This window comes from Pseudomonas parakoreensis (assembly GCF_021602155.1).
GTDB classification, from domain to species: domain Bacteria; phylum Pseudomonadota; class Gammaproteobacteria; order Pseudomonadales; family Pseudomonadaceae; genus Aquipseudomonas; species Aquipseudomonas parakoreensis.
Map to the genome: position 1 here is coordinate 55,523 of NZ_BQHY01000017.1, position 44,466 is coordinate 99,988.

General features: G+C 61.3%; 40 protein-coding genes (1 of these 40 running past the window's edge). 24 read left to right on the top strand and 16 right to left on the bottom strand.

The annotated features are described in order from the left end of the window. Nucleotides 1-681, top strand: the 3' portion of a protein-coding gene (locus tag L6D63_RS23090; RefSeq protein WP_131669913.1) for a spinster family MFS transporter. It extends 675 nt beyond the left edge of the window; 681 of the gene's 1,356 nt are visible here — the last part of the coding sequence; its start codon lies beyond the left edge, outside the window; it ends in the stop codon at nt 679-681. A 186-nt stretch (nt 682-867) separates the two neighbouring features. On the opposite strand, the gene rapA is transcribed toward L6D63_RS23090, so the two are convergent. Further along, complete coding sequence (gene rapA / locus L6D63_RS23095; RefSeq protein ID WP_121184129.1) at nt 868-3,714, bottom strand: RNA polymerase-associated protein RapA; 2,847 nt, start codon at nt 3,712-3,714, stop codon at nt 868-870. A 252-nt stretch (nt 3,715-3,966) separates the two neighbouring features. Between rapA and L6D63_RS23100 the strand changes: the two genes are divergently transcribed. From L6D63_RS23100 to ccoM, 3 genes are all read left to right on the top strand, one after another. Further along, nucleotides 3,967-4,308: a hypothetical protein gene (locus L6D63_RS23100; protein WP_003222394.1), complete on the top strand. Its 342-nt coding sequence runs from the start codon at nt 3,967-3,969 to the stop codon at nt 4,306-4,308. A 19-nt stretch (nt 4,309-4,327) separates the two neighbouring features. Then, on the top strand, nt 4,328-4,582 hold the full coding sequence (locus L6D63_RS23105) for a hypothetical protein (RefSeq protein WP_131669914.1): 255 nt from the start codon (nt 4,328-4,330) through the stop codon (nt 4,580-4,582). 148 nt (nt 4,583-4,730) lie between these two features. Then, nucleotides 4,731-4,844, top strand: a complete 114-nt coding sequence (gene ccoM, locus L6D63_RS28645; RefSeq protein ID WP_041070550.1) for a cytochrome c oxidase subunit CcoM — start codon at nt 4,731-4,733, stop codon at nt 4,842-4,844. A 1,095-nt stretch (nt 4,845-5,939) separates the two neighbouring features. Here ccoM and L6D63_RS23110 read toward each other — a convergent pair. Together L6D63_RS23110 and L6D63_RS23115 are read right to left on the bottom strand one after the other, a co-directional pair. Then, nucleotides 5,940-7,415 carry an inorganic phosphate transporter gene (locus tag L6D63_RS23110; protein WP_007963152.1) on the bottom strand — a complete coding sequence of 492 codons (1,476 nt, stop codon included), beginning with the start codon at nt 7,413-7,415 and terminating at the stop codon, nt 5,940-5,942. Nucleotides 7,416-7,790: 375 nt separating this feature from the next. After that, nucleotides 7,791-7,991 (bottom strand): hypothetical protein, encoded by a 201-nt coding sequence (locus L6D63_RS23115; protein ID WP_003222398.1) that lies wholly within the window; start codon nt 7,989-7,991, stop codon nt 7,791-7,793. A gap of 650 nt (nt 7,992-8,641) precedes the next feature. Between L6D63_RS23115 and pcaR the strand changes: the two genes are divergently transcribed. The 11 genes from pcaR (at nt 8,642) to pcaC (ending at nt 19,722) form a co-directional block, all read left to right on the top strand. After that, on the top strand, nt 8,642-9,484 hold the full coding sequence (pcaR, locus tag L6D63_RS23120; RefSeq protein WP_041070522.1) for a pca regulon transcriptional regulator PcaR: 843 nt from the start codon (nt 8,642-8,644) through the stop codon (nt 9,482-9,484). A gap of 294 nt (nt 9,485-9,778) precedes the next feature. Then, nucleotides 9,779-11,125, top strand: coding sequence for a 4-hydroxybenzoate transporter PcaK (gene pcaK, locus L6D63_RS23125; RefSeq protein ID WP_131669915.1), 1,347 nt, complete (start codon nt 9,779-9,781; stop codon nt 11,123-11,125). 263 nt (nt 11,126-11,388) lie between these two features. Further along, the gene (locus L6D63_RS23130; protein ID WP_041070518.1) at nt 11,389-12,246 is read left to right on the top strand and encodes a CoA transferase subunit A; all 858 of its coding nucleotides are present in this window, start codon (nt 11,389-11,391) and stop codon (nt 12,244-12,246) included. Next, nucleotides 12,246-13,025, top strand: a complete 780-nt coding sequence (locus L6D63_RS23135) for a CoA-transferase subunit beta (RefSeq protein ID WP_095667332.1) — start codon at nt 12,246-12,248, stop codon at nt 13,023-13,025. Before L6D63_RS23130 ends, L6D63_RS23135 begins: the two co-directional genes overlap by 1 nt. Further along, nucleotides 13,022-14,227 (top strand): 3-oxoadipyl-CoA thiolase, encoded by a 1,206-nt coding sequence (gene pcaF / locus L6D63_RS23140; protein ID WP_179294935.1) that lies wholly within the window; start codon nt 13,022-13,024, stop codon nt 14,225-14,227. Before L6D63_RS23135 ends, pcaF begins: the two co-directional genes overlap by 4 nt. 37 nt (nt 14,228-14,264) lie before the next feature. After that, a complete protein-coding gene (gene pcaH, locus L6D63_RS23145; RefSeq protein WP_007963162.1) occupies nt 14,265-14,969 on the top strand; it encodes a protocatechuate 3,4-dioxygenase subunit beta in 705 nt (234 codons plus the stop codon). A gap of 1 nt (nt 14,970) precedes the next feature. Then, nucleotides 14,971-15,537: a protocatechuate 3,4-dioxygenase subunit alpha gene (gene pcaG, locus L6D63_RS23150; RefSeq protein WP_047292153.1), complete on the top strand. Its 567-nt coding sequence runs from the start codon at nt 14,971-14,973 to the stop codon at nt 15,535-15,537. 271 nt (nt 15,538-15,808) lie between these two features. Beyond that, nucleotides 15,809-17,104 (top strand): MFS family transporter, encoded by a 1,296-nt coding sequence (locus tag L6D63_RS23155; protein ID WP_041070509.1) that lies wholly within the window; start codon nt 15,809-15,811, stop codon nt 17,102-17,104. A gap of 46 nt (nt 17,105-17,150) precedes the next feature. Continuing rightward, the gene (locus L6D63_RS23160) at nt 17,151-18,515 is read left to right on the top strand and encodes a 3-carboxy-cis,cis-muconate cycloisomerase (RefSeq protein WP_131669916.1); all 1,365 of its coding nucleotides are present in this window, start codon (nt 17,151-17,153) and stop codon (nt 18,513-18,515) included. A 12-nt stretch (nt 18,516-18,527) separates the two neighbouring features. Then, complete coding sequence (pcaD, locus tag L6D63_RS23165) at nt 18,528-19,319, top strand: 3-oxoadipate enol-lactonase (RefSeq protein ID WP_131669917.1); 792 nt, start codon at nt 18,528-18,530, stop codon at nt 19,317-19,319. 10 nt (nt 19,320-19,329) lie between these two features. Beyond that, nucleotides 19,330-19,722, top strand: coding sequence for a 4-carboxymuconolactone decarboxylase (pcaC, locus tag L6D63_RS23170; protein WP_047292161.1), 393 nt, complete (start codon nt 19,330-19,332; stop codon nt 19,720-19,722). A gap of 92 nt (nt 19,723-19,814) precedes the next feature. On the opposite strand, the gene L6D63_RS23175 is transcribed toward pcaC, so the two are convergent. The 7 genes from L6D63_RS23175 to emhA all read right to left on the bottom strand — a co-directional run bounded on the left by L6D63_RS23175 (nt 19,815) and on the right by emhA (nt 29,880). After that, complete coding sequence (locus L6D63_RS23175) at nt 19,815-20,633, bottom strand: methyltransferase domain-containing protein (protein WP_131669918.1); 819 nt, start codon at nt 20,631-20,633, stop codon at nt 19,815-19,817. A 21-nt stretch (nt 20,634-20,654) separates the two neighbouring features. Further along, nucleotides 20,655-21,011 (bottom strand): DUF1641 domain-containing protein, encoded by a 357-nt coding sequence (locus L6D63_RS23180; protein ID WP_131669919.1) that lies wholly within the window; start codon nt 21,009-21,011, stop codon nt 20,655-20,657. 26 nt (nt 21,012-21,037) lie between these two features. After that, nucleotides 21,038-22,228, bottom strand: coding sequence for an NAD(P)/FAD-dependent oxidoreductase (locus L6D63_RS23185; protein ID WP_131669920.1), 1,191 nt, complete (start codon nt 22,226-22,228; stop codon nt 21,038-21,040). Nucleotides 22,229-22,415: 187 nt separating this feature from the next. Beyond that, entirely contained in the window at nt 22,416-23,675 is a 1,260-nt protein-coding gene (locus tag L6D63_RS23190) for an OprD family porin (protein WP_121184142.1), read from the bottom strand. 440 nt (nt 23,676-24,115) lie between these two features. After that, a complete protein-coding gene (gene emhC, locus L6D63_RS23195) occupies nt 24,116-25,576 on the bottom strand; it encodes an efflux RND transporter outer membrane subunit EmhC (RefSeq protein WP_047292168.1) in 1,461 nt (486 codons plus the stop codon). Further along, nucleotides 25,573-28,722, bottom strand: a complete 3,150-nt coding sequence (emhB, locus tag L6D63_RS23200) for an efflux RND transporter permease subunit EmhB (protein ID WP_047292171.1) — start codon at nt 28,720-28,722, stop codon at nt 25,573-25,575. The genes emhC and emhB overlap by 4 nt, the downstream gene beginning before the upstream one ends. A gap of 3 nt (nt 28,723-28,725) precedes the next feature. Then, nucleotides 28,726-29,880 carry an efflux RND transporter periplasmic adaptor subunit EmhA gene (emhA, locus tag L6D63_RS23205; RefSeq protein ID WP_041070493.1) on the bottom strand — a complete coding sequence of 385 codons (1,155 nt, stop codon included), beginning with the start codon at nt 29,878-29,880 and terminating at the stop codon, nt 28,726-28,728. Between the two features lie 267 nt (nt 29,881-30,147). Here emhA and emhR point away from each other — a divergent pair, with 267 nt between their 5' ends. Next, the gene (gene emhR / locus L6D63_RS23210) at nt 30,148-30,780 is read left to right on the top strand and encodes an efflux system transcriptional repressor EmhR (RefSeq protein ID WP_008080104.1); all 633 of its coding nucleotides are present in this window, start codon (nt 30,148-30,150) and stop codon (nt 30,778-30,780) included. 217 nt (nt 30,781-30,997) lie between these two features. On the opposite strand, the gene L6D63_RS23215 is transcribed toward emhR, so the two are convergent. The 3 genes from L6D63_RS23215 to L6D63_RS23225 are packed head-to-tail and all read right to left on the bottom strand — an operon-like array spanning nt 30,998 to nt 33,570. Then, nucleotides 30,998-32,047, bottom strand: coding sequence for an alkene reductase (locus L6D63_RS23215; RefSeq protein ID WP_047292174.1), 1,050 nt, complete (start codon nt 32,045-32,047; stop codon nt 30,998-31,000). A 30-nt stretch (nt 32,048-32,077) separates the two neighbouring features. Further along, nucleotides 32,078-33,244 carry an MFS transporter gene (locus tag L6D63_RS23220; protein WP_131669921.1) on the bottom strand — a complete coding sequence of 389 codons (1,167 nt, stop codon included), beginning with the start codon at nt 33,242-33,244 and terminating at the stop codon, nt 32,078-32,080. A gap of 5 nt (nt 33,245-33,249) precedes the next feature. Beyond that, nucleotides 33,250-33,570 carry an ArsR/SmtB family transcription factor gene (locus L6D63_RS23225; protein WP_003222436.1) on the bottom strand — a complete coding sequence of 107 codons (321 nt, stop codon included), beginning with the start codon at nt 33,568-33,570 and terminating at the stop codon, nt 33,250-33,252. 169 nt (nt 33,571-33,739) lie between these two features. Here L6D63_RS23225 and L6D63_RS23230 point away from each other — a divergent pair, with 169 nt between their 5' ends. Next, entirely contained in the window at nt 33,740-34,318 is a 579-nt protein-coding gene (locus tag L6D63_RS23230; protein WP_047292178.1) for an acyl carrier protein phosphodiesterase, read from the top strand. A gap of 125 nt (nt 34,319-34,443) precedes the next feature. Here the strand turns inward: L6D63_RS23230 and L6D63_RS23235 are convergent, their stop codons facing one another. Then, nucleotides 34,444-35,235 (bottom strand): lysophospholipid acyltransferase family protein, encoded by a 792-nt coding sequence (locus tag L6D63_RS23235; RefSeq protein ID WP_131669922.1) that lies wholly within the window; start codon nt 35,233-35,235, stop codon nt 34,444-34,446. Then, the gene (gene olsB, locus L6D63_RS23240) at nt 35,235-35,990 is read right to left on the bottom strand and encodes an L-ornithine N(alpha)-acyltransferase (RefSeq protein WP_131669923.1); all 756 of its coding nucleotides are present in this window, start codon (nt 35,988-35,990) and stop codon (nt 35,235-35,237) included. The genes L6D63_RS23235 and olsB overlap by 1 nt, the downstream gene beginning before the upstream one ends. Nucleotides 35,991-36,143: 153 nt before the next feature. Between olsB and L6D63_RS23245 the strand changes: the two genes are divergently transcribed. The 5 genes from L6D63_RS23245 to L6D63_RS23265 all read left to right on the top strand — a co-directional run bounded on the left by L6D63_RS23245 (nt 36,144) and on the right by L6D63_RS23265 (nt 40,496). After that, nucleotides 36,144-37,025: an acyl-CoA dehydrogenase middle domain-containing protein gene (locus L6D63_RS23245; RefSeq protein WP_131669924.1), complete on the top strand. Its 882-nt coding sequence runs from the start codon at nt 36,144-36,146 to the stop codon at nt 37,023-37,025. A 137-nt stretch (nt 37,026-37,162) separates the two neighbouring features. Further along, the gene (locus tag L6D63_RS23250; protein ID WP_131669925.1) at nt 37,163-38,242 is read left to right on the top strand and encodes a serine hydrolase domain-containing protein; all 1,080 of its coding nucleotides are present in this window, start codon (nt 37,163-37,165) and stop codon (nt 38,240-38,242) included. Next, nucleotides 38,239-38,556: an amidase gene (locus L6D63_RS23255; RefSeq protein ID WP_095667322.1), complete on the top strand. Its 318-nt coding sequence runs from the start codon at nt 38,239-38,241 to the stop codon at nt 38,554-38,556. The genes L6D63_RS23250 and L6D63_RS23255 overlap by 4 nt, the downstream gene beginning before the upstream one ends. A gap of 190 nt (nt 38,557-38,746) precedes the next feature. Beyond that, nucleotides 38,747-39,337, top strand: a complete 591-nt coding sequence (locus tag L6D63_RS23260) for a YceI family protein (RefSeq protein WP_047292191.1) — start codon at nt 38,747-38,749, stop codon at nt 39,335-39,337. Between the two features lies 1 nt (nt 39,338). Then, nucleotides 39,339-40,496, top strand: a complete 1,158-nt coding sequence (locus L6D63_RS23265) for a phospholipase D-like domain-containing protein (protein ID WP_041070472.1) — start codon at nt 39,339-39,341, stop codon at nt 40,494-40,496. Nucleotides 40,497-40,628: 132 nt separating this feature from the next. On the opposite strand, the gene bglX is transcribed toward L6D63_RS23265, so the two are convergent. Beyond that, a complete protein-coding gene (gene bglX, locus L6D63_RS23270) occupies nt 40,629-42,920 on the bottom strand; it encodes a beta-glucosidase BglX (RefSeq protein ID WP_131669926.1) in 2,292 nt (763 codons plus the stop codon). A gap of 258 nt (nt 42,921-43,178) precedes the next feature. On the opposite strand from bglX, the gene L6D63_RS23275 reads away from it, so the two are divergent. Further along, nucleotides 43,179-43,787 carry a LemA family protein gene (locus L6D63_RS23275; protein ID WP_095667320.1) on the top strand — a complete coding sequence of 203 codons (609 nt, stop codon included), beginning with the start codon at nt 43,179-43,181 and terminating at the stop codon, nt 43,785-43,787. A 13-nt stretch (nt 43,788-43,800) separates the two neighbouring features. After that, a partial coding sequence (locus tag L6D63_RS23280) for a TPM domain-containing protein (RefSeq protein WP_236170394.1) occupies nt 43,801-44,466 on the top strand: 666 nt, incomplete at its 3' end.

Consider the following 44,466-nt stretch of genomic DNA (forward strand, 5'->3'; position numbering starts at 1 on the left):
TTGTGTTTCAACTTCGCCACCTATGCCTGCAACTCGTTTCTGGTGCCGATGCTGCAGCGGTATTTCCTGATGCCGTTGCAAGACGCGGCGGTGGCAACCGGGGTGATTGTGGGGATCACCGGGTTGATCGGTCTGACACTCGGCGGCTGGATCGCTGACAAGATTCATCAACGAGTCGCCAACGGCCGGCTGCTGTTTGCCGGCGTCAGCCTGATCATCTCGACCGTGTGCACGGCCTGGGCGTTGCACGCCGGACGGGTCGAGATTGGCGTGTTCGTCGCGGTGTTCAGCGTCGGCTGGCTGTTTGCCTATAACTTCTACACCTGCGTGTACACGGCGATTCAGGACGTGGTCGAGCCGCGTCTGCGTGCGACGGCGATGGCGTTGTTCTTTGCCGGGCTGTACTTGCTCGGCGGTGGATTGGGGCCGGTGGTGGTGGGGGTGGGGGCCTTGTCCGATCACTTTGCGAAATCGGCCATGGTCTCTGCAGGCGCCGAACAGATGACCGAGGCGTTCAAGGCTGTCGGCCTGCATGATGCGATGTACCTGATTCCGGTGGCGCTGTTCTTGACCATGGTGTTTCTGTTTCTGGCGGCGCGGTGTTTTGTCCGGGATGCGCAGCGGATGAAGGAGGGGTTGGTGGCAGTGGTTGAGCCTGATGTTTCTGTGGCGACTGCATGATTGCTATCGCTGGCAAGCCAGCTCCCACAGTGACCGAGTCACACGCATAATTTGTAAACACTCCAAACCCTGTGGGAGCTGGCTTGCCAGCGATGGGGCCATCAGCATCAGCTGATAAATACCAGACAAACAAAAAGGCCCGCATCACTGCGGGCCTTTTCATTTACAGCGGTGGGGCAGGGTGGTTTAACCCGCCACCAGTACCCGAATCGCTTCCAGACGCAGCGCCGCTTTATCCAGCATCGCCAGACCCTGTTCACGCTGCTGGCGCAACGCATCGAGTTCGCTGTCGCGCACGGTCGGGTTGACCGCTTGCAATGCGGTCAGGCGCGCCAGTTCTTCGTCGGTATCGGCTGCCAGACGGCGCCGGGCCTCGGCCACGCGCTCGGCGTGACGCGGGGTGATCTTGTCTTCACCCGCGTTGATCCGTGGCGTCAGTTGATCGCGCTGGGCCTGGATGAACTTGTTGGCGCTGGCGCGAGGTACGCTTTCCAGTTGATCGTTGAGGGTTGCGAACGAGACCCGTGGCGACAGGTCGTTACCGTTGGCGTCGAGCAGGCAGCGCAAGGCGGCCGGCGGCAGGTAACGGCCCAGTTGCAGCGAACGCGGGGCAACCACTTCGCTGACGTAGAGCAGTTCCAGCAGCACGGTGCCCGGTTTCAGCGCCTTGTTCTTGATCAGCGCGACGGCGGTGTTGCCCATCGAACCGGACAGCACCAGGTCCATGCCGCCCTGCACCATCGGGTGTTCCCAGGTGATGAACTGCATGTCTTCGCGCGACAGCGCCTGGTTGCGGTCGTAGGTGATGGTCACACCTTCGTCGTCGCCCAGCGGGAAGCTGGCGTCGAGCATCTTCTCGCTCGGTTTGAGGATCAGGGCGTTTTCCGAGTGGTCTTCGCTGTCGATGCCGAACGCGTCGAACAGGGTTTCCATGTAGATCGGCAGGGCGAACTGGTCGTCCTGTTCAAGGATCGCCTCGACCAGCGCATCCCCTTCGCCAGCGCCGCCGGAGTTGAGTTCCAGCAGACGGTCGCGACCGGTGTGCAGCTCTTGTTCCAGACGCTCGCGCTCGGTGCGGGCCTCGTCGATCAGTGCTTGCCACTCGCCGTCATCGGCTTCTTCGAGCAGCGGCAGCAGGCGCGGGCCGAACTGATGCTGCAAGGCGTTGCCGGTCGGGCAGGTGTTGAGGAACGCGTTCAACGCTTCGTGGTACCACTGGAACAGGCGCTCTTGCGGGCTGGTTTCCAGGTATGGCACGTGCAGTTCGATGATGTGCTTCTGGCCGATCCGGTCGAGACGACCGATGCGCTGCTCGAGCAGGTCCGGGTGCGATGGCAGATCGAACAGCACCAGGTGATGAGCGAACTGGAAGTTGCGACCCTCACTGCCGATTTCCGAGCAGATCAGTACTTGCGCGCCGAACTCTTCGTCGGCGAAGTAGGCGGCGGCGCGGTCACGCTCAAGGATGTTCATGCCTTCATGGAACACCGTGGCCGGGATGCCGGAACGCACGCGCAGGGCGTCTTCCAGGTCCATCGCGGTTTCGGCGTGGGCGCAGATCACCAGAACTTTGGTGCGCTTGAGCATTTTCAGCTGATCGATCAGCCACTCGACGCGCGGGTCGAATTTCCACCAGCGCTCTTCTTCGCTGGCGTCCGGCTGGGCCTGGAAGCTGACTTCCGGGTACAGCTCGGCGTGATCGCCCAGCGGCAGTTCGAGGTATTCGTCCGGGCATGGCAGCGGGTAAGGGTGCAGTTTACGCTCGGGGAAACCCTGCACCGCGGCGCGGGTGTTACGGAACAGTACGCGGCCGGTGCCGTGGCGGTCGAGCAGCTCACGCACCAGACGGGCGCTGGCTTCGCTGTCGCCATCGTTGACCGCGGTCAGCAGGGCTTCGCCTTCGTTGCCGAGGAAACCGTGGATGGTCTTGTGCGCTTCGGGCGACAGGCGTCCCTTGTCGAGCAGCTCCTGCACGGCTTCGGCCACCGGGCGATAGTTCTCGCTCTCGGCGCGGAAGGCGGCCAGGTCGTGGAAACGGTTCGGGTCGAGCAGGCGCAGACGGGCAAAGTGGCTGTCCTGGCCGAGTTGTTCCGGGGTCGCGGTGAGCAGCAGTACGCCGGGAATCACTTCCGCCAGTTGCTCGACCAGCGCGTATTCCGGGCTGACCTTGTCTTCGTGCCACACCAGGTGATGGGCTTCGTCGACCACCATCAGGTCCCAGCCGGCGGCGAACAGGGCATCCTGCGCCTTCTCGTCTTCGACCAGCCATTCCAGGGCAACCAGTGCCAGCTGGGTGTCTTCGAACGGGTTGGTGGCATCGCTTTCAATGAAGCGTTCTTCGTCGAACAGTGCGACCTGCAGGTTGAAGCGGCGGCGCATTTCCACCAGCCACTGATGCTGCAGGTTTTCCGGCACCAGAATCAGCACGCGATTGGCGCGGCCCGAGAGCAGTTGGCGATGGATCACCAGACCGGCTTCGATGGTTTTCCCCAGACCCACTTCGTCTGCCAGCAGAACCCGTGGCGCGATGCGGTCGGCGACTTCACGGGCGATGTGCAACTGGTGCGCGATCGGTTGCGCACGCACGCCGCCCAGGCCCCAGAGCGAGGACTGCAATTGGCGGCTGGTGTGTTCCAGGGTGTTGTAGCGCAGGGAGAACCATGGCAGCGGGTCGATCTGTCCGGCGAACAGACGGTCGCTGGCCAGACGGAACTGAATGAAGTTCGACAGCTGGGTTTCCGGCAGGGTGACGGCTTCGTTCTGCCCGTTGAGACCGTGATAGACCATCAGCCCGTCGACGTCGTCGACTTCGCGCACGGTCATCTTCCAGCCTTCGAAGTGAGTAATCGTGTCACCCGGCGAGAACCGCACGCGGGTGAGGGGCGCATTCCGTAGCGCGTACTGGCGGGTTTCGCCAGTGGCCGGGTAGAGCACGGTCAACAAGCGGCCGTCCTGTGCCAGAACGGTGCCTAAACCAAGCTCTGCTTCGCTGTCACTGATCCAGCGTTGCCCCGGTTGATACTGCTGCGCCATGCTGCCTGACTCCCACCTTGAAAAAGCGGGCTATCTTAACGGAATGCAGGCTTCAGGGCCAAAGATTACTGGGTAGGAGCTGCCGCAGGCTGCGATCTTTTGATCTACGGAAACACCTGAGTTCTACGTTGTCCCATTAAAAGATCGCAGCCTTCGGCAGCTCCTGCAGTGCCAACCCGGTCACAAGTTTGCGACCAGTGGCTCAAGGCGCCTTTGCCGCAGCCGATAGCTTGCTGACAGGAGACCCTTTATATGCTGCCACCGATGCTCCCCCTGAGCGCTGTGCCGATCACTTCCCAGCAGGATCCGATTCGCCAGCGGCCGGACATTCCTCCGGTGGTGCCGGTGCAGGAAAGCTCCAACGAAAGCACGATCGACCTGCAAAAGCGCGACCCGGAAGAGGATCGTCTGCTGGCGCGCGAAGAACAGCGCCGTCAACAGGAACGCGATCGGCGCCGTCGCGAAGCCGACGAAGACCCGGAAGAACACCTCGCCGTGCCGGGCACCGAGCTCAATGCCGACAACACTGTGCCGGTGGTGCCGCTGATGGAAGATCAGCCGCGCCAGGGCTTGTGGGTCGATATCGAGATCTGAGCCCGCCGATTTACACGAATTGTTGTCGGGTGCCGGTGTCAGGCTGCATGATTGGCGCAGCCCTGCCGCTGATGCGGCAGTTGTGTTTTCTTCAAGTGATGCGCTGAACGCCATGAGCCAAGATGAAAAACTGATCGACCTCGGCACTGAACGCGCCAAGCGTGTGCATGATCTCAACGAAAAGCGGCTGAACGAAGTGCGCAAGGCCTTCGAGCAGGCCATGCCGTTGGGAAAAACCCAGAAAAAGCCGAAAAAGAAACCGAAAAAGCGTTGATCTCCCCCTGCATCCTTTGATGCAGGTCAGTTATTTTCCCGCCTTTATCCTCTGTGTTGACCGGACTTGATCCTGGTCAATTTCTGCGCCTGCGCGATTGGTTAACTTAGCTCCATCGCAGCAAAGCAGGGGCCAGGAGGCCACAGTCATGTTTTTCGATAACGTGGTGTTTGCCGGGGTTCTGACCGTAGGTCTCATGGTTCTGTTTTTTGCAGGGTTTGGATTTTTTATCTGGAAGGACGCGCATAAGCGCAAGAAGTAGGTCTTTCCGGGTTTGATGAGCACGCAAGGCATTTTGGGCGACTTCGGTTGCCCTTTTTTTTTGTCTTGGCGGCCTTTGGGCCGACCATGTTCTTGGGGTTCTGGGTGTAGATCCGTTTCTGCGGGTGTTGCTTATTACGGTTCCGCCCTTACGGCGGGTCACCTTTTCCAAACGCCGAAAAGGTAACCCAAAAGGCTTTACCCTGACGTTCGGCCCTCGCTTAGGCTCGGGTTCCTTCGCTACGGGATTCATCCGGGGGCAGCGCCTACGGTTTGCTTCGCTGCACCTCCTCTCGCTGTGTTTGGCTGCGCCAAACGGTCGCTGCGCTCCCACCCCCGGATAAATCCCTCCACTCAGCCTGCCGACGGGCCCTCAGATCAAAAGCGGTACTCGAGCTAACGCTCATCGTGTTGAGTGGGGCGGCTTCGCCGCATGGGGTGTGCACGAATAAAGTTGTGGGAGCGAGCCTGCTCGCGAAGGCGGCCTGACAGCCGACCAATTTCTAACTGATGGCACCCGATCCCAGTGTGGGAGCTGGCTTGCCAGCGAAGGCGGCCTGACAGCCGACCAATTTCTAACTGAAAACACTCAATCCCACTGTGGGAGCTGGCTTGCCAGCGATGGCGGCCTGACAGCCGATCAAACTCCAACTGAAAGCACCCAATCCCATGTAGGAGCTGCCGAAGGCTGCGATCTTTTGATCTGCTTTGGCTTTGGCGTTGGCTTTTGATGTAGCTTTTGATGTGGCTTTTGATCTTCAGCCCCTTCGGCAGGCCGAGCGAAGGTGTTCATCCGGGGGTAGGCGCGCAGCGCCGTGCGGCGAAGCCGCATGCATCGAGAGGAGGTGCAGCGAAGCAAACCGTAGGCGATGCCCCCGGATGGACACCGTAGCGAGGGAACACTGAGCCTCAGCGAAGTGCCGTACGCCGGGGCAAAGCCTTTTGGGTTACCTTTTCGGCGTCTGGAAAAGGTGACTCGCTGTAAGAGCGAAACCGCCAGCAGCCGTTACCGCAGCAACGGATATGCTCACAAATCCAAACCCAAAAAAAAGGCGCGATCCTCACGAATCACGCCTTTCTCATGCACCGCTGTCTATCAGCTACCCAGCGCCTTCGACGCCAGCCAGAACAACCCGGCCGACAGCGCCACCGTCGCCGGCAAGGTCAGCACCCACGCCAGCAAAATGGTACGAACAGTCCCGCCTTGCAGGCCGCTCTTGTTGGCGACCATGGTGCCGGCCACGCCCGAGGACAGCACGTGGGTGGTGGATACCGGCAGGCTGAAGATGTTGGCCATGCCGATCAGACTCGCGGTGGTGATCTGCGCCGACATGCCCTGGGAATAGGTCATGCCTTGCTTGCCGATCTTCTCGCCGATGGTCAGTACCACGCGTTTCCAGCCAACCATGGTGCCCAGGCCCAAGGCCAGCGCGACCGCCAGAATCACCCAGAACGGGGCGTATTCGGTGGTGGTGGTCAGGTCTTTGCGCAGTTTGTCCAGGTCAGCCTTTTCACGCGCTTCCAGGCCTGGCAGCTTGCCGACTTTCTTCGCAGTGTCGTCCAGGCACAGCAGGTAGCGACGCACTTCGATGCGGCTTTCCGAGGACAGCGAATGGTAGTCCGCTACACCTTTAAGCGTATCGAGCAGGGCGTTGATGGTCGGTTCGGTCTGCTGCGGGTTGCAGCGGAATTTCTCCGGCAGGTCGCCTTCAACGCTTTTGCCCAAGGCCAGGAATTCGCCCAGAGAATCGGCATTGCGCTTGTAGAACTGGCTCAGGTGCAGGGTCGCATCACGGGTGCGTTCGATCTGGTAAGTGGTGCTGCTCAGGTCGAGGACGAACTGCGCAGGCACGATACCGATCAACACCAGCATGATCAGGCCGATGCCTTTCTGGCCATCGTTGGAGCCGTGCACGAAGCTCACGGCCATGGCCGAGATCACCAGGACCAGGCGGTTCCAGAACGGCGGATGTTTCTTGTCGTCGATCTTGCGGCGCTGTTCCGGGGTCTTGTGCATCTTCGACAGCGGGCGCCACCACTTCAGGCCGATCAGGATCAGCGCGGCGATCAGGAAGCCAGCCATTGGCGAGAACACCAGCGAAGCGCCGATGTCGATCGCTTTCTGCCAGTTCACACCGTCGGCCAACGGGATGTTGTTGATCAGGGCGTTGGCCAGGCCGACGCCAAGGATCGAGCCGATCAGGGTGTGGGAACTGGAGGCCGGGATACCGAAGTACCAGGTGCCCAGGTTCCAGGTGATCGCCGCGGCGAGCAACGAGAACACCATCGCCAGGCCATGGCCGGTGTTCACATTGATCAGCAGTTCTACCGGCAGCAGGTGAACAATGGCATACGCCACGCCAACGCCGCCCAGCAACACGCCGAGGAAGTTGAACACACCGGAGAAGAACACCGCCAGGTGAGGCGGCATGGCTTTGGTGTAGATAACAGTGGCTACCGCGTTAGCGGTGTCATGAAATCCATTGATGAACTCGAAGGCGAGGACAAACGTCAGGGCGAGCAAGAGGCTCACAAGCACCCAAGCATCCAGTCCGCTGAATAAATCGATCATGAAGGTTTTCTGACCCGGTCATAAGGGGGCGCGATTATGCCAGAAAAGACTGGAAATCGATCCCCTACCTGCTCATCGGTAGCAATCAATGTCGAATTAAATTGTTGCAAGGTGCAAAGCCCGAGCGTGTTGCAGGGTTTTTCAAGTATTTGATTCTCTTTAAAAAACCTTCAGGCAGCAGGCGTTTCGTCGAGTGTGCGAGGGCCTCAAACGCTTGTGTGAAATATCTCTGAAACGAGCCGGACACGCTCCTTTCCCGCGCAACACGGGGGAGGTGGCCGCTGCCCGCGGGTAGCGGGCGCGCAAGGCATTGTCGGGTCACCGCGCTCGTAGCCGGTGGCGACGCAGACCCTCGAAAAACTCACAATCGCCGGTTCATGGCTCTTCGGTTTTGAGTTCTTCTTCCATCTTTTTCAGTTCTTGCTGGAAAACCTGATCCTGAACAGTGGGGCGTTTACGCCATGCTTTGCGTTCCGGTTCCGGTTGAGCGGCGTAGGTGGTGACTTCCCCGCCGTAAACTTCCTTGTAACGTTGTTCCTGGCGCTCAAGTTCCGCGCGCAGTTCGTCTTTCGTCACAGTGCTACCTGTTTGAGTTGAGATGAATGTCTGGTGAAACGCACGGCAACGAGTCGATTGAGCGCGTCCACCGAAAGGTCATGCCCGTAAAGGCATTGGAGTTATCGGCAGGGCGGTCAAGACTTCCATGTTGCAGGCGGCTGCGACACCAGATTAAAACTGACGCAGCATCAGTTGCCTGTTTCAGCGGGCGCTGTCGTTGCATGAGTCATGCGCGTCAGCGCTGGCCGGAGCTGTCGGCGATTGGCATCGCTTCGGCAGGTGGCGGCTTCGGTGAATAAAACCGGCCCCACTGAGAGGCATTATAGCGGTCGATTCGGGATTGACTATCTTTGCCAAGTTAAAAACGGTTCCGGATGTGTGATTGTTTTTGTGACTGACAATTTTTATCGCTAGTTGAAATCCGCTGAAACCTTTATGCGCTCAGTGTTGTGTTTCTGACGCCATTAAGTCGAACAACTAACGCACGATGGAAAGTTGGATTAACCCGTTCCATGGTCGACTAGGCAAACCATGAAGAGCCTGTGCCGCGGATTGCGATAATCGGTCGATGGTTCGATAATCGCCCAATCTTGGCATCCCGGTCCTTGTGCATTTGCCGGCGAGCCGCTTGTATGGCCATTGATCCGTGCCGGAAAAAAGGACAAAAAATGAACGATCAAATGCGCAACTCCTTCACCTCCGTGGCGCCGCCGATCGTCGCGTCGCCAGCCAAGCGTATCCAGGCGCTGACGGGCGATCCGGATTTCATGACCTCGCTGGCCCGTGGCCTGGCGGTGGTGCAGGCGTTTCAGGAGCGCAAGCGGCACCTGACCATCGCCCAGATCAGCCATCGCACGGAAATTCCCCGCGCCGCCGTGCGCCGTTGTCTGCACACCTTGATCAAACTGGGTTACGCCACCACCGATGGCCGCACGTACTCGTTGTTGCCCAAAGTGCTGACCCTCGGCCACGCGTATCTGTCGTCGACGCCGCTGGCGGTCTCGGCCCAGCCGTACCTCGACCGCATGAGCGAGCAACTGCACGAAGCCTGCAACATGGCCACGCTCGAAGGTGACGACATTCTGTACATCGCCCGTTCGGCGACCACGCAACGGCTGATCTCGGTGGATCTGTCGGTGGGCGGACGTCTGCCGGCCTATTGCACCTCGATGGGCCGTATCCTGCTGGCGGCGCTGGACGACACTTCGCTGCGCGAATACCTCGACCATGCCGAACTGGTGGCCAAGACCAGCCGCACCCTGCATACCCCGGAAAGTCTGCTCGCATGCCTGCAGGAAGTGCGGCAACAGGGCTGGTGCATCGTCGATCAGGAGCTGGAGCAGGGCCTGCGCTCGATTGCGGTGCCGGTCTACGATGCATCGGGCCAAGTGGTGGCGGCGCTCAACGTCAGTACCCACGCCGGCCGCGTCAGCCGCACCGAGCTGGAGCAACGCTTCCTGCCGGGCCTGCTCAGCGCCAGCCGCGACCTCAGCGCGCAACTGTTCGCCTGATGAAGCTGTTCGATAAACGCACAGTGTTGCGTTTATCGAATTGACGCTAAAACCCTCGGATCATTAATGTCGCGGCAGCGTCATCCGGCGCCGATATGAATGAGCCTGCCGGATTGTCGACTCCCATAATAATGACAAGAGGCAACTCACCATGCGCATGCTCCCCGACTGTCTCAGCTCCGTTCCCTGTTGCCGGATTCACCGCAACGCCTGATCCCGACCTTCTATTCTTGTGACCGTGCCGCTCTCTGGCCGGCCGCCGTTCGACTGCGTTTTTTGCGTGGAATAAAAATAATGAACCAGCCTCAGTCCGCTGTAGGTAACTGCCTCGACGTGCAGACCTTCATCAATGCCCAACCGATCTCGCGCTATCAGTGGCGGGTGGTGATCCTGTGTTTCCTGATTGTGTTTCTCGATGGCCTCGACACAGCGGCGATGGGCTTTATCGCCCCGGCGTTGTCCCAGGATTGGGGCATCGACCGCGCCAGCCTCGGCCCGGTAATGAGTGCCGCGTTGATCGGCATGGTCTTTGGCGCTCTGGGTTCGGGCCCTCTGGCTGACCGTTTCGGGCGCAAAGTGGTGCTGGTCGGCGCGGTGCTGCTGTTCGGCGCTTTCAGCCTGGTCTCGGCGTACAGCACCAATGTCGAGCAATTGCTGGTGCTGCGTTTTCTGACCGGTCTCGGCCTGGGCGCCGGCATGCCCAACGCCACCACGCTGCTCTCGGAATACACCCCGGAGCGCAAGAAATCCTTGCTGGTGACCAGCATGTTCTGCGGCTTCAACCTCGGCATGGCCGGCGGCGGTTTCATCTCCGCCAAATTGATCCCGGCGTTCGGCTGGCACAGCCTGCTGCTGATCGGCGGGATCCTGCCGCTGATCCTCGCGGTGGTGCTGCTGTTCTGGCTGCCGGAGTCGGCGCGTTATCTGGTGGTGCGCAATCGCGGCACCGAGAAAGTGCGCAAGACCCTGTCGCCGATCGATCCGGTCGCCGTGGCGCAAGCTTCGAGTTTCAGCGTTCCGGAACAGAAAACCGTCAAGGCGCGCAACGTCTTCGCGGTGATTTTCTCCGGCACTTACAGTGTCGGCACTTTGTTGCTGTGGCTGACCTACTTCATGGGCCTGGTCATCGTCTATCTGCTGACCAGTTGGCTGCCGACCCTGATGCGTGACAGCGGCGCGAGCATGGAGCAGGCGGCGTTTATCGGCGCGTTATTCCAGTTCGGCGGGGTGTTGAGCGCGGTCGCTGTCGGCTGGGCGATGGACCGCTTCAATCCGCACAAGGTCATCGGCACGTTCTACCTGCTGGCCGGGGTGTTTGCCTACGCGGTGGGGCAGAGCCTGGGCAATATCACATTGCTGGCGACCCTGGTGCTGGTGGCGGGGATGTGCGTCAACGGTGCGCAATCGGCGATGCCTTCGCTGGCGGCGCGGTTTTATCCGACGCAGGGACGCGCGACCGGGGTGTCGTGGATGCTCGGGATTGGCCGGTTCGGCGCGATTCTCGGGGCGTGGATGGGCGCGACGTTGCTGGGGCTGGGCTGGAACTTCGAACAGGTGCTGACGGCGCTGGTGATTCCGGCGGGGTTGGCGACGGCGGCGGTGGTGATCAAAGGTGTGGTCAGTCATGCGGATGCGACCTGATATTTCGATGTAAAGCGAAAAGATCGCAGCCTTTGGCAGCTCCTGCATGTGAACGCGTAACCCTGTAGGAGCTGCCGCAGGCTGCGATCTTTTGGCGATCAACACGGAACGATAGGGTGATAACAATCCGTTCGATAAACGAACACTCAGTCGATTATCGGATTGTTTGGCGATTTTCTGCGGCTTAATCTGCAGTGACTCCGGCGCTGAACCTCGCGCCTTTTTCTCACTGGCGATTCACTACAAAAACGGGAGCCTGCTCCATGGCTGAGATCCTTTCGCTGCACGACGCGGTGAAGCAATTCGTCAACGACGGCGACACCGTCGCGCTCGAAGGCTTCACTCACCTGATCCCTACGGCGGCGGGTCATGAAATCATTCGTCAGGGCAAGAAAGATCTGACCCTGGTGCGGATGACGCCTGACCTGATCTACGACCAACTGATCGGTGCCGGTTGTGCACGCAAGCTGATCTTTTCCTGGGGCGGCAACCCCGGTGTGGGTTCGCTGCACCGTCTGCGCGACGCGGTCGAAAAGCAATGGCCGCATGCCCTGGAAATCGAAGAACACAGCCACGCCGACCTGGCCAACGCCTACGTCGCCGGCGCTTCCGGCCTGCCGTTCGCCGTGCTGCGGGCCTACGCCGGTTCCGACCTGCCGAAAGTCAACCCGCTGATCAAATCCGTGACCTGCCCGTTCACCGGTGAAGTGCTGGCCGCGGTGCCGTCGGTGCGTCCGGACGTGACCGTGATCCACGCGCAGAAAGCCGACCGCCAAGGCAACGTGCTGTTGTGGGGCATTCTCGGGGTGCAGAAAGAAGCCGCGCTGGCAGCCAAGCGCTGCATCGTCACGGTTGAAGAAATCGTCGACAACCTCAACGCGCCGATGAACGCCTGCGTGCTGCCAACCTGGGCCTTGAGCGCGGTCTGCCATGTACCCGGCGGCGCGCATCCGTCCTACGCCCACGGTTACACCGAACGCGACAATCGTTTCTATCAGGCGTGGGATCCGATCGCCCGCGACCGTGAGACGTTTACCGCGTGGATCAACGAATACATCCATGGCTGCGCTGACTTCAGCGCGTTCCAGGCCAAGTTGGCCGCTGCTTCGGAGGCCAAGTAATGACTTACACCACCAATGAAATGATGACCGTCGCGGCGGCCCGTCGCCTGAAGAACGGCTCGGTGTGCTTCGTCGGCATCGGCCTGCCGTCGAAAGCCGCCAACCTCGCGCGCCTGACGTCGTCGCCGGACGTGGTGCTGATCTACGAATCCGGCCCGATTGGCGCCAAGCCAAGCGTGCTGCCGCTGTCGATCGGTGACGGCGAGCTGGCGGAGACTGCCGACACCGTCGTCCCGACCGGTGAGATTTTTCGCTACTGGCTGCAGGGCGGGCGCATCGACGTCGGTTTTCTCGGCGCGGCGCAGGTCGACCGTTTCGGCAACATCAACACCACTGTGGTCGGCGATTACCACGCGCCGAAAGTGCGTTTGCCGGGTGCCGGTGGCGCGCCGGAAATCGCCGGTTCGGCGAAGAGCGTGTTGATCATTCTCAAGCAATCGGCGCGTTCGTTCGTCGACAAGCTCGACTTCATTACCTCGGTCGGCCACGGCGAGGGCGGCGATTCGCGCAAGCGTCTGGGCCTGCCGGGTGCCGGTCCGGTCGGGATCATCACCGACCTGTGCATCATGGAGCCGGAAGCGGGCACCCACGAATTCGTGGTCACCGCTCTGCATCCGGGCGTGACTCGTGAACAAGTGGTCGCCGCCACCGGTTGGGCCATTCGCTTTGCCGACAACGTGGAAACCACGGCGGCACCGACCGAGACCGAACTGACTGCACTGCGCGATCTCGAAGCGCGCACCGCCGCCGCCCACGGCCAGGCACCGGGAGAAGCATGATGCGTGACGTGTATATCTGCGACGCAATCCGTACGCCCATCGGCCGTTTCGGCGGTGGACTGGCCGCCGTCCGTGCCGACGATCTGGCCGCTGTGCCGATCAAGGCGCTGATGGAACGCAATCCGTCGGTGGACTGGAATGCAATCGATGAAGTGTTCCTCGGCTGCGCCAACCAGGCTGGCGAAGACAACCGCAACGTGGCCCGCATGGCGCTGCTGCTGGCGGGCTTGCCGGAGAGCGTGCCGGGCGTGACCCTCAACCGTCTCTGCGCTTCGGGCATGGACGCGGTTGGTACTGCGTTCCGTGCCATTGCCAGCGGCGAGATGGAGCTGGCGATTGCCGGCGGCGTCGAGTCGATGTCCCGCGCGCCGTTCGTGATGGGCAAGGCGGACGCAGCGTTCTCGCGCAACATGAAGCTGGAAGACACCACCATTGGCTGGCGTTTCATCAACCCGCTGATGAAGGCCCAGTACGGCGTCGATGCGATGCCGCAGACCGCCGACAACGTCGCCGACGACTATAAGGTGTCGCGCGCCGACCAGGACGCGTTCGCCCTGCGCAGCCAGCAACGCACCGCCGCTGCACAAGCGGCGGGCTACTTCGCCGAGGAAATCGTCGAAGTGCGGATCGCCCACAAGAAGGGCGAAACCGTGGTCAGCCAGGACGAGCATCCACGCGCCGACACCACGCTTGAAGCGTTGGCCAGATTGAAGCCGGTCAACGGCCCGGACAAGACGGTTACTGCCGGCAACGCGTCCGGCGTCAACGACGGTGCTGCTGCGCTGATTCTTGCGTCTGCCGAGGCGGTGAAGAAACACGGCCTGACCGCCCGCGCCAAAGTGCTCGGGATGGCCAGCGCCGGCGTTGCGCCGCGCGTCATGGGCATCGGCCCGGTGCCGGCGGTGCGCAAACTGATCGAGCGTCTTGGTGTGGCGGTCAGCGATTTCGATGTGATCGAACTCAACGAAGCCTTCGCCAGCCAGGGTCTGGCGGTGCTGCGTGAATTGGGTCTGGCCGACGATGCGCCGCAGGTCAACCCGAACGGTGGCGCGATTGCCTTGGGCCATCCGTTGGGCATGAGTGGCGCGCGACTGGTGCTGACCGCGCTGCATCAGCTGGAAAAGACCGGCGGCAAGAAAGGTCTGGCGACCATGTGCGTCGGCGTCGGGCAGGGTCTGGCCCTGGCCATCGAACGCGTCTGACGCAGCGCGTCGACTGATAAGAACAGAGGAAAGCGAAATGACTGACAAGCCTGGCTACCGTCGTCCGCAGGAAGGCACCCAGCCTGAATACCTGCACCCGACGTATCAATCCACCAACCTGCGCTCGCCGTCCAAGCCGTTGGTGTTTCTGCCGCATTCGTTGTCGGAGATCACCGGCCCGACCATCGGTGCCGAACGTGTCGCCGACAAGGACAACGACCTGACTGCCCAGCACGACGGCGAGCCGTTGGGCGAGCGCATCATCATTCACGGCCGTGTGCTCGACGAAAACGGTTTGCCGGTGCCAGGGATTCTGGTGGAAATCTGGCAGGCCAACGCCGCCGGCCGCTACAACCACCAGCGCGACCTGCACGACGCGCCGCTGGACCCGAACTTCACCGGCACCGGCCGCACCGTAACCGATGCCGACGGCTGGTATCAGTTCCAGACCATCAAGCCCGGCGCCTATCCGTGGGGTAACCACCACAATGCGTGGCGCCCGGCGCACATTCATTTCTCGCTGTTCGGGCCGAGCATCCTCACCCGTCTGGTGACGCAGATGTACTTCCCCGGCGACCCGCTGCTGGCCTACGATCCGATCTACAACTGCGTGCCGGACACCTCCGCCAAGGAACGTCTGATCGCCGCTTTCGATCTGGAAAAAACCATTCCGTCCTACGCCCTCGGCTATCGCTGGGACATCGTCTTGCGCGGCCGCGACGCCACGCCGATGGAGAAATAAGATGACGCTGACTGCCACCACGTCCCACACCGTCGGGCCGTACTACCACATCGGCCTGACCTGGCTGAATCGCGAAAACCTCGCGGTCGAACAAACCCTCGGCGAGCGCGTGGCGATCACCGGCCAAGTGGTTGACGGCAACGGCGATGTGGTCAACGACGCGATGCTCGAAGTCTGGCAGGCCAACGCTGCCGGCAAGTACGCACACCCGGAAGACGAGCAGGACAAACCGCTGGACCCGCATTTCGAAGGTTTCGGCCGGGTGCCGGTGGACGCCGAAGGGCGCTTCCGTTTCACCACGATCAAACCGGGCACGGTCGAGGGCCTGAAGGGCACGACCCAGGCGCCGCATCTGGTGGTGCTGGTGTTCGCCCGTGGCTTGGTCAAGCACTTGCTGACGCGCATCTACTTCGAAGGTGAGCCGGCGAACGTCAATGATCCGCTGCTCGAATGTGTGCCGGCCGAGCGACGCGCCACGTTGCTGGCGAAGCCGGATGCGGCAGGGGTTTATCAGTGGAATGTGATTTTGCAGGGCACTGAGGCGGAGACGGTGTTTTTCGATTATTGATCGCAGCTCATTCCGTTGGAGTGAGTTTGTGGTGAGGGGATTTATCCCCGATGGGCTGTGAAGCAGCCCCAAGACCGGATTTCACGGTGAAACTGACACACCGCGTCTGCCGGATTTGCGAGTGCTGCGCACTCGATCGGGGATGAATCCCCTCGCCACAAAAGCCCTCTTTCAGAAGAGGGGCTGTGTAATGCCTCGTGGATATATCTGTGGAACGGGACTGTTGCGAAGTGTGTCTAGACTCTCACCTGTCCCCTCAGAGTAAAAAACAATGACAACTACCACCGCTCATTACACTGGCGAGGAGCGCAGCAAGCGCATCTTTGCGATTGTCGGTGCCTCGTCCGGCAATCTGGTCGAATGGTTCGACTTCTACGTTTATGCCTTCTGCGCGATCTATTTCGCCCCGGCGTTTTTCCCCTCCGACAACCCGACGGTGCAACTGGTCAATACGGCCGGGGTGTTCGCTGCCGGGTTCTTGATGCGTCCGATTGGCGGCTGGATCTTCGGGCGGCTGGCGGACAAGAAGGGCCGCAAGACCTCGATGATGATTTCGGTGCTGATGATGTGCTTCGGCTCGTTGCTCATCGCCTGCCTGCCGACCTACGCCAGCATCGGCGTCTGGGCACCGCTGCTGTTGCTGTTCGCGCGTCTGCTGCAAGGCCTGTCGGTGGGCGGCGAGTACGGCACCACCGCGACCTACATGAGTGAAGTCGCGCTCAAGGGCCAGCGCGGCTTTTTCGCCTCGTTCCAGTACGTGACCCTGATCGGCGGCCAACTGCTGGCGGTGTCGCTGGTGGTGATCCTGCAACAGTTCCTCAGTGAAGATGAACTGCGTGCCTACGGCTGGCGGATTCCGTTTGTGGTCGGTGCGGTGGCGGCGGTGATTTCACTGTTCCTGCGTCGCTCCCTGAAAGAAACCACCAGCAAGGAAATGCGCGAGAACAAAGACGCCGGCAGCATCCGCGCACTGTTCCGTGATCACAAAGCCGCGTTTATCACCGTGCTGGGATACACCGCCGGTGGCTCGCTGATTTTCTACACCTTCACCACGTACATGCAGAAGTACCTGGTGAACACCGCCGGCATGCACGCCAAGACTGCCAGCTACATCATGACCGGCGCGCTGTTCCTGTATATGTGCATGCAGCCGCTGTTCGGCATGCTCGCCGACAAGATCGGTCGACGTAATTCGATGCTCTGGTTCGGCGCGCTCGGCACGCTGTTCACCGTGCCGATCCTGTTGAGCCTGAAAAGCATCAGCAGCCCGATTCTGGCCTTTGTGCTGATCACCGTGGCGCTGGCGATCGTCAGTTTCTACACCTCGATCAGCGGCCTGGTGAAAGCCGAAATGTTCCCGCCGGAAGTCCGCGCCCTCGGCGTCGGTCTGGCCTATGCGGTGGCCAACGCGATCTTCGGCGGTTCGGCGGAATACGTGGCCCTGAGCCTGAAAGCCGGGGGCATGGAAAACGCCTTCTACTGGTACGTCACGGTGATGATGGCAGTGGCGTTCCTGTTCAGCCTGCGCCTGCCGAAACAGGCGGCGTACTTGCACCACGATCTGTAAACCGATGTGCGCGGGCCGCATAGGCCCGCGCCGGCAAGGACTGTTTATGACTCAGCGACCGGGCAATCAATTGTTCGATGCCTACTTCACGGCCCGCGACATGCGCGAGGTGTTCTGCGATCAGGGCCGGGTGCAGGCGATGCTCGATTTCGAAGCGGCGCTGGCCCGGGCCGAGGCGCGGGTCGGGGTGATTCCGGTGTCCGCCGTCGCGCCGATTGCCGCCGCCTGCGACGCCGGTCTGTATGACTTCGCGGCGCTGGGCGAGGCGATTGCCACCGCCGGCAACTCGGCGATTCCACTGGTCAAGGCGTTGGGCAAGCAGATCGCCGCGCGCAGTGCCGAGGCCGAGCGTTATGTGCATCTGGGCGCCACCAGTCAGGACGTGATGGATTGCGGGCTGGTCCTGCAATTGCGTCAGGCGCTGGCACTGGTTGAAAGCGACCTGGCAGCGCTCGCCGAATCGCTCGCCACTCAGGCCCAACGGCATGCGGCCACGCCATTGGCCGGGCGCACCTGGCTGCAACACGCCACGCCGGTCACCCTCGGGATGAAAATCGCCGGATGGCTCGGCGCGGTGACCCGCAGCCGTCAGCGTCTGCGCGAACTCAAGCCACGGCTGCTGGTGCTGCAATTCGGCGGTGCTTCCGGCACCCTTGCGGCGCTCGGCGAGCAAGCGCTGCCGATCGCGCAAGCGCTGGCCGAAGAGCTGCAATTGGCCTTGCCTGAACAACCTTGGCACACCCAGCGTGATCGCCTCGTCGAGTTCGGCGCGGTGCTTGGTTTGATCGCCGGCAGCCTCGGCAAGCTCGGGCGCGACGTCAGTCTGTTGATGCAGACCGAAGCGGCGGAGGTGTTCGAGCCGTCGGCGCCGGGCAAAGGCGGTTCGTCGACCATGCCGCACAAGCGCAATCCGGTCGGCGCGGCAGTGTTGATCGGTGCGGCGACGCGAGTGCCGGGGCTGGTCTCGACGCTGTTCAGCGCCATGCCCCAGGAGCACGAGCGCAGTCTCGGTCTGTGGCATGCCGAATGGGAAACCCTGCCGGAGATCTGCTGCCTGGTGTCCGGTGCGCTGCAACAGGCGCGCTTGCTGGCCGATGGTCTGGAGGTCGATGCCGAGCGCATGGCGCGCAATCTCCAATTGACCCAAGGGCTGGTGCTGGCCGAAGCGGTGAGTATCGTCCTCGCCCAGCGTGTCGGCCGCGACACCGCGCACCATTTGCTCGAACAATGCTGCAAACGCGCGGTGGCCGAACAGCGCCACCTGCGTGCGGTGCTCGGCGACGAGCCGCAAGTGACCGCCGAACTGAGCAGCACCGAACTGGATCATCTGCTCGACCCCGCGCATTACCTCGGCCAGGCGCAAACCTGGGTCGAGCGCGCGGTGGCCGAACACAACGCATTGTCTGTCTGAAAGGAGAGGGCTGTGGCTTTCGTTCAACTCGCCGATGGCGAACTGCATTACGTCATTGAAGGCCCGGTCGATGCGCCGGTGCTGGTGCTGTCCAATTCGCTGGGCACCGACCTGCACATGTGGGACGCGCAGATGCCGGCGTTCACCGAGCACTTCCGGGTGCTGCGTTTCGACACCCGTGGTCACGGTCAATCGCTGGTGACGCCGGGGCCGTACAGCATCGAGCAATTGGGCCACGATGTGCTCGGCTTGCTCGATGCGCTGCACATCGAGCGCGCACATTTCTGCGGCTTGTCGATGGGCGGCCTGATCGGTCAGTGGCTGGGGATCAATGCCGGCCATCGTCTGCACAAACTGATCGTGTGCAACACCGCCGCGAAGATCGGTGATCCATCGGTGTGGAACCCGCGCATCGAAACCGTGCTGCGTGATGGCCCGGCGGCGATGGTCGCACTGCGTGATGCGTCGATTGCCCGTTGGTTTACCCCGGATTTTTCGGCGGCCAATCCGGCTGCAGCGAAGAAAATCACTGACATGCTCGCGGCGACTTCGCCTGAAGGTTATGCGGCCAATTGCGCGGCGGTGCGCGACGCCGATTTCCGCGAGCAACTGGCCTCGATCAATCTGCCGCTGCTGGTGATTGCCGGCACCGAAGACGCGGTGACGCCACCGTCTGGCGGGCATTTCATTCAAGAGCATGTGCGCGGCGCCGAGTACGCCGAGTTCCCTGCCGCGCACCTGTCCAACGTGCAGGCCGGTGCCGCATTCAGTGATCGTGTGTTGGCGTTTCTGAACGCTCAGTGAGGAAGTTTTTGTGGACGAGAAACAACGTTATGACGAAGGCATGCAAGTACGCCGTGCGGTGCTGGGCGATGCGCATGTCGATCGCAGCCTGACCACACTGACCGAGTTCAACTCGGAATTTCAGGAGATGATCACCCGTCACGCCTGGGGCGACATCTGGACCCGCCCGGGCCTGCCGCGGCATACCCGCAGCCTGATCACCATCGCCATGCTGATCGGGATGAACCGCGAAGGCGAACTGAAACTGCATTTGCGCGCAGCGGCGAACAACGGCGTGAGCCGGGGCGAGATCAAGGAAGTGATCATGCAGAGTGCGATTTATTGCGGGATTCCGGCGGCCAATGCGACGTTCCATCTGGCGGAGTCGGTGTGGGATGAGCTTGGGATTGAGTCTCGGGAGTAAGCATCAGAATCAAAAGATCGCAGCCTGCGGCAGCTCCTACAGGGGAGTGCATTCCAATGTAGGAGCTGCCGCAGGCTGCGATCTGTTGATCGTCAAACGCTGGCGACAATGAAAATCCGCTTGAACGGAAACAGCGTCTGCCCGTTTTTCTCCGGCGGATAATACGCATGCACGCGCATCAGGAAGTGGTAGATAAACCGCGCCTGCTCCTGTGACGTCAGCGCCTGCATCACTGGCCGCAACGCCGAGACCTTGATCCAGTCGTACACCGGCGACTTGCCGTCCACCACTTGCAGTTGCTCGGTTTCCCAGATGTCCAGTGACGTGGTCAGCGGCGCCAGCAAGCGATAGTAATCCTCCAATGCCAACAATGGCCGCGCGGCCATGCGCCGGCGCAGTTCTGGTGTGCCGATGGGGGTGTGTCCCGGGCCGGCATCGTCGAGGGTGTCGAGCATCAGTCGATACCACAAGGCATCGCGCCAGTCCGGCATATGTGCTGCCAGACAGCCACCGGGCTTGAGATGACCGAGCAGGCGCGGCAGCAGTTGTTGATGATCGCCAATGAAATGCAGCACCGCCGCCGCGAGCAGCAGGTCGGCGGGTTGCTCGGGGTGCCAGTCGAGCAAGTCGCACTCTTGCCAGCGGGCGTCGATCGGCAGACATCGGGCCTGATCCAGCATCTGCCGTGAGCTGTCGACGCCCAGCAACTGCGCTCGCGGCCAGCGCTCGGCCAGCAACTGCGTGGCAATGCCGGTGCCGCAGCCCAGGTCATAAATGCGTTCGGGGTCGTGCAGATCGACACGGTCGAGCAGTTCGTTGACCGGGCGTTGCCTGAGACGGGAGAACTGCTGGTACGCCTTGGCGTCCCAGTGGGTGCAGGCGTTCCCTGCCGTTTCGAGTTTGGCGCTCATGAGGAGGTCCTCTCTGGCGGATTACAGTTGTCGTCCAATGACGTTGAGGGTTTTCAGGACAACGGCCACGCCTTTGCGTGTGTCCTCTTCATTCAGCAGTTTGAGCAACGCCAGAGTGCCCGGCGCTGCTGACTGTGCCGATATCTCGGCTTTGGCCACGCGCACTGCATTACTGACTGCCCAGGTGGCGGCAGCGCTGTTCTCGAACAATTGCGCGAGCTTTTCCACCATGGCCGCGTCGAGCAGATCAGTGATATCGGACACCAGGGAAAGCAGGTCGACAATATTCTCCAGGCGTCCGCCGTCGATTAACGGCTGCAGTTTTGCCATCAGGGCCGTGAACCCGGGCGTGGCTGATATTTCCTCGGGCATGTGCATGAGCAATCACTCCTCCCTGTGCAGGGTCAAAGCATTCCCCGGGCCACCGCCCAGTAAAGACCGCGATTGAAACCGTTTCTGAGCAGGCCGCCCAATTTGGTCGGGGGTGTCGGCAATACATCGTGGGCGTAGTCGTACCACAGGGGCATCCCGGCATTCAGGCCCATTTGTGCTACCGCTTGTACCCGACCGTCGTATACCGAGTTGGGTGCGCCAAGACGGATCTGGGCCGTGATGTTGTTGGCGATCACTGGTGCCTGGTTATGACAGGCGCCGCCGGCCTTGCTGACCGGCAGGTCGACGGTGTCGCCGATCACGTAGACATTCTCCAGACCGTAGACTTGCAGCGTTTCGTGATTGGTCGGCAGCCATCCTTCATCATTGGCGGCTTGCGAGATGCCGCACTCGCGCACCACCTCGACGGCCTGGATTGGCGGAGTCGCCATCAGGATGTCGAAGGGTTGCGCATCGCCCTCGGCCGAGTAGGCGACTTTTGCATCGGGGTCCACACGGCTCAGGGTGAAGCCACGCTGAAAGTGAATGTTTTTCCGGGCAAAGATGCTCGGCAGAATTTCACCCGTGGGGCGCTGCAAGAACAGACAATTGCGCAATAGCTGGGCAACTGTCGGGTAGGTGTAGATGATTTCCACTTGCTCGCGAACGCCCCGGCGACGTAACAAATCATCCAGCATCAATGTCGTTTCCACGGGCGCGATGCCGCATTGGTGCGGGACGTTCGGTGTCTGCGGGAAGGACACGGTAATGAAAATCCGGCCTTTTTCGATGGTGTTCAGGCGTTGCGCCAGTTGCCGGGCAGGAAGGTATTGATAGAAGTGGTCGCCGGCTTCCTGCAGACCCTCGATGCGTTCCGGCGCCGGCACGCAGCCGGTGGCGATCACCAGAAAATCATAGTCGAAGCGTTTGCCGGTTCGGGTGCGCAATTGCTGCCCGGAAAAGTCGAAACGGGTGACTTCTTCAACGTGGAAACTGATTTCCGGGCGCAACAGTGAGCGTTCCGGACGCTTGAGTTCCTCTTCGAAGAACTGGCTGAATGCCACGTACATGAACGCAGGTTTGTAGTAATGATCGGGGGAATTGGACAGTAATGTGATCGAGACGTCGCCGCGTAGAACTTCCGGATACAGCTTGCCGACCAGTAGATTGGCCAGCATGGTTCCGCCTACACCGCCACCGACGATAACTATTCGCTTGCTCATACCTGACCTCCGTGGCCAAGGCAGCTTCGCGTACAGCATCCGGAGATAACGGAAGAAAACTAAGGGCTCCTACAGCGGGCTGGAGAGTTTACACACCTCTTTCACTGTATCTGTGCCTCGACAAATCGCCAGTCCGGGCTGACCAGTGGTTGAGGCCGGCGCCACTCATGCAGCGCCGGCGTGGGGATCAGAGTAAGCTGATCGGATAGCTGATGATCAGGCGGTTCTCGTCGAACTCGTTGTTGCTGAAGTCGCGGCGCATGGTCGAGTTGCGCCAGCGCACGTTGAGGTTGCGCAGGGTACCGCTTTGTACGGTGTAGCCCAGTTCCGATTCGCGGCCCCATTCCTTGCCGTCGGTGATGGTGCCAGTGTGCACGTTGTCGCCGCTGATGTAGCGGTTCATCAGGGTCAGGCCGGGAATGCCCAGGGCGGCGAAGTTGTAGTCGTGGCGCACCTGCCAGGAACGTTCCTGGGCATTGTCGTAGCTGGAGTTGTAACTGTCGTTGGCCAGGGTGCCGCCGCTGGTGCCGTTGACGCGCATCCAGGCGCTGTCGCCAGTGAGTTTCTGCAGGCCGACATAGAAGGTGTTGCCGCCGTAGCGGGCCGAGAACATCCCCGACCAGGTCTTGTTGTCGAGTTCGCCGGCGCGGGCGCTGCCGTCATCCTTGCCGTAGAAGAAGCCGAGGTTGGCGCCCAGCGTCCAGTCACCGAGTGGCTGGCTGTGAGTCAGATTGACGTATTGCTGGCTGTAAATGTCTTTGAGTTCGGCGTTCCACAGACCGATCTGCGTGCGTTTTTCGTTGAACTGGTATTCACCGCCCTGGAAGTTGAAGCGATCAGAGGTGAACGCCGCTTTGCCGAACATCGACATGTCGCTCATGCTGCTGTCGTCGCGCGGGCTGTTGGCGCGGAACTGGCCGCCGTAGAGGGTCAGGCCGTTGATCTCCTTCGAGGTGATCTGGCCACCACGGAAGGTTTGCGGCAGCGAACGACCGTCGTCCGAACGCAGGATCGGCAGCACTGGCATCCATTCGCCGACCTTGATTTCGGTCTGCGACAGCTTGGCCTTGAACGCGACGTTAGTGCGGCCGAAGTTGTCCGCCGGACGCCCGTCGTGATCCAGCGGCAGCAGTTGCGTGCCGCCGGTGCCTTTACCGCCATCGAGTTTTACCGAATACAGGCCGAGCACGTCCATGCCGAAACCGACGGTGCCCTGGGTGAAACCGGATTTGGCGTCGAGGATGAAGTTCTGCGTCCATTCTTCAGCCTTGCCTTGCGCCTTGGTCGGGTTGGTGAAGTTGCGGTTGATGTAGAAGTTGCGCAGGTTCAGGTTGGCGCTGGCGCCCTCGATAAAACCGGCTTCTTCGGCTGCGGCGGGCAGGGCGGCGCCGGTCAGGGCCAGGGCGATCAGGCCGGGGAGTGCGTACGGCGCAGTGGGATGAGTCATCGCAGGGTCTCTTGTTATTTTTTTGGGGACGAACGGGTTCGCTGCCGCCACTTTGGGGCGAGTACGACATTGCAGATCAGGAATGAAGCGGCGGCGATCAGCCGGGCGGGACAGGGCGCGGAAGCATGGTATCGAACCTGTTGTTATTGGTTTTGTGGAGCGAATGGTGCGGGGGGCGGATGTGTTGATTCAATTGGTAAAAGCGGGTTCTGGGCGATTATCGAACGCAAGATTCAGTTGGATTTCAGGGTGTCTGTGAAGGCCTCATCGCTGGCAAGCCAGCTCCCACAAGGATCTTCAGTGAACACATATTTTGCGGACCCCTGAAAACCTGTGGGAGCTGGCTCGCCAGCGATGGGGTCAGTGCAGGCACCTAAACTTTTCCTGAGGCAACAAAAAGCCCACCAATCGGTGGGCTTCCTGATTTCACCTGATGATGATCAGAACAGCTTCATCTTCGGTGCTTCTTCTTTCAGCGGTTCGTTCTGCGCGGTCTGCGCATTCCAGCCACCCCCCAGGGCCTTGTACAGGTTGACCGCACTGGTCAGCTGCGCGAGGCGGTCGGTGATCAGGGCCTGTTGCGCGCTGAACAACTGACGCTGGGCGTCGAGGAAGGTCAGGTTGCTGTCGACACCGATGCGGTAACGACGCTCGGCCAGGCGGTAGTAATCCTGGTTGGCCGCGACGAAGTCACGCTGCGCTTGCAACTGCTCGGTGTAGGTCTGGCGGGCGGCCAGGCCGTCGGCGACTTCCTGGAAGGCGGTCTGAATCGACTTCTCGTAGTTCGCCACGCCAATGTCCTTCTGGATCTTGGCGTAGTCGAGGCTGGCACGCAGGCTGCCGGCGTTGAAGATCGGCAGGTTGATCTGCGGCTGGAACAGCCATGTGCCCGAACCACCTTTGAACAGACCGGACAGGTCCGGGCTCAGGCTGCCCGCATTGGCGGTCAGGCTGATGCTCGGGAAGAACGCTGCACGGGCGGCGCCGATGTTGGCGTTGGCCGCTTTCAGGTTGTACTCGGCTTGCAGGATGTCCGGACGACGTTGCAGCAGATCCGAAGGCAGGCCGGCCGGTACGTCGCTGAGCAAATCATCCGACAGCGGTTTGGCCGCTTGCAGATTGGCCGGGATACCGGTGCCGAGCAGCAGGGTCAGGCTGTTCTCGTCCTGAGCCACCTGACGGGTGTACTTGGCCAGTTGCGCCCGGGCGTTTTCCACCGAGGTGCGCGACTGCGCCAGGTCCAGCGCCGAGGCCACACCGACTTCGTTGCTGCGGCTGGTCAGCTTGTAGCTTTCTTCGAAGGCACCGAGGGTGTCTTGCGTCAGCTTGAGCAGTTCCTTGTCGGCCTGCCAGGTCATGTAAGCGTTGGCCACACTGGCCACCAGACTGATCTGGGTGCTGCGACGCGCTTCTTCGGTGGCGAAGTATTGTTGCAGCGCTTGTTCGCTCAGGCTGCGCACCCGACCAAACAGGTCGAGTTCGTAGGCGCTGATGCCGACGGTCGCGGTGTAGGAACTGGTGATCGTCGAATCACCGGTCTGCGACGCTCGCGCCGGAACCCGCTGACGGCTGCCGCTGGCATTGGCCGATACGGCCGGGAACAGATCCGCTCGCTGGATGCGGTATTGAGCCGCGTAAGCGTCGATATTCAGTGCCGCGACACGCAGGTCGCGGTTGTTTTCCAGTGCCACCTGGATCAGCTGCTGCAGGGCCGGGTCATGGAAAAACTGCTTCCAGCCCTGCTCGGCAGCGGCTTGCGCCGGCGCTTGGGCCGGCGAATAGGCCGGCCCTTGCGGGTACTGACCTGCGACAGGAGCCTCAGGCTGCTGATAATCGGGGATCAGCGAGCAACCGCTCAGCACGAAGGCGGCGACTGCGATGGAGAGTAGCGACTTGCTCATTGGCCAGCCTCTTTAGGAGTTTCAGTCGTCTCGTCCGGATCGGCGATTTTGCGCTGGCCCATGGACGAAACCGTGACGAAGAACAGTGGGACCCAGAAGATCGCCAGGATCGTGGCCGTGAGCATACCGCCAATCACGCCGGTACCGATCGCATGCTGGCTACCCGAACCTGCGCCCGTGGAGATCGCCAACGGTACTACACCGAGAACGAACGCCAGCGAGGTCATGATGATCGGTCGCAGACGCATGCGGCACGCTTCGATCGCCGCATCGCGCAGACTGCGCCCTTGTTCATGCAGCTCCTTGGCGAATTCGACGATCAGAATGGCGTTTTTAGCTGCCAGACCGATGGTCGTCAACAGACCCACCTGGAAGTACACGTCGTTGGACAGCCCGCGCAGGCTGGTGGCCATCAGCGCGCCGATGATCCCCAGCGGTACCACGAGCATCACGGCGATCGGAATCGACCAGCTCTCGTACAGCGCCGCCAGACACAGGAACACCATCAGCAGCGACAGGGCATACAGCGCTGGCGCCTGCGAGCCGGACAGCCGTTCCTCGTAGGACAGACCGGTCCAGGAGATACCGACACCGGCCGGCAGCTTCTTGGCAATCGCTTCGACTTCGGCCATCGCTTCACCGGTGGAGTAACCCGGCGCCGGAGAACCGAGGATCTCCATCGCTTCCACACCGTTGTAGCGTGCCAGTTTCGGCGAACCGTAGATCCACTCGCCCTTGGCGAATGCGGAGAACGGCACCATGGTCCCGGCGCTGTTGCGTACGTACCACTTCTTCAGGTCTTCCGGGCTCATGCGAGCGCCAGCCTGACCTTGCACGTACACCTTTTTCACCCGACCGCGGTCGATGAAGTCGTTGACGTAGCTACTACCGAAGGAGATCGACAGGGTGCTGTTGATGTCGGAAATGCTCACGCCCAGGGCGCGGGCCTTCGCATCGTCGATTTCCAGGTGGTATTGCGGCTCATCGTTCAGACCGTTCGGACGCACCTGGTAGAGCACCTTGCTCTGCGCGGCCATGCCGAGGAACTGGTTGCGCGCTTCCATCAGTTTTTCGTGACCGATACCGGCGCGGTCCTGCAGGAACACGTCGAAACCGGTGGCGTTACCCAACTCCAGCACCGCTGGCGGGGCGAAGGCAAACACCATCGCGTCGCGGAAGCTGAAGAAGTGCTGCTGGGCGCGCTGGGCCAGGGCAAACACGCTGTTGCTCGAATCACGCTCGTGCCACGGCTTGAGCATGATGAACGCCAGACCCGAGCTCTGCCCACGACCGGCGAAGTTGAAGCCGTTCACGGTGAACACCGAAGACACCGCCCCCGCTTCTTTATCCAGCAGATACGAACGCATTTCGTCGATCACGACCTGGGTTCGTTCGGCACTGGAACCCGCTGGAGTCTGTACCTGGGCGAACAATACGCCCTGGTCTTCTTCCGGCAGGAACGCAGTCGGAATGCGGGTGAACAGCCAGATCATGCCGACCACGATCAACAGGTAGGCCAACAGATACGGCGCCTTGCGCTGCAGGATGTTGCCAACGCCGCGCTCGTAGCTGCGCACGCTGCGGTCGAAGTTGCGGTTGAACCAGCCGAAGAAGCCTTTTTTCGGCGTGCCGTGCTCGCCTTTCGGAATGGCCTTGAGCATGGTCGCGCAGAGCGCCGGGGTGAAGATCAGCGCAACCAGCACCGACAGGGCCATGGCCGAGACGATAGTGATCGAGAACTGACGGTAGATCACACCGGTGGAACCGCTGAAGAACGCCATCGGCAGCAATACTGCCGACAGCACCAGGGCGATACCGACCAGAGCGCCCTGGATCTGCCCCATGGACTTCTTGGTCGCTTCCTTCGGTGACAAGCCTTCTTCGGCCATCACTCGCTCGACGTTTTCCACCACGACGATGGCGTCGTCCACCAGCAAGCCGATGGCCAATACCATACCGAACATGGTCAGGGTGTTGATGCTGAAACCGGCAGCCGCGAGGATGCCGAACGTGCCGAGCAATACCACCGGCACGGTCATCGTGGTGATGACGGTGGCGCGGAAGTTCTGCAGGAACAGGAACATCACCAGGAACACCAGCGCGATCGCCTCGACCAGGGTTTCAACCACACCCTTGATCGATTCGGTCACCACTGGCGTGGTGTCGTACGGGAACACCACTTCCATGCCTTGCGGGAAGAACGGCTTGAGTTCGTCAATCGTCTTGCGCAGCGCCTTGGCGGTGTCGAGGGCGTTGGCGCCGTTGGCCAGTTTGACCGCCAGACCGGACGACGGCTTGCCGTTGAACTGCGCCGAGATGGTCGAGTTTTCACCACCCAGACCGACGTCGGCGACATCGCCGATGTGCACTTGCGAACCGTCCTGGTTGACCTTCAGCAGAATCGCCTTGAACTGCTCGGCAGTCTGCAGACGGGTCTTGCCGATGATCGTGGCGTTCAGTTGCTGGCCTGGCAGCGCCGGCAAACCGCCGAGCTGACCGGAAGACACCTGAACGTTCTGCGCCGAAATCGCGCTGCTGACATCAGCGGGGGTCAGGTTGTACTTGTTCAACTTGGCCGGATCGAGCCAGATGCGCATCGCGTACTGGGCACCGAAGACCTGGAAGTCACCGACACCGGCAGTCCGCGAGATCGGGTCCTGCATGTTCGACACGATGTAGTTGGACAGGTCGTCCTTGGTCATGCTGCCGTCACGCGATACCACGCCGATCACCAGCAGGAAGTTCTTCACTGCCTTGGTCACGCGGATACCCTGTTGCTGCACTTCCTGCGGCAGCAGCGGGGTCGCCAGGTTCAGCTTGTTCTGAACCTGAACCTGCGCGGTGTCGGAGTTGGTGCCTTGCTCGAAGGTCGCGGTGATGGTCATGCTGCCGTCGGAGTTACTTTCCGAAGACACATAACGCAAGTTGTCGATACCGTTGAGCTGTTGCTCGATCACCTGGACCACGGTGTCCTGCACGGTTTGTGCCGAAGCACCCGGGTAGGTCACGGAGATCGCGATGGCCGGAGGCGCAATGCTCGGGTACTGGTTGATCGGCAATTTGAGGATCGAGAGTGCCCCGACCAACATGATCACCAGGGCAATTACCCAGGCGAAAATCGGACGGTCGATAAAAAATTTCGACATGAGTTACTCCCCTTTGCCGCCAGCGGCTTTGTCAGCTGCCTGAGCGGGGGCCGGGTTCTTGGCTACGTTGGTCGCTTCGGTCGGGTTGACCTGAGCACCTGGGCGAACATATTGCAGGCCCTCGGTGATCAGACGATCGCCGGCTTTCAGGCCATCTTCGATCAGCCACTGGCTGCCGACAGTGCGGCTGGCCTTGAGCTGACGCAGTTCGACCTTGTTGTCCGGGCCGACAACCAGTGCGGTCGGGGTGCCCTTGAGGTCACGGGTCACGCCTTGTTGCGGCGCCAGAATGGCGGCGGCGTTGACCCCGGCCTGCAACTGGGCGCGGACGAACATGCCGGGCAGCAGGGTGTGATCCGGGTTCGGGAACACGGCGCGCAGGGTCACGGAACCGGTCGTCGGATCAACCGATACTTCGGAGAATTCCAGTTTGCCGTCGAGTTTGTACTGGCTGCCGTCTTCCAGGGTCAACTTGACCGCTGCCGAGTTGTCACCGGCTTTCTGCAGGCGACCGCTTTCCAGCTCGCGGCGCAGTTCCAGCAGCTCAACCGAGGACTGGGTGACGTCGACATAGATCGGGTCCAGTTGCTGGATCGTCGCCATCGCGTCGGCCTGACCATTGCTGACCAGCGCGCCTTCGGTCACCGCAGAACGGCCGATACGACCGGAGATCGGCGCGTAGACCTTGGTGTATTTCACATTGATCTGCGCGCTTTGCAGCGACGCTTCCGATTCCATGCGGTTGGCCACGGCGGTGTCGTATTCCTGGCGGCTCACGGCCTGCTCGTCGACCAGTTGCTTGTAGCGGTCGGAGATCGACTTGGTCGAACGCAGATTGGCTTCGGCGCTTTTCAGGGTCGCTTCATAGACTGCCGGATCGATCTGGTACAGCTGCTGACCGGCTTTGACGTCGGCGCCTTCCTTGAACAGACGCTTGAGAATGATGCCGTTGACCTGTGGCCGGACTTCAGCGATGCGGTACGCACTGGTGCGCCCCGGCAGTTCCGACGTGAGGGTGAACGCTTGTGGTTGCAGGGTGACGACGCCGACCTGAGGAGGCGGAGCGGCCGGGGCCGCTTCTTCCTTTTTACATCCGCTGAGCAGCGATGCCAGGGCGACGGCAGTGACCAGAGCGGTAACAGCTGGCTTGAATTGCATGAAGATCCTCGGGTCAGGCGCGCAAAATGCGCACAAGAAGTGTGGAAGGGTAAAAAAATCGGGTCGAGTGGATAAGTAGCTTGCTAAGGAATATACTTACGTTCATGGTTGTTTGTAAATAGCTTGGCGTCGTACCCACCCTGTTACAAAATGCGTCGCAAGGTTTGAAATTGTAGGCCGGGGAGCCGATTCGTGAGAAATCGGCCCCCTCTTTATTCAGCGGATATTCAGCCATCCCTGAAACATCCTGTTTGAGGTTTTACTGCCATGGTCCGTCGTACCAAAGAGGAAGCTCAGGAAACGCGCAGCCAGATTCTCGAAGCGGCCGAGAAAGCGTTTTATGAAAGGGGCGTGGCCCGCACGACCCTGGCGGATATCGCGACAATGGCCGGCGTTACGCGCGGTGCCATTTATTGGCATTTCAGCAACAAGGCCGATCTGGTGCAGGCAATGCTCGACAGCCTGCATGAACCGCTGGATGAATTGGCCAAGGCCAGCGAGAGCGAAGATGAACTCGATCCGCTGGGGTGCATGCGCAAGCTGTTGATCCATCTGTTCCATCAGGTTGCCCTGGATCCGAAGACCCGTCGCATTAACGAGATTCTGTTTCACAAGTGCGAATTCACCGATGAAATGTGCGATCTGCGCCAGCAGCGCCGCACGGCCAGTCTCGATTGCAATCTGCGCATCGGACTGACCCTGCGTAATGCGGTCAATCGCGGCCAGTTGCCGGAAGATCTCGACACTGCCCGCGCGGCCATCAGCATTCATGCGTATATCGATGGCCTCCTGTATGGATGGCTATTGGCGCCGGACAGCTTCGAGCTGCATGCCGAGGCCGAGCGTTGGGTCGATACAGGGTTGGATATGCTGCGCCTGAGCCCCAGCCTGCGCAAATGAAACAAAATGCGTAATTGACACAGGTTATGTCAATTGGCCTGCTTTTACAGACGCCCGAACCGCGAGTTTAAACGTAGCGAGCTACGGATTTTGTAGGGATTTTGTGTCGTCCCTGTGAACGAATGTTAGCTGCCCCGTACCGGACGCCCAAGAAAAAGCCCCCGGCTCTCACGAGTCGGGGGCTTTTGCGTTTCGGCTGCTTTGTACTGAATAACGCTTACAGCGTCGGGTAGTCGATGTAACCGACCGGGCCCTTGCCGTAGAACAGCTCTGGGCGCGGATCGTTCAGCGGGGCATCGGCCTTCAGGCGTGCCGGCAGGTCCGGGTTGGCAATGAACGGTACGCCGAACGCTACGGCGTCAGCCTTGCCTTCAGCCAGCCACGCATTGGCGCTGTCTTTGGTGAAACGCTCGTTAGCGATGTACGCACCGCCGAAGGCTTCTTTGAGCTGTGGGCCGAGGCTGTCGGCACCTTCTTTCTCGCGGGAGCAAATGAAGGCGATGCCACGCTTGCCCAGCTCGCGAGCGACATAAGTGAAGGTCTCGGCCAGATTGTCGTCGCCCATGTCGTGGGAGTCGGCGCGGGGTGCCAGGTGCACGCCGACACGGCCGGCGCCCCAGACGTCGATCGCCGCGTCAGTCACTTCCAGCAGCAGGCGCGCACGGTTCTCCAGAGAGCCGCCGTAGTTGTCGGTACGCTGGTTGGTGCTGCTTTGCAGGAACTGGTCGAGCAGGTAGCCGTTGGCGCCGTGGATTTCCACGCCATCGAAACCGGCGGCTTTGGCGTTCTCGGCGCCGGTACGGTAGGCCTCGACAATCTCGGCGATTTCAGCGGTTTCCAGCGCGCGCGGGGTCGGGTAGTCGGCCAGTGGTCGCACCAGACTGACGTGACCTTTAGGCTGGATGGCGCTCGGCGCGACCGGAGCTTCACCATTGAGGTACGACGGGTGCGAGATGCGGCCGACGTGCCACAGTTGCAGGACGATCTTGCCGCCGGCAGCGTGCACGGCTTTGGTCACGTTGGTCCAGCCGCGGACCTGATCGTTGGACCAGATGCCCGGGGTGTCCGGGTAGCCAACGCCCATCGGGGTGACCGAGGTGGCTTCGGACAGGATCAGGCCAGCGGACGCGCGCTGTACGTAGTATTCAGCCATCAGCGCGTTCGGCACGCGGCCTTCGTCGGCGCGGCAGCGGGTCAGCGGGGCCATGATGATGCGGTTGGACAGCTCGAGGTCGCCCAGTTTGATCGGATCGAAAATAGTTGCCATGTGTACAACCCTCGTCAGTGAAGTGGTTAATCAGTGGGTAGCAGGGGCCAGGCCGGCATCGCCGTTCTGACGGAAAGTGATCAGGGTCACCAGCAGCGCGAGCACGGCCAGCGCGGCGGCGGCCAGGGGCACGCTGGTCAGGCCGAAACCGTGGGCGATGACGCTGCCGCCGACCCAGGCGCCCAAGGCGTTGCCGATGTTGAAAGCGCCGATGTTCAGGGTCGACACCAGGTTCGGGGCCGCCTTGCCGAAGGTCACCACGTTGACTTGCAGCGCCGGAACGGCGGCGAACGAAGCGGTGGCCCAGAGGAACAGGGTGATTTCCGTCGGGATCAGCGCAACGCTGGTCCAGCTCAGCACGGTGGAAACCACCGCCATCGCCACGAACACACCGATCAGAGTGGCGCCGAGACGCTTGTCCGCCAGTTTGCCGCCAATGATGTTGCCCACCGTCAGACCGAGGCCGATCAGCAGCAGGGTCCAGGTCACGCCTTTGGGCGAGACACCGGTGACATCACCGAGCAGCGGCGCGACGTAGGTGAAGAGGGTGAACATCGACGCGGCGAACAGTGCGGTCATGCTCAGCGACAGCCAGATACCGGCGCCCTTGAGGGCGGCGAGTTCGGCGCGCATGTCGAGTTTTTCTTCGTCACGCTTGGCCGGCAGGAAGCGGATCAGACCGATCAGCGCCACGACGCCAATTACGGTTACCGCCCAGAAGGTCGAACGCCAGCCGGCTTCCTGACCCAGCGCCGTGCCCAGTGGCACGCCGAGCACGTTGGCCAGGGTCAGGCCGGTGAACATCAGTGCCACGGCGGATGCGCGTTTGTTTGGCGCGACCAGCCCGGCAGCTACCACAGAACCGATACCGAAAAACGCACCGTGGCACAGCGCGGTGACGACGCGGGCAAACATCAGCACGTTGTAATCACTGGCGACGGCACACAGCAGGTTACCAACGATGAAAATCCCCATCAGCGCTATCAGTGCGGCCTTGCGCGGCAGTCTGGCGGTGGCCAGCGCCATGAACGGCGCACCGATGGCCACGCCCAGGGCGTAACCGGTCACCAGCCAGCCGGCGCCCGGGATCGACACACCGAGATCGGTCGCCACATCGGGAAGCAGGCCCATGATGACGAACTCAGTGGTGCCGATGGCGAAGGCACTCAAGGCCAGGATGAGTAGCGAGAGGGGCATTTGAATCAATTCCTTGTGGGAGCGCTGAGCTCTTTGACGATGGCGTCGAGGAACGCCTGGATCACGTCCTCGTTGCGTTTGAAAAAGTGCCACTGGCCGGCTTTCTGGCTGCTGATCAGACCTGCACGTTGCAGGGTCGCCAGGTGGGCGGAGACGGTCGACTGCGACAGGCCGCAGCGTTGATCGATCTGCCCGGCACAGATGCCGTACTCGTGGTTGTGAATCTGCTCAGGAAACTGGGCTTTGGGGTCTTTCAGCCAGATGAGGATGTCTCGCCGTACTGGGTGCGCCAGGGCTTTTATTATTTCGTCGAGGTCGAGGTTCATGGCGTTGTGCTCGTGATGTGTAGCGCTATATCGCGATGAGGCGAACTTTAAATCGGTATTTCGCGATATACAAATATGAATTTGATCTGACGACCGCATAAATCGGTATATCGGGTTATAACGATACGTGTGTTGTAACGATGAAAGCGCGCAGTGCTAAGCTGCGCCCATGAACTATCTCGCACATTTACACCTCGGAGGCCAGCTCCCCGAGCAATTACTCGGCAGTCTGTATGGCGATTTCGTCAAAGGACGCCTGCAAGGGCAATTTGCGCCGCAGATTGAAGCGGCGATTCAGCTGCATCGGCGGATTGATGTGTTCACCGATCGCCACCCTGTGGTGGACATCGCCCTCGGACGTTTCACCGCGACCCGGCGGCGCTACGCGGGGATTGTCCTCGATGTGTTTTTCGACCATTGCCTGGCGCGGGACTGGACGCTGTACGCCGATCAGCCGCTGGAGCACTTCACCCGCGACGTGTACCGGGTGCTGTCGAATGAACGGCAATTGCCCGAACGCCTGGCGAAGATCGCACCGCACATGGTTGCCAATGACTGGCTGGGTTCGTATCAGTCGTTTGAAGTGCTGGAGCAGGTGCTGCGCGGGATCTCCCGGCGCCTGACCCGGCCGGAGGAGCTGGCGATGGCGATGCAGGAGTTGCGGCGGTTGTATGAGCCGCTGAGTGAGGACTTCGCGTTGTTCTACCCGCAATTGCAAGACTTCGCACAATCCTCAACAACACCCTGAGTCCCTGTGGGAGCTGGCTTGCCAGCGATGGCGTCGGCACATTCAACATTCGTGTCGGCTGGTCTACCGCTATCGCTGGCAAGCCAGCTCCCACAGGGGCCGAGGGTGATTTTAGCGGTTGTATTTCAGGCGGCGATGGCCGGGCGCATCGGGGTTTTTTGCTTTTCCGGAATCGCGCCAAACAACGCCTTCTGCACCGCCTGCTGCGCTTCGAACGCCAGTGCCGCACGCTCGCGGCCCTGACAGGCGATCGGCTTGAGCAGATGCACTTCAACATCGGCGCAATCATTGCTGAACAGACGCATCAGGTGCGACAGCAAATCATCGTCACCAATGAACGGCGCCAGCGCGTCGATTTCGCCATTGCGCAGATAACGGATCGCCACCGGTTGCAGCATCACCTCGGAATCGATGGCCGCCGACAGCAGGCGACCATGAAAGGTGCGCAGCGAACGGCCATCGGTGGTGGTGCCTTCCGGGAACATCAGCAGCGGATGCTGCGTCTGCAAATGACGGGTCATCTGTTTGCGGATCAACTGGCTGTCACCCGAGCCGCGACGGATGAACAGGCTGCCGGCCTTGGCCGCCAGCCAGCCAGCCACCGGCCAGGTGCGCACTTCGGCCTTGGACAGAAACGACAGCGGCGTGAGCATGCCCAGCAGTGGAATGTCAGTCCATGACACATGATTGCTGACCCACAGCATTGGCTGCTGTGGCAACTCGCCGTGCACCGTTACGCGAAAGGGCAGGGCATGGCTCAAACGTGCCATGAAGAAACGCGACCAGCGCTGCCGACGTTGCATCGAGTGCGCCAGGCCCAGACGTTCGAATACGCCGAACACGCTGGCCATGGTCAGGCCCAGCGTCACCACCAGCAGCACCCGCGCGATTCGCGCGTACACGCGCAGCCGGCTCATCACACGGCCGCCTTGAAGTGCCTGGCGTAACGCGGGCAGAGTTCGTCGCGCTTGAGCAGGATGAACACGTCGGCGACCTGGAAGTCTTTGTCCCAGCACGGCTCGCCGCAGATCTTCGCGCCCAGGCGCATGTAGGCCTTGAGCAGCGGTGGCATTTCGGCGATCACGTTCGACGGAATGTCTAGCGACGGCAACGGATTCTTCGGTTCGGCGCGCAGGTGTTCGGTGCACAGGTAGCGTTCGCGCAGACGCTGCATGATCGCGTGGGCCTGCACGCCGCCGTCCTGCATCGGAATGCTCGCGCAACCCATCAGGTAGCTGTAGCCGCCCTGATTCAACACTTCGGCCAGTTCCCCCCAAAGCACAGCGATGGTGCCGCCGTTGCGGTAGGCCGGATCGACGCAGGTACGGCCGATTTCGAGGATCGGTCCTTGCAGATGGGCCAGGCCATGCAGGCTGAATTCTTCTTCGCTGTAGAACTTGCCCAGGCTGCTGGCGGCGGTGTGATCGAGTAAACGAGTGGTGGCGACCAGACGCCCGGTGTTCAGGTCGCGCACGCCGATGTGGCTGCAGTGAACATCATAGTCATCCATGTCCAGACCCAGTTCCGCGCCTTTCAGCTTGGCGTTGAATTCGCCGCTGAAGACGCTGAAGCGCAAGGCCTGGGCTTGCTGCAAGGCCTCGGCGCCGATCAGGCGTTCGGCTTGCAGGCGGCGTTCATTGCCGGTGTCGCTGATGCGGGCGATCTGAGTCATTTGAATCTCCGTACGGGCCTTGAACCCGTCGTGGGTTGCAGCCGATCGACTTTCTTTATGCAGCCATGTTGTGCAAAGTCAGGCTATGTAGCCCCGGTGTCATCGCCATGAACGTTTGGTGATGCTTGTATGACAGCCCTCAAGGAGCCTCTTATGCCCTGGCCCAGCCTGCTCGATAGCCCTGAACGCCTGCCCGCCGTGACTGATCTGGCGGAAGGTTTCGCCACTTTGTTGCAGCAAGTGGGCAACGTGACGCCGTTCGAACTGGCGGTGGCCGGAGGGCGGCGCATGGCGACGCCGGGGTTGGCGTTTCTGGTGGGGTATCAGGCGGCGTTGCGCATGCTTTGGCCGAGCGCACCGCCGAGTCTTGGCGCGTTGTGTGCGACCGAACAGCGCAGCTTGCGCCCGGCGGACATGCAGACCCGTCTCAGTGATTTACGCCTGAGCGGGCGCAAGGATTTCGTCACCGCTGGGGATGCCGCCGACTGGCTGCTCGTCGCCGCGCGCAGTGAACAACCCGGCGAGGCACCGCGCCTGAGTCTGGCGGTGGTCTATCCCGGCGAGCCCGGCGTGCGCGTGGAAAAACTCCCGGCACTGCCGTTGATGCCGGACATCAGCCACGGTCGTCTGCACCTGGACGGCGCGTTGTGCGAGTTGCTCGCGGGGGATGGCTGGGATGCTTATGTGAAGCCGTTCCGCAGCCTGGAAGATGTCTATGTGTTGAGCGCGATGACCGCGTGGCTGTATGGCGTCGGTCAGGACAGTGGCTGGTCGCAGCCGCTGCTGTTGCGTTTGCTGGCGCTGCTGGCCGGCTGTGCGGAAGCGAGTCGCCAGCCGCCAAACAATCCGGCCGGACATGTGTTGCTGGGCGGGTTGTTTGCGCAGTTTGATGCGCTGAAGAACGAGATCGATCAGGCGTTGGCCGAGGGCAATCCGGAGTGGGCGCAGATGTGGCAGCGTGATCAGTCGGTGATGCAATTGGCGGCCGGCGCGCGGGCCAAGCGCTTGGCCAAAGCCCTGCACATTCCCCTGTAGGAGCTGCCGCAGGCTGCGATCTTTTGATCTTTAAAAGCACAATCAAAAGATCGCAGCCTGCGGCAGCTCCTACAGTGATCGGGAGATTGTCATTTTTCTGGGCCATGATCTTTGCACCCGTCCGTTGAGATTTTTCCATGATCAAAGGCCTGTCCCTGTTCCTGCTGCTGATCAGCTTCACGGTCCAGGCCGAGCAATGGCCGGATGAACAATGGCCGACGGGCGCAAAAATCAGCGGCGCAGCAGTCGAGGCATTAGACACCTACGCCTTCCCGCCCCGCGACGACGACACCCGCCAGGGCATCCGCACCGACGCCTTGCTGGTCATTCGCGACGGTCAGGTTATCTACGAACGCTATGCCGGTCCGACCCGTGCCGAAACGCCACACCTGACCTGGTCGATCAGCAAGAGTCTGATGGCCACGGTGCTTGGCGTGGCGTATGGCGAAGGCTTGTTCAAACTGGATGATCCCGTTTCAAAATTTTATCCGGCGTTGGAAAAACACCCGGCGATCACCATGGCCGACCTGCTGCACTGGGCTTCCGGTCTGGACTGGCAGGAGGATTACGAATACGCCCCGCTGAAATCCTCGGTGGTGGCGATGCTCTACACCCGTGGGCAGCGCGACATGCCCGCGTTCACCGCCGATCACGACGCTTATGCGCCGCCGGGGCAGGCGTTCCGTTATTCCAGTGGTGACAGCAATCTGCTGGCGGCGGCGCTGAAGAACATGGTCGGCCCCGAGCGTTATCCCGACTATCCGTGGACGGCGCTGTTCGAGCCGTTGGGCATCCGCCATGCCGTGTGGGAAACCGATGCCGGCGGCACGTTTGTCGCGTCCTCTTATGCCTACCTCACCGCCCGTGATCTGGCGCGGGTTGGCCTGTTGATGCTGCGCGACGGACGTTGGCGCGACCGGCAATTACTGCCCAAGGACTGGATCGCCTTCAACCATGAGCCATTTGCCGGCTACAAGGCGCATCAGGACGAAGCCGTGCCCGGCGGCCAGTGGTGGCTCAATCGCCCGGCGGATGGCGCCGCCGCGCCATGGCCCGACGCGCCGCCCGACACCTTCGCCGCCCTCGGTCATTGGGGGCAGGCACTGTATGTAATCCCCAGCGAGAAACTGCTGATCGTGCGTTACGCCGATGATCGCGACGGCAGCTATCGCCACAACGAATTGCTCAAGCGCGTGCTCAAGGCGGTGCAGCCATGAAGCTGTTGAAGCGGGTATTGCTGCTGGCGCTGATCGTGCTGCTCGGCTGGATCTGGCTCGAGCGCGACAATCTGTGGGCGTTCCCCGACATCATCAGTGCGTACACGGCCAAGGAATATTGTTCGTGTCGCTATGTGATGAACAACGAGGCTGAATATTGCCGGGGTTATGTGAAACAGTGGCTGCCGACCAGCGGTTTTACCGATGACAGCGCGAGCAAAACCATCACCGTCAGTGGCATGGGCCGCAGCAACCGCGCGCAGTGGCTGGGTGAACGGCAAGGTTGCCGCCTCAATCCTCAATTCAATAGATAACCCTGTGGGAGCTGGCTTGCCAGCGATGACGGTGTGTCAGTCAACAGAGAGATAGCCTGTCCCGACGCTATCGCTGGCAAGCCAGCTCCCACAGCAGGTTTCACCAATCGATAGATTTGCGCCGATCAGTTTGCAATAACGGCGTGGGCGGTTAAGGTTCGTGCAGGTTTATCGCCCCCACGAGTATTCAATGTTCAACCGCTCCCTCTATAAAGCCTTCGCCAGTCTGCTGCTGGCCGCCGCCGCGCTGCCGGCGCAGGCCAATTGGTATCTGGATGGCGAGTCGTCGCGGCTGTCGTTCGTCAGCACGAAAAACGCCCACATTTCCGAAGTACAGCGCTTTCTGGTGCTGCACGGCAAGGTCGATCCGGATGGTCGCGCCGAAGTCGAAGTCGAGCTGGATTCGGTCAACAGCGGCATCCCGCTGCGCGACGAGCGCATGCGCAAGGAGCTGTTCCAGATCGAGCAATTCCCCGAAGCGACCATCAGCACCCGGATCGACCTGCGCCCGATCAATGATCTGGCCCCTGGTGCGCAGCTGGAATTGCGTCTGCCGCTGACCGTCAACCTGCACGGCAAGCAACATGAATACCCGGCGCAGTTGCTGGCCACCCGTCTCGATGACCGGCGTTTTCAAGTGGTGACCCTGGAGCCGCTGGTGATCAACGCCGAGGATTTCGATCTGGTGCCGGGCCTGGAAACCCTGCGTAACCTCGCTGGCCTGTCGGCCATCAGTCCGTCGGTGCCGGTGGGTGCGGTGCTGATTTTCACGGCGCGCTGACATGCGCGGCGCGGTGTTCCCGTGGCGGGACGGCAACCGCTTCGAACTGTTGATTGACGGCCCGCAATTCTTCCCGCGCATGCTGGTGGAAATTGCCCGCGCCGAAGAACAGGTCGAACTCGAGTTGTATCTGGTGGAGGCGGGCGCCTGCGCCGAAGCCGTGGTGCAGGCGCTGGTGCAGGCCGCCGAGCGCGGGGTGCGGGTGCGCTGCCTGTTCGATGACTACGGCAGTCTCGCGTTTACCCTGCACCTGCGTCAGCGCCTGATCAAGGCCGGGGTCGAACTGCGTTTTTACAATCGACTGAGCTGGCGGCGTTGGGTGGGCAACTTTTATCGCGATCATCGCAAACTGTTGCTGGTCGATCAGCGTCTGGCGGTGGTCGGCGGCACGGGTGTCACCGATGAGTTCTGGACGCCGGGGCAGGACAGCAGCGAATGGCATGAAGTGATGGTGGAAATCAGCGGTCCGCTGGTGCTCGACTGGCAAGTGCTGTTCGACCGCCAATGGATCGCCAACCGCCATCGCCGGGCCTGGAAACCTTCGGCGCATGTCGGCCTGCCACGCTTGCCCAAGGTTCCGGACATGGGCGAGGGCATGGGCCGCGTGGCTTACGCCGATGCCCGCCAGCATCGCGACATTCTGCAGTCGCTGTTTCGCGCTTTGAACAGCGGGCAGAAACGCATCTGGATGGCCACGCCTTACTTCCTGCCGACCTGGAAAATCCGCCGCTCGCTGCGCAAGGCCGCTGCCCGGGGTGTCGACGTCCGGCTATTGCTGACCGGGCCGCGCACCGATCACCCGTCGGTACGTTACGCCGGGCATCGCTACTACCCGCGCCTGCTCAAGGCCGGAGTGCAGATCTTCGAGTATCAGCCGTGTTTCCTGCACCTGAAAATGGTCCTGGTGGACGAGTGGGTGAGCATCGGATCGTGCAACTTCGATCACTGGAATCTGCGCTTCAATCTGGAGGCGAATCTGGAGGCACTGGATCCGTCGTTGACGGCAGCGGTGGTGCAGAGTTTCGAGAAGGACTTCGGCCTGAGTCAGCAGGTCAGTCTGGAGGAGTGGCAGCGCCGGCCGCTGTGGCGGCGGGTGAAGCAGCGGATCTGGGGCTGGGTGGATCGGCTGGTGGTCAATATTCTCGATCGCCGCGGCTAGCAGTCACACCCGTAACACTGTGGGAGCTGGCTTGCCAGCGATGGCGGCCTGACAGTCAACTGAGATGTTGAATGTGCTGGCCTCATCGCTGGCAAGCCAGCTCCCACAGGTTTTTGCATAGGGTTTCAGGGATTACAGCAACTCAAAGCTCTGCTGCGTCACATCCTGCGAATCCAGACCGATCTGCACGTTGAACTTGCCAGGCTCTGCCGCGTACTTGAGCTGGGCGTTGTAGAACTTCAGATCATCCTCGGTGATGGTGAAGTGCACGACTTTCTGTTCGCCGGCCTTGAGCATGACTTTCTGGAAGTTCTTCAGTTCTTTCACCGGGCGAATCATCGAGCCGGTGACGTCCTGAATGTACAGCTGCACCACGGTTTCGCCGTCACGTTTGCCGGTGTTTTTCAGGGTGACACTGGCGTCGAGCTTGCCGGTGGCGTTCAGCGTGGTTGACGACAGCGCCATGTCGCTCAGGGCGAATTGGGTGTAGCTCAAGCCGTAACCGAACGGGAACAGCGGGCCCGTGGTGTCATCGAAGTACTGCGAGGTGTAGTTGCCCGGTTTGCCCGGCGTGAACGGCCGGCCAATGCTCAGGTGGTTGTAGTAGGTCGGGATCTGGCCCACGGAACGCGGGAAGGTCACCGGCAGTTTGCCCGACGGGTTGTAGTCGCCAAACAGCACGTCGGCGATGGCGTTGCCGCCCTCGGTGCCGCTGAACCAGGTTTCCAGAATCGCATCAGCCGACTGGTTCTCTTCGAGAATGGTCAGCGGACGGCCGTTCATCAGCACCAGTACCAGCGGTTTGCCGGTGGCTTTCAGGGCACGGATCAACTCGCGCTGGTTTTCCGGGATGTTCAGGTCGGTACGGCTGGAGGACTCGTGGGACATGCCACGGGATTCGCCAACGGCGGCGACGATCACGTCTGCGTCCTTGGCGGCCTTCACCGCTTCGTCGATCAGCACATTGGCCGGGCGTGGATCATCGACCACTTCCGGGGCGTCGAAGTTGAGGAAGTTCAGGTAGTCGAGGACCTTCTTGTCGCTGGTGATGTTGGCGCCACGGGCGTAGATCAGGTTGGCCTTGTCGCCGATGACATTGCTCATGCCGTCGAACAGGGTCACCGATTGCGCCGGACGACCGGCGGCAGCCCAACTGCCCATCATGTCGATCGGCGCCTTGGCCAATGGACCGACCAGCATGACTTTCGCGTCTTTCTTCAGCGGCAGGGTGTCGTTCTGGTTCTTCAACAGCACCAGGCTGCGTCGCGCTACGTCACGCGCTTCGGCGCGGTGCAGACGGCTTTCGGCGTAGGTGTCGGCCGGATCATCCTCGGCCTTGCCGATACGCAGGTATGGGTCCTTGAACAGGCCCATGTCGTACTTGGCGGCGAGTACTTCGCGCACCGCGTTGTCGATGTCTTTCTGTTCGATCTCGCCGGACTTGAGCAGCCCCGGCAGCTCTTTGCCGTACAGGGTGTCGTTCATGCTCATGTCGATGCCGGCCTTGATCGCCAGCTTCGCCGCTTCACGACCGTCGGCGGCCACGCCGTGCTTGATCAGTTCGAAGATCGCGCCGTGGTCGCTGACGGCCAAGCCCTTGAAGCCCCAGTCCTTGCGCAGCAAGTCGTTCATCAGCCAGGTGTTGGCGGTGGCCGGGATGCCGTTGATCGAGTTCAGCGCGACCATCACGCCACCGGCGCCGGCATCAATCGCGGCGCGGTAGGGCGGCAGGTAGTCCTGGTACATCTTCACCGGGCTCATGTCCACGGTGTTGTAGTCACGACCGCCCTCGACCGCGCCATACAGGGCGAAGTGTTTGACGCTGGCCATGATGCTGTCGGCGGCGCTCGGGGTATCGCCCTGATAGGCCTTGACCATCACTTTGGCGATGCGCGAAGTCAGATAGGTGTCTTCACCGAAACCCTCGGAGCTGCGACCCCAGCGCGGATCACGGGAGATGTCGACCATCGGTGCGAAGGTGATGTCGAGGCTGTCGGCCGCCGCTTCCCTGGCGGCAATACGCCCGGACTGGCCGATGGCGTCCATGTCCCAGCTCGAGGCCAGGGCCAGCGGAATCGGGAAAATCGTACGATGACCGTGGATCACGTCGTACGCAAAAAACATCGGAATCTTCAGGCGGCTGCGCATTGCCGCGTCCTGCATCGGACGATTTTCCGGGCGGGTGATCGAGTTGAACGTACCGCCGATATTGCCGGCGGCGATCTCTTTGCGGATCAGTTCGCGAGGCATTTCCGGGCCGATGCTGATCAGGCGCAACTGGCCGATCTTTTCATCGAGGGTCATTTGCTTCATCAGGTTGCTGATGAACGCGTCCTTGTTTTCCAGGGGTACCGGGGTCGTGGCGGCCAATACTTGATGACTGGCCAGGCTGACGAACAGGCCCAGCAAACACAGCTTCTTCATGAATATTTTTCTCGAGGGCCCAAACGGCAATGCAATGCCGGCCAGCCAAAAGTTAGGGAGCGACTATTGTTGTTCGGGTGCAGGCTCAAAATGACCGAGCCAAAAACGCCCGCCGACCGTCGGCAGCGTTTGCGCAGGGCCTCTTTTTAGCCCATCGGCCCGTTGCAATCCAGTGGCGCGGCCGATTATGCCCCAACCGCCGATGCAGAAGGTTTCACGGTCGGTTTTTTATGAAATACGCTAGGGAGCATCACTTTGATGAATGTCAGTCCAACCTACCGCTCACGTCTGCAGGTCGCCACGCTGCTGGTGCTTGCCACTTTGTTGACCGCGTGCGGCATCAACAATATCCCGACCCTCGACGAACAGGCGAAAGCCGCCTGGGGCCAGGTCCAGAACCAGTATCAGCGCCGTGCCGACCTGATCCCCAATCTGGTGGAAACCGTCAGAGGCTACGCCAAGCATGAAGAAGCGACCCTGACTGCCGTGGTCGAGGCGCGGGCCAAGGCGACGTCGATCCAGGTCGATGCCAGCACCCTCGACAATCCGGAAAAACTCAAGCAGTTCCAGGAGGCCCAGGATCAGTTGAGCGGTGCCCTGAGTCGGCTGATGGTGGTGTCCGAGCGTTATCCGGACCTGAAAGCCAACCAGAACTTCCTTGCCTTGCAGTCGCAGCTCGAAGGCACGGAAAACCGGATTGCCGTGGCGCGGCGCGATTTCATTCTGGCGGTGCAGAAGTACAACACCGAGATCCGCACGTTTCCCGGGCGCCTCTGGCACAGCGTGATGTACAGCGATCTGCCGATTCGCGAAACCTTCGAAGCCACCACCCCCGGCGCGGAAAAGGCCCCGGAAGTGAAGTTCTGATCCGAGGTTATTCATGCGTGTGTTGAAGATAGGCCTGGTGCTGATGCTGTGGCTGTTCGCCGTCAGCGCCCGGGCCGAGTTGACGTTCCCGGCGCTGAGCGGGCGAGTGGTGGACGAGGCGCAGATGCTCGAGCCCGCGGTGCGCGCCCAGTTGAGCCAGCAGTTGCAGGCGCATGAACAGGCGACCGGCGAGCAACTGGTGGTGGTCACGGTGCCTGATCTGCAGGGCACCACCATCGAAGACTACGGCGTGCAACTGGGCCGGCACTGGGGCATCGGCCAGAAGGACAAGAACAACGGTGCGCTGCTGATCGTCGCCCGGGACGAGCGCAAGCTGCGCATCGAAGTCGGTTACGGGCTGGAAGATCGGCTGACCGATGCACAGAGTTCGGTGATCATTCATCAAGTGATCACCCCCGCGTTCAAGGCCGGCAATTTCAGCAAGGGCATCAGCGACGGCGTCGCGGCGATGCTGGTGGTGCTCGGCGGCAATCCGCTGGACGAGCCGTCGACGGTGTACGAGTCGAGCGGTGATCCGCAAAACGATTTCGTCTCGCGGCATCCGTTGTTGTTCGTTTTTCTGGTGGTGTTGTTCATCCTGACGGTGTTTGTCTGCCAGATGCTCGGTATCCTTCCCGCCGGCCGTGGCGGCTCCGGTGGCGGCGGTTTCGGTGGGGGT

Coding starts and splice junctions, on each gene's coding strand:
- rapA (WP_121184129.1), bottom strand. CDS start 3,714: ATGGCGCAGCAGTATCAACCGGGGCAACGCTGGATCAGTGACAGCGAA.
- L6D63_RS23230 (WP_047292178.1), top strand. CDS start 33,740: ATGAACTATCTCGCACATTTACACCTCGGAGGCCAGCTCCCCGAGCAA.
- pcaF (WP_179294935.1), top strand. CDS start 13,022: ATGATGCGTGACGTGTATATCTGCGACGCAATCCGTACGCCCATCGGC.
- L6D63_RS23135 (WP_095667332.1), top strand. CDS start 12,246: ATGACTTACACCACCAATGAAATGATGACCGTCGCGGCGGCCCGTCGC.
- emhB (WP_047292171.1), bottom strand. CDS start 28,722: ATGTCGAAATTTTTTATCGACCGTCCGATTTTCGCCTGGGTAATTGCC.
- L6D63_RS23255 (WP_095667322.1), top strand. CDS start 38,239: ATGAAGCTGTTGAAGCGGGTATTGCTGCTGGCGCTGATCGTGCTGCTC.
- ccoM (WP_041070550.1), top strand. CDS start 4,731: ATGTTTTTCGATAACGTGGTGTTTGCCGGGGTTCTGACCGTAGGTCTC.
- L6D63_RS23110 (WP_007963152.1), bottom strand. CDS start 7,415: ATGATCGATTTATTCAGCGGACTGGATGCTTGGGTGCTTGTGAGCCTC.
- L6D63_RS23250 (WP_131669925.1), top strand. CDS start 37,163: ATGATCAAAGGCCTGTCCCTGTTCCTGCTGCTGATCAGCTTCACGGTC.
- L6D63_RS23265 (WP_041070472.1), top strand. CDS start 39,339: ATGCGCGGCGCGGTGTTCCCGTGGCGGGACGGCAACCGCTTCGAACTG.
- L6D63_RS23175 (WP_131669918.1), bottom strand. CDS start 20,633: ATGAGCGCCAAACTCGAAACGGCAGGGAACGCCTGCACCCACTGGGAC.
- L6D63_RS23260 (WP_047292191.1), top strand. CDS start 38,747: ATGTTCAACCGCTCCCTCTATAAAGCCTTCGCCAGTCTGCTGCTGGCC.
- L6D63_RS23160 (WP_131669916.1), top strand. CDS start 17,151: ATGACTCAGCGACCGGGCAATCAATTGTTCGATGCCTACTTCACGGCC.
- L6D63_RS23185 (WP_131669920.1), bottom strand. CDS start 22,228: ATGAGCAAGCGAATAGTTATCGTCGGTGGCGGTGTAGGCGGAACCATG.
- L6D63_RS23275 (WP_095667320.1), top strand. CDS start 43,179: ATGAATGTCAGTCCAACCTACCGCTCACGTCTGCAGGTCGCCACGCTG.
- bglX (WP_131669926.1), bottom strand. CDS start 42,920: ATGAAGAAGCTGTGTTTGCTGGGCCTGTTCGTCAGCCTGGCCAGTCAT.
- L6D63_RS23130 (WP_041070518.1), top strand. CDS start 11,389: ATGGCTGAGATCCTTTCGCTGCACGACGCGGTGAAGCAATTCGTCAAC.
- L6D63_RS23225 (WP_003222436.1), bottom strand. CDS start 33,570: ATGAACCTCGACCTCGACGAAATAATAAAAGCCCTGGCGCACCCAGTA.
- L6D63_RS23180 (WP_131669919.1), bottom strand. CDS start 21,011: ATGCACATGCCCGAGGAAATATCAGCCACGCCCGGGTTCACGGCCCTG.
- L6D63_RS23100 (WP_003222394.1), top strand. CDS start 3,967: ATGCTGCCACCGATGCTCCCCCTGAGCGCTGTGCCGATCACTTCCCAG.
- pcaG (WP_047292153.1), top strand. CDS start 14,971: ATGACGCTGACTGCCACCACGTCCCACACCGTCGGGCCGTACTACCAC.
- pcaR (WP_041070522.1), top strand. CDS start 8,642: ATGAACGATCAAATGCGCAACTCCTTCACCTCCGTGGCGCCGCCGATC.
- L6D63_RS23190 (WP_121184142.1), bottom strand. CDS start 23,675: ATGACTCATCCCACTGCGCCGTACGCACTCCCCGGCCTGATCGCCCTG.
- L6D63_RS23215 (WP_047292174.1), bottom strand. CDS start 32,047: ATGGCAACTATTTTCGATCCGATCAAACTGGGCGACCTCGAGCTGTCC.
- L6D63_RS23220 (WP_131669921.1), bottom strand. CDS start 33,244: ATGCCCCTCTCGCTACTCATCCTGGCCTTGAGTGCCTTCGCCATCGGC.
- L6D63_RS23235 (WP_131669922.1), bottom strand. CDS start 35,235: ATGAGCCGGCTGCGCGTGTACGCGCGAATCGCGCGGGTGCTGCTGGTG.
- emhA (WP_041070493.1), bottom strand. CDS start 29,880: ATGCAATTCAAGCCAGCTGTTACCGCTCTGGTCACTGCCGTCGCCCTG.
- olsB (WP_131669923.1), bottom strand. CDS start 35,990: ATGACTCAGATCGCCCGCATCAGCGACACCGGCAATGAACGCCGCCTG.
- pcaH (WP_007963162.1), top strand. CDS start 14,265: ATGACTGACAAGCCTGGCTACCGTCGTCCGCAGGAAGGCACCCAGCCT.
- emhC (WP_047292168.1), bottom strand. CDS start 25,576: ATGAGCAAGTCGCTACTCTCCATCGCAGTCGCCGCCTTCGTGCTGAGC.
- L6D63_RS23245 (WP_131669924.1), top strand. CDS start 36,144: ATGCCCTGGCCCAGCCTGCTCGATAGCCCTGAACGCCTGCCCGCCGTG.
- pcaK (WP_131669915.1), top strand. CDS start 9,779: ATGAACCAGCCTCAGTCCGCTGTAGGTAACTGCCTCGACGTGCAGACC.
- emhR (WP_008080104.1), top strand. CDS start 30,148: ATGGTCCGTCGTACCAAAGAGGAAGCTCAGGAAACGCGCAGCCAGATT.
- L6D63_RS23155 (WP_041070509.1), top strand. CDS start 15,809: ATGACAACTACCACCGCTCATTACACTGGCGAGGAGCGCAGCAAGCGC.